Consider the following 57,671-nt stretch of genomic DNA (forward strand, 5'->3'; position numbering starts at 1 on the left):
ACTTATTGCTTGGTCACTCTTCAAGACTTGATATTTTTTCGAACCCGAAGGTTCTGGATATCGTCTTGTGGAGTGCCCACACAGATTGTCTGATAAATTGTTAAAGAGCAGTGAGTTAGCCGCCGTAGCTTGCTATCTCGAGGTGGCGTATATTACGCTTTTCACCTGAAGAGTCAAGCGTTTATTTCGCTTTTCTCTTCCTGACCCGGCGACTTGGTTCTCGTTAGAGGAGTCGTTGTTCCCGGTCAGTGGAGGCGCATTATAGGGAGTTCTCAGAAGGCCGCAACCCCTAAATGCAAAAAACTTTTCAAGCGCGGATTTTTTCGGCAAAGCGCTGCACAAGTCAGCGTTTTCGTCACTTTTTCCGGTAAACAGCCACAAAAACTGGCGATCCGTAGCGTAAAATAAGAGTAACAATGTCAGTAAGGACTCGCAGCCATGCAATTTAATGCTCAACAACAGGCCGCCCAACGCAATCTTTCTTATCTACTTGCAGAAAAACTCGGCCAACAAATTCTGGCAGGCGATTATCAGGCCGGCAGTATCCTGCCCGGAGAGATGGAACTGGGGGAACAATTCGGCGTTAGCCGCACGGCAGTACGCGAAGCGGTGAAGATGCTGGCGGCCAAAGGCATGTTATTGCCCCGGCCGCGCATCGGGACCCGTGTCATGCCGCAAAGCCAGTGGAACTTTCTCGATCAGGATTTACTGACCTGGTGGATGACCAAAGAAAACTTCGATCAGGTCATGCAGCACTTCCTTATCTTACGTACCTCTCTGGAACCTCAGGCCTGCTCACTGGCCGCAGCCAATGCCAACACACAGCAAACTACACGGCTGGCTGAACTGATGGCGGAAATGCGCGCCCTGCATATCCAGTTTGACCGGGAACACTGGATCCAGGTGGATACCCAGTTCCACCAGCTCATCTATGAAGCCAGCGGCAATCCCTTTCTGACCTCATTCGCCAATCTGTTCAGTTCGGTGTATCAAAGTTACTTCCGCGCCATCACCGGTAACGAGGTGATTAAGCTCCAGCACCATCAGGCCATCGTCGATGCGATACTTGCCGGCGACAGCGCAGAGGCATTAGCCGCCTGCCAGGTTTTACTTAGAGAGAAAGACTAACGTATCCCTGCTTATATATAGAAAAAAGATGAAAGGGACGAAGACGACAGTTAACCGGGACTCACAATGACTAAATCCGCGCGCAGTATGGCAGGGCTACCCTGGATCGCCGCCATGGCGTTCTTTATGCAGGCACTGGACGCCACCATCCTCAACACGGCTTTGCCGGCGATAGCCCAAAGTCTTGAGCGGTCACCGTTGGCGATGCAGTCAGCGGTTATCAGCTATACCCTGACGGTAGCGATGCTGATCCCGGTCAGCGGTTGGCTGGCAGATCGCTTCGGTACCCGCCGGGTGTTTATCGTGGCGGTTTCGCTGTTTACTCTCGGTTCGCTGCTGTGTGCGCTTTCCCCGACGTTAAGCCTGCTGGTAACTTCACGCGTTATTCAGGGAGTCGGCGGAGCGATGATGATGCCGGTAGCGCGATTGGCGCTGCTGCGTGCTTATCCGCGCAGCGAACTGTTGCCGGTGCTGAATTTCGTGACCATGCCGGGGTTGGTTGGGCCGATCATGGGGCCGATGCTGGGCGGCTGGCTGGTGACCTACGCCACCTGGCACTGGATTTTCCTTATCAATATCCCGATTGGCCTGCTCGGCATCTTCTATGCACGTAAATATATGCCGGACTTCACCACCCCCAAGCGCCGCTTCGACTTTATTGGCTTTATGCTGTTTGGCCTGAGCCTGGTGTTGGTTTCTACCGGGCTTGAGCTGTTTGGTGAGCAGGTGCTGGCCAGCTATATCTCACTGGGCATTCTGCTCAGTGGCGTGGTGATGCTGTTCGGCTATATCGTCCATGCCCGCAGGCACCCTCAACCCCTGATTGGTCTGGATCTGTTCCAGACCCGAACCTTCTCGGTGGGTATTGCCGGCAACGTCGCTTCACGGCTGGGCACCGGCTGTGTGCCGTTCCTGATGCCACTGATGCTGCAGGTGGGTTTCGGTTACTCGGCAATTATTGCCGGCTGTATGATGGCGCCGACCGCCGTCGGTTCATTAATGGCGAAATCCACCGTCACTCAGGTGCTACGTTGGTTCGGCTATCGTAAAACTCTGGTGGGTATCACCGTCATTATTGGCGTGCTGATTGCTCAGTTCGCGCTGCAAAGCCCGGGAATGCCGCTGTGGTTGATGATCCTGCCGTTGTTCGTACTGGGGATGGCGATGTCGACGCAATTCACCGCCATGAATACCATCAGCCTGGCAGATTTGAACGACGCCAATGCCAGCTCCGGCAACAGCGTGCTGGCCGTGACTCAACAGCTTTCTATTAGCTTCGGGGTGGCGATCAGCGCGGCAGTGTTGCGTTTCTATCAAACCATGTCGCTGGGGACCATGGTCGATCACTTCCACTACACCTTTATCACCATGGGGATTGTCACTGTGGCGTCGGCATTTGTGTTTATGCTGCTGAAAAGAAAGGACGGGCGTAACCTGATCAGCGGTCGGGAACCAAAAAAACCGGCTAAAACCGCAGGCTAACGATAACCGACCGAGGCGCGTTCCACCAGCTCAGGGGTCAACACCAGGATCTGGGCTTCGCGTTCCGGGTTCTGCAGGCGATGAATCAGCGTATCGATCGCCAGTTCCCCCAGTGAATCTTTCGGTTGGTGAATGGTACTTAAGGGTGGCGCCAGATATTTGGCCAGTTCGATATCATCGTAGCCCATCACTGCCATGTCCTGCGGCACCGATAGCCCAGCCTGATACAGCGCCTGATAAGCGCCAACGGCAACTGCATCGTTACCGGCAAACACGGCATGTGGCGGCTCGGCCAGTGCCAGCAGTTGCTTCATGGCATCCACACCGCCTTCAAATTCAAAATCGCAGTGCACTTCGTATCCCGGCAAGATGGTCAACCCGGCGCGTTGCATGGCGCGACGGTAGCCTTCCAGCCGATGGCGTGCGGTAGTTTTATCCTGCGGACCGGCGATACAGGCAATCTTGCGATACCCACGGGCGATCAGGTGATCGGTCGCCATCTCACCGCCCAGCAGCGAGTTATCCTGGATGATATCGTTGGCCCCTTCGAACGGCGCCCAATCCATCATGACTATCGGTAACGAAGGATAGCGGCTCAGCGCGTCCTGCGATGGCCGATGATTTTCGGTACACATCAACAACAAGCCATCGACGCGCTTTTGCAGCAGCGTCTCCATGTTGCGATTCATGCGCGCGGCATCTTCTTCGGTATTGCACAGGATCAGGCTGTAACCACGCTCATAGCAACTGCGCTCAACGCCACGCACGACTTCGGCATAAAACGGGTTATTGCTGGAAGTCACCAGCATGCCGATGGTGCGCGTCTGGTTCAGTTTGAGGCTGCGCGCCAGGGCAGAAGGCGCATAGTTCAGCTGTTCAACGGCCGCCATGACTTTGGCTCGCACGCTGTCGCTGACAAAGCGATTGTCATTAATGACGTGCGAGACCGTCGAAGTTGAAACGCCCGCCAGACGGGCGACGTCTTTCATGGTGGCCAAAGGGATTACTCCTGCTGCTGCAAGAAGGTGTCGATCTCTTCGCGCCAGGGCACAGAAGGCTGGGCTCCGGGACGAGTCACCGCTATGGCCGCCGCCGCATGGGCAAAGCGCACGGCATCTGCCATCACCTTCCCTTCCAGCAGTGCCGTGACCAGCGCCCCGTTGAAGGTATCGCCGGCAGCAATGGTATCTACCGCTTTAACCTTGAAGCCAGGCACCAGCTTACCCTTACCGTTCTCACTCAGCCAAACGCCACGGCTGCCGAGGGTGATGATCACCGTGGCAATGCCTTTATCATGCAAAGCCTGTGCGGCACGCGCGGCATCATCATCATTATTGACCGCAATACCGGTCAGGCGCTGGGCTTCGGTTTCGTTTGGCGTAATCATATCGATCATGGCCAATAATTCGTCCGGCAGTTCACGTGCCGGCGCAGGATTGAGGATCACCTGCGTTTGATGCTGTTTCGCCAGGCTGGCGGCAGCGATAACCGTCTCCAGCGGCGACTCGAGCTGCATCAGCAGTGCGTCGGCGTCGATCACCTTTTGCTGATAGCGAGCCAGATAGTCAGGAGTCACTGCGGCATTGGCACCGGCATCAATCCCGATCACATTCTCGCCTTCGGCATTAACAAAAATCAGCGCGACGCCGGTGGTACTGTCGGCTATCGCCTCTATCGGTTGGGTATCAATGCGATCGGTCGCCAACTGCTGACGGACACGTTCTCCGATGTCATCAGCGCCCACGCAGGCGATAAAAGCGATATCCGCGCCGCTGCGGCCTGCCGCCACCGCCTGGTTGGCGCCTTTACCGCCAAACGCCACTTTATACTGCTTCCCGATCACCGTTTCACCCGGTTGGGGAAACTGCTCAATATTAAGGATATGGTCGGCATTGATACTGCCCAGAACCACCAGCTTACCTGTTGCCATCGCATTGATTCCTGAATTGCGCGCCATCATAAACGCCCCGTTTTGATGGCGCTGGTGCTACAGAGTGTTATTTAGTGACCAGCTTCAGATCAACCGGGATAGTGGCCGGCACTTTTTCGCCTTTCAACACTTTATCCGCCGTTTCCACACCAATCACGCCGATCTGATCCGGACGCTGCGCCACGGTCGCTGCCAGTTTGCCGCCTTCAACCGCCTTCACGCCGTCAGCGGTGCCGTCGAAGCCTACCACGACCACGTCGGTTTTACCGGCGGTTTGCAGCGCACGCAGTGCACCCAGCGCCATTTCATCGTTCTGGGCAAACACCGCCTGCACGTCCGGATGAGCGGTCAGCAGGTTCTGCATCACGTTCAGGCCTTTGGTACGGTCGAAGTCTGCCGGCTGGCTGGCCAGCAGTTTGAATTTGTTCTGATCCAGTGACTGTTTAAAGCCTTCGCCACGTTCACGAGCGGCGGAGGTACCGGCGATCCCTTCCAGCTGGATCACTTTAGCGTCTGCGCCCACTTTCTTGGCAATAAAGTCACCGGCCATTTTACCGCCGACGCGGTTATCCGAAGCGATGTGGCTGACTACTTCACCTTTGCTTGCCACACGGTCCAGGGTGATAACCGGGATCTTGGCCTGATTGGCCATCTTGATAGCGTTGCCAACCGCATCGGAGTCAGTTGGGTTAATCAGCAGTAACTTAGGTGCCTGCACCATCAGATCCTGCACGTTCGCCAGCTCTTTCGCCGGGTTGTTTTGTGAGTCCAGCACCACCAGGTTGTAACCCAGCTTATTGGCTTCCTGCTGTGCGCCCTCTTTCATTGAGACAAAGAACGGGTTGTTCAGGGTAGAAACCACCAGCGCGATGGTGTCTTTAGCCAACGCGTTAGCACTCAGGGTGGCGCTCAGCGCGAAGGCTGAAGCCAGAATTGCCAGTTTTTTCATTTTCATCATCGTGATTCCTGTAGGGGGAGGTTATTTGTTGCTTTTGTTCTCTACCAGAACCGCCAGCAGTATCACCACTGCCTTCACGATCATTTGGTAGTAGGAAGAAACACCCAGTAAATTCAGGCCGTTGTTCAGGAAGCCAAGGATCAGCGCCCCGATCAACGTACCGACAATGCGGCCCTTGCCACCGGCCAGGCTGGTACCACCCAGCACTACCGCAGCAATGGCATCCAACTCATAGCCGGTCCCGGCGGTCGGTTGCGCGGAGGACAGGCGCGCCACTTCGATCACCCCCGCCAGCGCCGCCAACAGTCCACAAAGCGAATAAACGATAATCTTCACTTTATCGACGCTGATGCCGGACAGTCGGGTCGCCGCTTCGTTACCGCCCAGGGCATAAATATAGCGACCCAGACGGGTATGGTGCAGCATGTACCAGGCGGCGATAAACACGACCGCCATGATCCAGATCGGGGTAGGTACCCCCAGCGGGCGGCCAATACCGAACCAGCCGAAGGTATCGGCCACGTCGGTAAAGCCGGTGTTCACCGGGCTGCCGTTGGTGTACACCATGGTGACACCGCGCAACAGCAGCATCATCACCAAAGTAGCGATAAACGCCTGTACCTTGCCTTTGGCCACGATCACCCCGGTACAGGCGCCAACGGCCGCCCCCAATGCCAGAGCCGCCGCCACCGCCACCACCGCGTTAATTTCGAAACCGACGATCGACGCCGCCACCGCGCCGGTCAGCGCCAACAGCGATCCCACCGACAAATCGATGCCGGAGGTCAGGATCACCAGCGTCATCCCCACCGCCATAATGGCGTTCACTGAGGTTTGCTGCAGAATATTGAACAGGTTGTTTACGGTGAAGAAATTCGGGCTCATGGAAGAGACCACGGCGATCAGCACCAGCAGAGCAATCAGTGATTTCTGCTCTAACAGCCACTCTTTACTGAACCAGCGCTTTGCCACACTCTGGGAACTCATATCTGATTACTCCTGCTTTACGCCGTATTGCTTGCCAACGGCCGCAGCCATCAACGCTTCCTGGGTGGCCTGTTCAATCGGGAATTCACCGCTGAGGTGTCCTTCGTGCATCACCAGGATGCGGTCGCTCATGCCCAGCACCTCCGGCATTTCCGAAGACACCAGAATGATGCTCAGCCCTTCCTGCTTGAACTGGTTGATTAACTGGTAGATTTCTTTTTTAGCGCCCACATCGACGCCACGCGTCGGTTCATCGAGGATCAACACCTTTGGCCGTGTCATCAGGCCACGGGCGATCGCCACTTTCTGCTGGTTACCGCCGGAGAGCAGACCAATCGGCTGCTCCATTGACGGCGTCTTGATATTGAACAGGCGGATGAAATCGCCCACGGCCTGCTGTTCTTCTGCCTGTTTCAGGCTGCCACCGGCCCGGCTGAAATAACGCAGTGCCGTCAGCGACATGTTTTCCTTTACCGACATCCCCAGCACCAGGCCATCGCGCTTGCGGTCTTCGGAGATATACACGATGCCGTTCGCCAGACCGTCCTGCGGCGAATGGGTAACCACCGAGCGGCCGTCGAGGCTGACGGTACCGGCTTTACGCGGCGCGGCACCGTAGAGGATTTTCATCAGTTCGGTACGCCCGGCGCCCATCAGGCCGGCCACGCCAAGAATTTCGCCCCGGTACAGGGTAAAACTGACGTCATCCACACCCGGACCGGAAACCTGGCTGACTTCCAGCCGTTTTTCGCCCCGTGGCTGATTCAGACGCGGGTACTGTTCTTCCAGCTTGCGGCCGACCATCATTTCTATCAGCGAATCTTCCTGAAGCTCACTGACCGGTCGCTCGGCGATAAACTGCCCGTCACGAAACACCGTGACGTCATCGCAAATTTCAAAGATCTCTTTCAGCCGGTGCGAAATATAAACAATGCCGCGCCCTTCGGCTTTGAGTTCGTTGATCACTTTAAATAAAGAAGCGGTTTCCGTGTCAGTCAGCGCATCCGTCGGTTCATCCATAATGATGACTTTGGATTCGAAGCTCAGCACCTTGGCGATTTCCACCATTTGCTGATCGCCAATCGACAACTCACCCACCAGCCGGTGGCTGCTGTAACTCAGGTTCAACCGCGCCAACAGTTTGTCCGCTTCGGCATACATGCGCTTCCAGTCGATGCGGCCGATGCGGTTAACAAACTCACGCCCGAGGAAGATGTTTTCCGCGATCGTCAACTGCGGGATCAGGTTTAGTTCCTGATGGATAATGCCAATGCCCGCTTCCTGTGAATCTTTTGGCCCGTTGAATGCCACCTCTTTACCGAGAAAATACTGACTGCCGGCGTCCTTGTTATAAATGCCGGTCAGGACTTTCATCATGGTGGATTTCCCGGCGCCGTTTTCCCCCACCAGCGCCATCACCTTACCGGGATAAACGCTGAGCGCGGCGCCGGAAAGCGCCTTCACGCCGGGAAAGGCTTTATCTATCCCTTTCAGTTGCAGTAAAGGTTGCATAAATGCCTCAGAAAGTTACGCCGGCACAGAGGATCACATTCGCGTACGGCGAGCATTCCCCGCTGCGGATCACTGCCCGACTGTGTTCAGTTTGCGCTTTAAACGCACTGTGGCTGATATAACTCACGCTGATGGTATTTCCCTGGTGTTGGCCAAGTTCAGTCAGTTGAGCCAACAACGCGTGGTGGAGCTGCGGATTATGTTTAACTATCTCTTCCGCCAGGATGGCGCTCTCTACCTGCATTTCCTGTGTTACTACCCCGACCACTTGCAAAAATGTCGGTACGCCCTGGGTCAACGCCAGATCGATACGCTGCGTGGCCGCCGGAATGGGCAGCCCCGCATCACAGATGGCGATCTGGTCGGTATGGCCGAGACGGGAAACCACGGCAGAAACATCAGCATTCAGCAGCACGCCTTTTTTCATCTTCTTCTTCTCACTCCACCAGCGAAACGTTTCGCTTATGTCTGGAGTTTAAAAAAACGCCAACAGAAGGCAACCGGGACAGTGCAGAAGTGTGATCGTCATCGAAACGTTTCGCTCGTGTTACCGAGAACATAAACAGAAAGGGCCCAGCTATTGCTGAGCCCTTGAGGGGAATTAAATCTCGACCTGGGTGCCCAGTTCGATTACCCGATTGGGGGGTATCTCAAACTGGTCCGGCGCACGTAGCGCGTTGCGGCTCAGTGCAATAAACAGTTTGCCGCGCAGGAACAGGTACCACGGCCGCTTGGTCAGGATCAACGACTCATGCGACATAAAGAACGAGGTTTCCGTCATCCGACAGGGCAGCCCTTCCAGGCCGCAGCGGTGGAACACTTCCTCAACGTTCGGCGTTTCACGCCAACCGTAACTGGCCACTACCCGCCAGAAGGTCGGCGAAAGCTGTTCGATGGTCACCCGCCGTACGTTATGGACATAAGGGGCATCCTCGGTACGCAGCGTCAACAGCACCACCCGCTCATGCAGTACTTTGTTGTGCTTCAGGTTATGCAACAGCGCAAAAGGGATCACGTTGATGGCGCGAGACATAAAGACCGCGGTGCCAGGCACCCGCACCGGCGGCGATTTCTCCAGCGAGGCGATCATCGCTTCAAGGGAATTGCCGTGTTCGTGCATGCGGCGCAGCAGGCGGAAACGTTCGCTCTTCCAGGTGGTCATGATGATGAACATCACCAGCGCTAACAGCAATGGCAACCAACCGCCAGAGAACAGCTTCAGGGCGTTGGCCGCGAACATCGGCACATCGATAATCAGCAGGATAACCAGAATGCCGACGGCGAAGAAACGGTTCCAGTGCCAGTTTTTGATCGCCACCGAAGTCACCAGAATACTGGTCAGCACCATGGTACCGGTCACGGCGATACCGTAGGCCGCCGCCAGGTTGCTGGAGTGTTCGAAACCGATAATCACCAGCACTACCGCGATATACAGCGTCCAGTTAATCACCGGGATATAGATTTGACCGGATTCCATCTCCGAAGTATGGATGATACGCATCGGTGACAGGTAACCCAGACGCACCGCCTGGCGAGTCAGTGAGAATACGCCGGAGATCACCGCCTGCGAGGCGATGACCGTAGCCAGCGTCGCCAGAATCAATAGCGGGATCAACGCCCAATCCGGCGCCAGCAGGAAGAACGGGTTCTTGATGGCCTCCGGATTTTTCAGCAGCAAGGCGCCCTGGCCAAAGTAGTTCAGCACCAGCGATGGTAGCACCACGGTGAACCAGGCCAGGCGGATAGGGAATTTACCAAAGTGCCCCATGTCGGCGTACAACGCCTCAACGCCGGTGATCGACAGCACTACCGCACCCAGCGCAAAGAACGACACCTTCTTATATTCAATAAAGAAGTTCAGCGCCCATTTCGGGTTTAACGCCTGCAAGACTTCTGGATTCGCCATGATGCTGCGTGCGCCCAGCACCGCCAGAACGATAAACCACAGCAGCATCACCGGTGCGAACAACTTACCCACGCTGCCGGTACCGTGTTTCTGAATGGCAAACAGCACCGTCAGCACCAGGATGGAAAGGGGAACAATATAGCCATCAAGCGACGGCGCTGCGATTTCCAACCCTTCTATCGCCGACATCACCGATATCGCCGGAGTGATCACCACCTCGCCATAGAAAAAGCTGCCGCCAATCAAGCCCAATATCACCAACACGGCGGTGGTACGCGCCGAAGTATGACGCCCTGCCAGCGACATCAGCGTCAGGATGCCCCCTTCACCGGCGTTGTCCGCCCGCATGACGTAGGTAAGGTACTTAAGGGAAACAATGATGATTAACATCCAGAAGATCAGCGACAGAAAGCCGAAAACCACATCTGGACGAACATCGAAGCCGTAATGGCCGGAGAAACACTCTCGAAGAGTATAGAGAGGGCTGGTGCCGATATCACCGTAAACCACCCCAATTGCCGCCAGGGTTACCGCCGATAAGGACTGTTTATGCTCTGCGCTCATAATTCGTTTCTTTATTAGAACATCCGTTAGCGATGCATCCGCATCAGCCAGAGATACGGGCTCTAAGATCCGTTACGCCCACTAAAAGGCGCACAGTATGCACGATTTATACTGCTTGCCTATCCTTATATCAGACCCTAAAAATAAACAAAATGTGAACCAGGCGCTCTTTTGATAATAGAAAGATTTTACTAATCAACAAGCTATACCATTAAAAATAATGGTGGTTTATCATCGGATTATCCACCAAGATTGGCTAACACTCGGACAACACGACAATAATATGGCGCCATCATCTCTTCTGGCAGAACGGATTTCCCGCCTCAGCAGCGCGCTGGAGAGCGGTCTTTATGAACGACAGGATGCCATTCGCCTGTGTTTGCTGGCGGCGCTCAGCGGTGAAAGCGTGTTTCTGCTTGGCCCACCGGGCATCGCCAAAAGCCTGATTGCGCGCCGGTTAAAATTCGCCTTTCGCAGCGCGCGTTCATTTGAATATCTGATGACGCGTTTCTCAACCCCGGAAGAAGTCTTCGGCCCCTTGTCGATCCAGGCGTTAAAAGACGAAGGCCGCTATCAACGCCTGACCGCCGGCTATCTGCCGGAAGCGGAAATCGTGTTTCTGGATGAGATCTGGAAGGCCGGCCCGGCGATCCTCAATACCCTGCTGACGGCGATCAATGAGCGTCGTTTCCGCAACGGTAACACCGAAGAACCGATCCCGCTACGGCTGCTGGTCACCGCCTCCAACGAACTGCCGGAGGCCGACAGCAGTCTGGAAGCCCTGTACGATCGCATGCTGATACGCCTGTGGTTAGACAAAGTGCAGGACAAACAGAATTTCCGCTCACTGTTGGTCAGTCGCCAGAACGAGAATGAAAATCCGGTGCCTGAAGCATTGAGCGTCAGTGATGAGGAGTATCACCAGTGGCAACCGCAGATCGACAAAATCAAACTGCCCGAGACTTGCTTTGAGCTGATATTCCAGCTGCGCCAGCGGCTGGATGCATTGGATAATGCCCCTTACGTCTCCGATCGTCGCTGGAAAAAAGCGTTGCGACTGTTACAGGCCTGCGCCTTCTTCAGTGGTCGCGATGCCGTGGCCCCGATCGATCTGCTGCTGCTGAAAGATTGCCTGTGGCACGACCTCACCTCGCTGAAATTATTGCAACAGCAAGTAGAGCAATTGCTGAACGAATCGGCTTATCAACAGCAATCGCTGCTGATCCAACTGCAACAGATCCATACCCGTTGGCTACAGCATCAACAGCAGCAGAGCGACAGTCAGGCGATCGCCCTGGTGAAAAAGGGCGGCATGTTCAGCAGAAAGCCTCAGTTTGCTCTGGCAACGCCGCTCGGCAGCGGTACCCTGACCCTGTTACTGCAAAAACCGCTGCAACTGCATGATATTCAGGTCAACCACCTGAGTATTGAAAACAGCGCGCTGGAAAACTGGCTGCAAAAAGGCGGCGACGTGCGTGCCAAGCTGAACGGCATTGGCTTTGCTCAGCAGATTGATTTGGAAGTAGACGATCAACTGCATCTGACAGTGCTGGACGTCAGCCGTCAACCTGCGCTGCTGGCCCTGCCTGGCAAACAGACCGGCGGCACGCCACAGGCGATGTTGGATGAAATGGAGCAGTTGGCGCAGCGCCTGGCGGAACAGCGCCGGTTGTTCAGTCAGCACCAACCCTGCCTGTTTACCCCCGCCGCCAGGCTGGCAAAAATTGAGGCCAGCCTGTTGCAGGTGGCGGAACAAATCAAACAGCAGCACCAGCAAATGCGCGGCCAGTAAGCATGCTCAGCCTGGAAACGCTCGATCTACTGCTGGCGATCACCGAAGGTGAGCTGATCGAGGAGATGATCATCGGCATGCTGGCGGCACCGCAGCTGTCGATTTTCTTCAAAAAGTTTCCGGCGATCCGCCGGGCGCTGGATCGCGACCTGCCGCGCTGGAAGTTGCAACTGAAAGAACGTCTCCACGAAGCCATGGTGCCGCCGGCGCTGGCGCAGGAGTTTTATCGCTATCAACAGTGCCAACTGGAGAACAACACCCAGTTCTTCCATAACCTTAACGATACCCTGGATCTGCTGCGCCAACTGGCCTCCCCCTTTTATGAACAGGCCCGCTCGCTGGTGGACGCCGCCGATCTGCCCAACCATCCGCTGGATGACAGCTTCCAAACCCTGTTCCTGCAGCGCTGGCGTATCAGCCTGACGCTGCAGGCCACCATGATGCATCACCAGCTGTTGGAACAGGAACGCGAACAGCTATTGGCGGAGCTGCAGGAACGTCTCGCGCTGAGTGGTGCGCTGGAGCCGCTGCTGTCGGAAAACGACACCGCCGCCGGACGATTGTGGGATATGAGTAAAGGCCACTTGCAACGGGGTGACTATCAACGGCTGGTGGAATACGGCAACTTCTTGCAGCAGCAGCCGGAACTGAAAAAACTGGCGCAGCAGCTTGGGCGTAGCTATGAGGCCAAGGCGGTGCAACAGCAGGATGCATTGCCCGAGCCGTACCGCGTGATGGTGCAGGTACCGGCCACGCTGCCGGAAGAGGTCAGCGGCATTCACCAGAGCGACGATATTCTGCGCCTGCTGCCGCCCGAGTTGGTCACGCTGGGCATTGAAGAGTTGGAGTTTGAGTTTTATCGCCGGCTGCTGGAAAAACAGCTGTTGAGTTATCGCCTGCAGGGCGATGTCTGGCAGGAACAGGTTCTGATCCGCCAGGTCACCCACCAGCAGCAAGATCAACAACCGCGCGGACCGTTTATCGTCTGTGTGGATACTTCAGGTTCGATGGGCGGTTTCAACGAACAGTGCGCCAAAGCCTTCTGTCTGGCACTGTTGCGCATTGCGCTGGCGGATAACCGCCGTTGCTACATCATGCTGTTCGCCAACCAGATCGTGCATTACGAACTCACTGCCGCCAGTGGTATTGAGCAGGCGGTGCGTTTTCTCGGCCAGCACTTCCGTGGCGGTACCGATCTGGCAGCCTGTCTGAATGCCACCGTTAGCAAAATGACGGAAAGCGGCTGGTTCGACGCCGACGCGGTGATCATTTCTGACTTTATTGCCCAGCGATTACCGGAAGAGATAATAAAGAAGGTCAAACAGCAGCAGCAAAACCACCAGCAACGTTTTCACGCGGTGGCGATGTCCAACTACGGCAAGCCCGGCATCATGCGCATCTTCGATCATATCTGGCGCTTTGATACCGGGTTAAAAAGCCGTTTAATGCGCCGCTGGCGGCGCTGAGTATTACAGCAGCCCTTCTACCGCCTCACGCACCTGAGGTGACCACACGCCACACTGTACCTGCCCAATGTGCGACAGTTGCAGCAACAGCATCACCAGACGCGACTGACCGATACCGCCACCGATGGTTTGTGGCATATCGCCGCGCAGCAGAGACTGATGCCATTCCAGCGCCAAACGAGCTTCATCCCCGGTTTGCGCCAACTGGCGTTTCAGTGCGCTGGCGTCAACGCGGATCCCCATAGAAGAAAGTTCGAAGGCATCCTGCAGCACCGGGTTCCATACCAGGATATCGCCGTTCAAACCGGCCAGCCCTGCTGCTGCTGGGGTGGTCCAGTCATCATAATCCGGTGCACGTACGTCATGTGATTTGCCGTGCGACAGCTTGCCACCAATCCCCATCAGGAATACCGCACCCAGCTCTTTGGTAATTGCCCGCTCACGGCCTTTGGCATCCAGCTCTGGGTAGCGTTGCAGCAGGGCTTCACTGTGAACAAAATGGATTTGTTCCGGCAGGAACGGCGTTAAGCCGTATTCGCGGCTCACTTCACCTTCGGTTGCCTTAATCGCCGCATAAATGCTGCGCACGGTGCTTTCCAGGTAATCCTGGCTGCGTTCGCCATCGCCCATCACCCGTTCCCAGTCCCATTGATCAACGTAGACCGAATGGATCGCGCTCAGACGATCTTCGTCCGGGCGCAGTGCTTTCATATGGGTATACAGGCCTTCACCGGCACCGAAGTCATAGCTGCCCAATGTTTTGCGTTTCCATTTAGCCAGCGAGTGCACCACTTCAAAGGTGGCGTCCGGCAGGGTTTTCACCTTGACCTGTACCGCTTTCTCACTGCCAGACAGGTTGTCCTGGGTACCGTCACCCAGACGACTGAGGATCGGCGCCTGCACTTCGATCAGGCCAAGCTGTTGTTCCAACTGGCGGGAGAAGAAGGATTTAACCAGGCTGATTTGTTGTTGTTTTTGAATAAACTGTTTTTTCATTGCCGTATCTCTTATAAACCTGTCTCTGTTAACAACGATTAAGCAACAGAACGGCACTACAATTCAATATCCGCTAATCAATATTGCCTTTTCACTTTTAATCGTTCATTTTGATGCGGTAATAATTCAACAATCAGCAATTAGTGGGGAATTAAATGGCTGAAAATTATCAGATCGATAATCTCGATCGCGGCATCCTTAACGCCTTGATGGAGAATGCACGTACGCCGTATGCCGAACTGGCAAAAAACTTTGGCGTCAGTCCCGGCACCATTCATGTGCGGGTAGAGAAGATGAAGCAGGCCGGTATCATCACCGGTGCGCGGGTCGACGTGAATCCCAAACGCCTGGGTTACGACGTCTGCTGTTTTATCGGCATTATATTAAAGAGTGCTAAAGACTATCCTTCCGCGCTGAAAAAGCTCGAAAGTCTGGAAGAAGTGGTCGAGGCCTATTACACCACCGGCCACTACAGCGTGTTCATCAAGGTGATGTGCCGCTCGATAGATGCGTTGCAACAAGTACTTATCAACAAGATCCAGACGATTGACGAGATCCAGTCTACTGAAACCCTGATCTCGCTGCAGAACCCCATCATGCGTACCATCACTCCCTAGCCAACTAATTACTATACCCATATTATCCACAGGTAGATCCCAGCCGATTCACAGCGTACAATGCTGCCACTTTGAGAAGGCTGGGATCATTCATTTCATGGCAGACATTACTCTGATCAGTGGCAGTACGCTTGGCAGTGCCGAGTACGTAGCCGAGCACCTGGCTGAAAAGCTGGAAGCGGCAGGCTTTACGACCGAGACTCTGCACGGCCCTGAATTGGATGAATTGACCCTGTCCGGACGCTGGCTGGTGGTGTCTTCTACCCACGGTGCCGGCGATTTACCGGATAACCTGCAACCGCTGCTGGAACAAATAGAAGAACAGCTTCCTGATTTATCTCAGGTGCAGTTTGGTGCAGTCGGTTTAGGCAGCTCTGAATACGATACTTTCTGTGGTGCGATCCAACGGATCGACGATCTTCTGACTGCTCGTGGAGCGAAAAGGATCGGCGATCGGCTCGAGATCGACGTGACTGAACACGAAATTCCTGAGGATCCAGCAGAGGAATGGGTGAAAAATTGGATTAATTTACTCTAATTTGTTCAAAGATCACCCGAACGATTGTGGATAACTATGCTTAAAAGCAGGGTAAAAGCAGTAGTTATCCCAATAACAACCTTAGGTCGCTTTTTGTCCTGTGCATAACATGCCATTTAGATCCCAGCTTATAAGCCATAGGATCACCGATCATTCACAGCTAACGATCCTCCTTAATTAGCTGATCTCAATCGCGAATAATCACTTATCCACAGAAGATCGCGATCCTAATAAGAGATCTAATAAAGAGATCTTTAAATAAAAAGATCTTCTTTTAATTACTCAAGGATCCTGACCACTTGGTCGATCGACTAAACTTGAGTAGAATCCTCCACCCCAGGGCAATACAACGATCGTTCGCAATACGACGAGGTGCAGTTCCATGTTTTATCCAGAGCAATTTGACGTCATCATCATCGGTGGTGGCCATGCCGGTACCGAAGCCGCTATGGCTGCGGCACGTATGGGACGTCAGACTTTATTACTGACTCACAATATCGATACGCTGGGGCAAATGTCTTGCAACCCGGCGATTGGCGGTATTGGTAAAGGGCATCTGGTTAAGGAAATTGATGCACTTGGCGGGCTGATGGCCACGGCGATCGATCATGCCGGCATCCAGTTTAGGATACTAAACGCCAGCAAAGGCCCTGCGGTACGAGCCACCCGAGCTCAGGCTGACCGAGTGCTGTATCGCCAAGCGGTACGTACTGCCCTGGAGAACCAGCCAAACCTGATGATCTTCCAGCAGCCCGTCGAAGATCTGATTGTGGAAAACGATCGCGTTGTCGGCGCTGTTACCCAAATGGGGCTGAAATTCTGCGCCAAGGCGGTCGTGCTGACCGTAGGCACCTTCCTGGACGGCAAGATCCATATCGGCCTGGAAAATTACAGCGGTGGCCGTGCCGGGGATCCTCCGTCGATCTCGCTTTCACAGCGACTGCGTGAATTGCCTTTGCGGGTTAACCGCCTGAAAACCGGTACGCCACCGCGTATCGATGCACGCACCATTGATTTCAGCGTACTGGCACCGCAACACGGTGACACACCGATCCCGGTATTTTCGTTCATGGGCAACGCCGCACAACACCCGGAACAAATGGCGTGCTACATCACCTACACCAACGAAAAAACCCATGACGTGATCCGTAATAACCTCGATCGCAGCCCGATGTACGCCGGGATCATCGAAGGGATCGGACCACGCTACTGCCCGTCGATCGAAGACAAGGTGATGCGCTTTGCCGATCGTAACGCACACCAGATCTTCCTCGAACCGGAAGGCCTGACCAGCAATGAAATTTATCCAAACGGCATCTCCACCAGCCTGCCGTTTGACGTACAGATGCAGATCGTTCGTTCGATGGAAGGGATGCAGAATGCCCGGATCATTCGACCTGGCTATGCCATCGAATACGATTTCTTCGATCCCCGTGATTTGAAACCGACGCTGGAAAGCAAATTTATCCAGGGCCTGTTCTTCGCCGGCCAGATCAACGGCACCACCGGTTACGAAGAGGCGGCTGCACAAGGCCTGTTGGCCGGTCTGAATGCCGGACGTTACGCCAACGAAGACGAAGGCTGGTCGCCACGTCGCGATCAGGCTTATCTGGGTGTGCTGGTGGACGACCTCAGCACCCTGGGCACCAAAGAGCCGTACCGCATGTTCACTTCACGCGCCGAATACCGCCTGATGCTGCGTGAAGACAATGCCGATCTGCGCCTGACGGAAAAAGGCCGCGAACTGGGCCTGGTTGACGATGCCCGCTGGGCACGCTTTAGCGAAAAGCTGGAGCGCATCGAACTGGAACGCCAGCGCCTGCGTGATATCTGGATGCACCCGCACGCCGAGAACGTCGAGCAGGTAAACGCGCTGCTGAAAGCACCGCTGTCGCGTGAGGCCAACGGTGAAGAACTGCTGCGCCGTCCGGAAGTGGATTACACCCAATTGACCTCCGTTGCGGCATTTGCTCCACCGCTGACCGATACCCAGGCCGCCGAGCAGGTTGAGATCCAGGTGAAATACGAAGGCTACATTGTTCGTCAGCAGGAAGAGATCGAAAAACAGCAGCGCAATGAGAACACCGTGCTGCCGCTGGATCTCGATTACCAGCAGGTTTCTGGTCTGTCGAATGAAGTGATCGCCAAGCTCAATGACCACAAACCGAACTCTATCGGCCAGGCTTCACGCATCTCCGGCATCACACCGGCAGCGATCTCCATTTTGCTGATTTGGCTGAAAAAACAGGGACTGCTGCGCCGCAGCGCATAAATCCCGTTTTTGGGTGGCCGTTTGTTGATTTGATGAGCAAACGGCCGCTGACATCGTTTCGGACCTGAATTATCATGGCCACCTCCTTGGCCAGCCCTACCTGGCTTGCCGTTTCGCGCCAGTCTGAGGACCCGTTGTGCAGAAAAAATTAGATTCGTTGCTCAAAGCGGCAGGTATTGCGCTTCCCAATCGGCAAAAACAACAGCTGCTGGGCTATGTCGGCATGCTGGATAAGTGGAACAAGGCGTATAACCTCACTTCGGTGCGTGATCCACAACAAATGCTGGTGCGCCATATTCTCGACAGCATCGTGGTCAACCCACATCTGCAGGGCAGCCGTTTTATCGATGTTGGCACCGGCCCTGGCTTGCCAGGCATTCCGCTGGCGATTGTTCGCCCTGATTCCCATTTCACCTTGCTTGACAGCCTGGGCAAGCGCGTGCGCTTCCTGCGTCAGGTACAGCATGAACTGGGCCTGACTAACGTTGAGCCGGTACAGAGCCGTGTTGAGGCTTTCCCCGCTGAACCGCCGTTTGACGGCGTCATCAGCCGTGCCTTTGCTTCGCTGCAGGATATGCTTACCTGGTGTCACCATTTGCCGGCGAAAGGGCAGGGGCGTTTCTACGCGCTGAAAGGGGTACGTCCGGATGAAGAGCTGGCACAGTTGCCTGAAGGCATCGAACTGGAGTCGGTAGTTCGTCTGCAGGTACCGGAACTCGAAGGTGAACGTCACCTGGTGGTACTTAAGGCAAACTGAGTTTGTTTTTGATCAAGTAAGCGCGAATTAAAATACAGTGGCCATGGTTAAAGTAAGCAGGCTAATCAATGGGCGGTTTTTTTAGTTAATTTACTTTTTATTAACACAAAAATAGCCGCTAATTGGCGACAATGAGGTAATTGCAGATCGTAATAGTTACGTTAGCAACGATAAGTGAAGGTTCCTGCTTTGCTGCTAATGTTAATTAACTGTTGGAGTATTATCCCCGAAGCTGTCAATAAAAGGTTTTTAGTGGGTATACGGATTGTTTTTGAACAGTTAACTTGTAATATTCTGATTTATAATATCTTTTTGATCGCCCGATTTGCTAAAGACGCTTTAACCGACCCTGGGCTATAAATCAGAAATAGGTATTATTGTGAGCAACTACACGTTTCTTACTGTAACACTGGAATAATCAGACAATTAAATGAGCCCTATTATTCCGACCGTTTTCTTGTGAAAATAGCCTGAAATGGGAGAATTTAAATAATTGTTCACCTTTTCGCTACTTATCGATTGAATTCGTTGGTATGCCCCGTATAATTTGCTCGTTTTTTGCTGCTTGACTCAGAGCAGTAAAGAAAGTTTTATACGTCACTCAGCATACCCCCTCAGGGGTACGGAGAGAACAAACGTCATGTCTGTGTCCCTTTACAGCGGAAAAGTTGCTCGCAAATTGCTGTTTCTGCAGTTAATGACTTTTGTTCTGATCAGCGCTGCTTTCGGTCTGAAAAGCCTCGAATGGAGCGGTTCGGCACTGGCAGGTGGTCTCGCCGCCTGGTTGCCGAGTACCATGTTTATGCTGTTTGCCTTGCGCCATCAGGCGCAGACGCCGGCACCCGGTCGGGTTGCCTGGTCGTTCGCCATCGGCGAGGGCTTAAAGGTCTTGATCACCATAGTTTTGTTGATCGTGGCGCTTGGGGTGTTCAAAGCGGCGTTTTTACCGCTTGGCCTGACCTATTTGGCGGTGTTAGTGGTGCAGATTGTGGCACCCGCCGTGATTAACAGTTACCGAAATTAACTAAATAAGGGTAGAGGCATCATGTCTGCAGAGGGATACAACAGTCCACAGGAGTATATCGGTCACCACCTGACGCAACTTCAGGTCGGGACTGGTTTTTGGTCGATTAACCTCGACTCGATGTTTTTCTCCGTTGTCCTCGGGGTTCTGTTCCTGGTGGTGTTCCGTCGGGTGGCCAAAAACGCCACCAGTGGCGTGCCGGGTAAACTGCAAACCGCAGTGGAACTGGTCGTTGGATTTGTCGACAGCAGCGTGCGCGATATGTACCACGGCAAGAGCAAGGTTATTGCTCCGCTGGCGCTGACGGTGTTCGTCTGGGTGTTCCTGATGAACATGATGGACCTGATCCCGGTAGACTTCCTGCCGACCATCGGGACCTGGCTCGGCCTGCCGGCACTGCGTGTGGTGCCAACGGCTGACGTGAACGTCACCCTGTCGATGGCGTTGGGCGTATTTATCCTGATTCTGTTCTACAGCATTAAAATGAAAGGCGTTGGTGGGTTCGTTAAAGAGTTAACCATGCAGCCGTTCAACCACCCAGTATTCATTCCTATCAACCTGATTCTTGAAGGTGTCAGCCTGCTGTCCAAGCCTGTTTCACTCGGCCTGCGACTGTTCGGCAACATGTATGCGGGTGAGTTGATCTTCATCCTGATTGCTGGTCTGTTGCCGTGGTGGTCACAGTGGATCCTGAGCTTGCCTTGGGCTATTTTCCACATCCTGATCATTACGCTTCAAGCCTTTATTTTCATGGTTCTGACGATTGTCTATCTGTCGATGGCATCTGAAGAGCACTGATTTTCTTAAAACACTTACACTTTTAAACTGAAACAAACTGGAGACTGTCATGGAAAACCTGAGTATGGATCTGCTGTACATGGCTGCCGCTGTGATGATGGGTTTAGCGGCAATCGGTGCTGCGATCGGTATCGGCATCCTGGGTGGTAAATTCTTGGAAGGCGCTGCACGTCAGCCTGACCTGATTCCTTTGCTGCGTACACAGTTCTTTATCGTTATGGGTCTGGTTGACGCCATCCCGATGATCGCTGTTGGTCTGGGTCTGTACGTGATGTTTGCTGTCGCGTAAGTAGAGAATTTCTCTACACTGAAACCACACTATTAACTTTTAAAGAGGCATTGTGCTGTGAATCTTAACGCAACAATCCTCGGCCAGGCCATCGCGTTCGTTCTGTTTGTCTGGTTCTGCATGAAGTACGTATGGCCGCCGATCATGGCAGCCATCGAGAAGCGTCAGGGAGAAATTGCTGACGGTCTCGCTTCTGCAGAACGTGCCAAAAAAGATTTGGACTTAGCGCAAGCCAATGCGACCGACCAGCTGAAAACTGCTAAAGCAGAAGCTCAGGTGATCATCGAGCAAGCAAACAAACGCAAAGCTCAGATCATGGATGAAGCGAAAGCGGAAGCCGAGCAGGAACGTAACAAAATCGTGGCGCAGGCTCAGGCTGAGATCGAAGCCGAACGTAAGCGCGCTCGTGAAGAGTTGCGTAAGCAAGTCGCGATGCTGGCAATTGCCGGCGCCGAGAAGATCATCGAACGTTCCGTGGATGAAGCTGCTAACAGCGACATCGTAGATAAACTGGTCGCTGAACTGTAAGGAGGGAGGGGCTGATGTCTGAATTTGTAACTGTAGCTCGCCCCTACGCCAAAGCAGCTTTTGACTTTGCCGTTGAGCATCAAAGCTTGGATCGCTGGCAGGATATGCTGGCGTTTGCTGCTGATGTCACTCGCAATGAACAGATTTCTGAACTGCTGGCTGGCGCTGTCGCGCCGGAGACGCTGTCCAGAACGTTCATCGCGGTATGTGGCGAACAACTCGACGAACATGGCCAGAACTTTATCCGTGTAATGGCCGAAAATGGACGTTTACTGGTTCTTCCTGCGGTGCTGCAGCAGTTCATCGAACTGCGCGCTTTGCTGGAATCCACCGTCGAAGTCGACGTGCTCTCTTCGAGCGCACTGAGCGACAAACAGCAGGCTAATATTGTCGCTGCGATGGAAAAACGTCTGTCACGCAAAGTTAAGCTGAATTGCAAAATTGACAAGTCTGTACTGGCCGGCGTAATTATCCGTGCTGGCGATATGGTGATTGATGGCAGCGTTCGCGGTCGTCTAGAACGCCTGGCAGACGTCTTGCAGTCTTAAGGGGACTGGAGCATGCAACTGAATTCCACCGAAATCAGCGAACTGATCAAGCAGCGCATTGCTCAGTTCAATGTGGTGAGCGAAGCTCACAATGAAGGTACTATTGTTTCCGTCAGTGACGGGATCATCCGCGTACACGGTCTGGCCGAAGTTATGCAGGGCGAAATGATCGCACTGCCAGGCAACCGTTACGCAATCGCATTGAACCTGGAGCGCGACTCCGTAGGTGCCGTGGTTATGGGTCCGTACGCGGATCTGGCCGAAGGCATGAAGGTAAAATGTACTGGCCGTATTCTGGAAGTTCCGGTTGGCCGTGGCCTGCTGGGCCGTGTAGTTAACACCCTGGGCGCACCTATTGACGGTAAAGGCCCGGTTGATAACGACGGTTTCTCCCCGGTTGAAGCTATTGCCCCTGGTGTTATCGAGCGTCAGTCCGTAGATCAGCCGGTTCAAACTGGCTACAAATCTGTTGACGCCATGATCCCAATCGGCCGTGGCCAGCGTGAGCTGGTGATCGGTGACCGTCAGACAGGTAAAACTGCACTGGCGATCGATGCGATCATCAACCAACGCGATTCCGGCATCAAATGTGTTTACGTGGCTATCGGCCAGAAAGCGTCCACCATCGCTAACGTGGTGCGCAAGCTGGAAGAGCACGGCGCACTGGCAAACACCATCGTTGTGGTTGCTACCGCGTCCGAGTCCGCTGCACTGCAATACCTGGCGCCATATGCCGGTTGTGCGATGGGTGAATACTTCCGTGACCGCGGTGAAGATGCGCTGATTGTTTATGATGACCTGTCCAAACAGGCCGTTGCATACCGTCAGATCTCCCTGCTGCTTCGTCGTCCACCAGGTCGTGAAGCTTACCCAGGCGACGTATTCTACCTCCACTCCCGTTTGCTGGAGCGTGCTGCGCGTGTTAACGCCGACTACGTTGAAGCCTTCACCAAAGGTGAAGTCAAAGGCCAAACCGGTTCACTGACGGCTCTGCCGATCATTGAAACCCAGGCAGGTGACGTTTCCGCGTTCGTTCCGACCAACGTAATCTCGATTACCGATGGTCAGATCTTCCTGGAATCCAACCTGTTTAACTCCGGTATTCGTCCGGCAGTTAACCCGGGTATCTCCGTATCCCGTGTGGGCGGTGCAGCGCAAACCAAGATCATGAAAAAACTGTCCGGTGGTATTCGTACCGCGCTGGCACAGTACCGTGAACTGGCTGCGTTCTCTCAGTTCGCTTCCGATCTGGATGATGCGACCCGCAAACAGCTGAGCCACGGTCAGAAAGTGACCGAGCTGCTGAAACAGAAACAGTATGCGCCGATGTCCGTCGCACAACAGTCTCTGGTGCTGTTTGCCGCAGAACGTGGCTTCCTGAACGACGTTGAAGTCGCGAAAGTCGTGAGCTTCGAAGCCGCGCTGGTTGCTTACGCAGACCGCGAGCATGCCGAGTTGCTGAACCACATCAACCAAACTGGCAATTTCAACGATGAGATCGAGGGCAAGCTGAAAGGCATCCTCGAGACCTTCAAGAAAACCCAGTCCTGGTAACGCTCAGCGGCCTGCAGTTGTAAGACAGCAGGCCGTCTGGCAATGAGGAGAAGCAGACATGGCCGGCGCAAAAGAGATACGTAGTAAGATCGCGAGCGTGCAAAACACGCAAAAGATCACTAAAGCGATGGAAATGGTCGCCGCATCCAAAATGCGTAAATCGCAGGAACGCATGGCGGCCAGCCGTCCTTATGCAGAGACCATGCGCAAAGTGATTGGTCACCTTGCGTTAGGTAATCTGGAATATAAGCACCCGTACCTGGATGAGCGTGATGTTAAGCGCGTCGGGTATCTGGTGGTGTCTACTGACCGTGGTCTCTGTGGTGGCTTGAACATTAACCTGTTCAAGCGGCTGTTGTCAGAGATGAAAGGCTGGTCCGAAAAAGGTGTCGAAACTGATTTGGCACTGATTGGCTCTAAAGCGGCTTCTTTCTTTGGTTCCGTGGGCGGCAACGTGGTTGCCCAGGTTACCGGCATGGGGGATAACCCTTCCCTGTCGGAGCTGATCGGCCCGGTGAAAGTGATGCTGCAAGCCTACGACGAAGGTCGTTTGGACAAGCTGTACATTGTCAGTAACAAATTTATCAATACGATGTCCCAAGAACCACAGATCGTTCAGCTGCTGCCGTTGCCGCCTGCCGATGACGGTGAGCTGAAGAAAAAATCTTGGGATTACCTGTATGAACCCGATCCAAAAGTGCTGCTTGATACCTTGCTGCGCCGCTATGTGGAATCTCAGGTTTATCAGGGCGTCGTGGAAAACCTGGCCAGCGAGCAGGCCGCACGAATGGTAGCGATGAAAGCCGCAACCGATAACGGCGGTAGCCTGATCAAAGAGCTGCAGTTGGTATACAACAAGGCTCGTCAGGCCAGCATCACTCAGGAACTCACCGAGATCGTTTCGGGAGCCTCCGCGGTTTAAGCTAGGTTTACGAATTACGTAGAGGATTCAAGATGGCTACTGGAAAGATTATCCAGGTAATCGGCGCCGTAGTGGACGTCGAGTTCCCTCAGGATGCCGTACCAAAAGTGTACAACGCTCTTGAGGTAGAAAACGGTACCAATAAGCTGGTGCTGGAAGTTCAGCAACAGTTGGGCGGTGGCGTGGTTCGCTGTATCGCAATGGGGACCTCTGATGGTCTGCGTCGCGGTCTGAAAGTGACTGACCTGGACCACCCGATTGAAGTACCGGTAGGTAAAGCTACCCTGGGCCGTATCATGAACGTATTGGGTGAACCAATCGACATGAAAGGCGATATCGGCGAAGAAGAACGTTGGGCAATTCACCGTCCAGCGCCAAGCTACGAAGATTTGGCCAACTCCCAGGATCTGCTGGAAACCGGTATCAAGGTTATGGACCTGATCTGCCCGTTCGCCAAGGGTGGTAAAGTCGGTCTGTTCGGTGGTGCGGGCGTAGGCAAAACTGTAAACATGATGGAGCTGATCCGTAACATCGCGATCGAGCACTCCGGTTATTCCGTGTTTGCAGGCGTGGGTGAGCGTACTCGTGAGGGTAACGACTTCTACCACGAGATGAACGACTCCAACGTACTGGATAAAGTATCCCTGGTTTACGGCCAGATGAACGAGCCACCGGGTAACCGTCTGCGCGTTGCTCTGACCGGTCTGACCATGGCGGAGAAATTCCGTGACGAAGGCCGTGACGTTCTGCTGTTCGTTGATAACATCTACCGTTATACCCTGGCCGGTACCGAAGTGTCCGCACTTCTGGGCCGTATGCCATCGGCGGTAGGTTATCAGCCAACGCTGGCGGAAGAGATGGGCGTTCTGCAAGAACGTATCACCTCTACCAAGACCGGTTCTATCACTTCCGTACAGGCCGTTTACGTCCCTGCGGATGACTTGACTGACCCGTCACCAGCCACCACCTTTGCTCACTTGGATGCAACTGTGGTACTGAGCCGTAATATCGCTTCTCTGGGTATCTACCCGGCCGTTGACCCGCTGGATTCCACCAGCCGTCAGCTGGATCCGCTGGTAGTTGGCCAGGAGCACTACGATGTAGCGCGTGGCGTGCAGTCCATTCTGCAACGCTATCAGGAACTGAAAGATATTATCGCAATCCTGGGTATGGACGAGCTGTCTGAAGAAGACAAACTGGTCGTATCCCGTGCGCGTAAAATCCAACGCTTCCTGTCTCAGCCGTTCTTCGTGGCAGAAGTCTTCACCGGTTCTCCGGGCAAGTTCGTATCGCTGAAAGACACCATTCGTGGTTTCAAAGGCATTATGGACGGCGACTATGACCACCTGCCTGAACAAGCGTTCTACATGGTTGGCACCATTGAAGAAGCAGTGGAAAAAGCCAAGAAACTGTAACGTCTTGAGAGGAGGGTGATATGGCTATGACTTACCATCTGGATGTAGTCAGCGCGGAAAAGCACATGTTTTCCGGCCTGGTGCAAAAGATCCAGGTGACAGGTAGCGAAGGCGAACTGGGGATTTTCCCTGGCCATGCGCCGCTGCTGACTGCCATCAAGCCTGGCATGGTGCGTATTGTTAAACAACACGGTGAAGAAGAGTTCATCTACCTGTCCGGCGGTATCCTTGAGGTACAACCGAGCGTGGTCACCGTGCTGGCTGACACTGCTATCCGTGGAACGGACCTCGACGAAGCGAGAGCGCTGGAAGCTAAGCGTAAAGCTGAAGAGCATATCAGCGGCTCTCATGGCGATGTCGACTATGCTCAGGCATCTGCAGAACTGGCGAAAGCGATCGCAAAACTGCGCGTTATCGAGCTCACCAGAAGATCGATGTAATATTTTGGCGCGTGCATAACGCAACCAAAATTAAGAAAGCGGCCTATTGGGTCGCTTTTTTTTTGCTTTAAAATAAGCCTTTCAGCCCGGCGGGCATTGTGATGTATAACCTTCAATTGGGGCTGGAAACGTCTCCGATCGCCGACAGTTCTGCCCACCTTCGGGTTGCATGAGAGCAAGCTGCTGCGTGCCTAGTGCCCCAAGGCCTGCGTCGGGTTCGTGAAGAGAAATATGTAGTAATATCGTCACTAAAGGGTTCTACTTTCGTCTATCAAAATGGAGTTATCAGGTTGCTTATGTCGAACAGCGCAATGAGTGTGGTGATCCTCGCCGCGGGCAAGGGAACACGCATGTATTCCGATCTTCCCAAGGTATTACATCCGTTGGCCGGCAAGCCAATGGTGCAGCACGTCATTGATGCCGCGATGAAACTGGGCGCGAAAAACGTCCATCTGGTGTATGGCCATGGCGGCGATCTGCTGAAAAATACCCTGACCGACGACGCGCTGAACTGGGTGCTGCAAGCCGAGCAATTGGGTACCGGTCACGCCATGCAGCAGGCGGCACCGCATTTTGCCGATGATGAAGACGTGCTGATGCTGTACGGCGACGTCCCGCTGATTTCTGTCGATACTTTGCAGCGTCTGATGGCCGCGAAGCCACAGGGCGGCATTGGCCTGCTGACGGTGAAGCTGGCTGACCCGAGTGGTTACGGTCGTATCGTGCGTGAGAACGACCAAGTGGTGGGGATTGTTGAGCACAAAGATGCCAGCGAAGCCCAGCGCCAGATTAATGAAATCAACACCGGTATCCTGGTGGCCAATGGGCGCGATCTGAAGCGCTGGTTGGGAATGCTGAATAACGACAATGCGCAGGGTGAGTTTTACATCACCGATATCATTGCGTTGGCCCACGCCGACGGCAAGAAAATTGAAGCTGTGCACCCGTCACGCTTGAGCGAAGTAGAAGGCGTGAATAACCGCCTGCAACTGTCGCGGCTTGAGCGCATCTATCAGGCAGAACAGTCTGAAAAATTGCTGTTAGCCGGCGTAATGCTGCTGGATCCGGCGCGTTTTGACCTGCGCGGGGAACTTGTCCACGGTCGTGACATCTCTATTGATGCCAACGTGATTATTGAAGGCACGGTCAAGCTGGGGGACCGAGTGAAAATCGGTGCCGGCTGCGTGCTGAAAAACTGTGTGATCGGTGATGACTGCGAAATCAGTCCGTACAGCGTGCTGGAAGATGCCGTGCTGGCAGCGGAATGCACCGTGGGTCCTTTTGCCCGCTTGCGTCCAGGGGCTGAACTGGCAGTGGGTGCCCATGTGGGCAACTTCGTCGAAATGAAAAAGGCGCGTTTGGGCAAAGGGTCCAAAGCGGGTCATCTAAGCTACCTGGGCGATGCCGAGATTGGCGACGATGTGAATATCGGTGCCGGTACCATCACCTGTAATTATGATGGCGCCAACAAGCATAAAACCATTATCGGCGATGGCGTGTTTGTCGGTTCCGACACTCAGCTGGTGGCCCCAGTGTCCGTCGGCAAAGGCTCCACCATCGCCGCCGGTACTACGGTGACCCGTGATATCGGTGAAGACGAACTGGTGCTGAGCCGCGTCAAGCAGGTGCATATTCAGGGCTGGCAGCGTCCGGTCAAGAAAAAGTAACTAGTGTGTTTTGCGTTGGGCTCTGCTTACGAGCCCAATACAAAACATAATAATCCCCATTCTCTACAGGCTCGGGGACGCACGGTAAAAACCGGCAAAATCAGGTCAAGACATCGAAAGCGCCCCGAAAGGCGTTTAATTAGGAATACAACTGATGTGTGGAATTGTAGGCGCAGTAGCGCAACGTGATATTGCAGAGATTCTGTTGGAAGGGCTACGCCGCCTTGAATACCGTGGCTACGACTCAGCCGGTTTGGCGGTGGTGGATGCCGAAGGTAACGTCAGCCGTTTACGCCGCGTGGGCAAAGTTAACAAACTGGCCGAAGCCGCTGAACAACATGAATTGCATGGGGGTACCGGCATTGCGCACACCCGCTGGGCAACGCACGGTGAACCTACCGAAGCTAACGCGCACCCGCATGTTTCTGATTACATTACGGTGGTGCATAACGGCATCATCGAAAACCACGAACCACTGCGTGAACTGCTGATCGAGCGCGGTTATCACTTCAGCTCTGAAACCGACACCGAGGTGATTGCTCACCTGGTGCATTGGGAACAGCGCCAGGGCGGTACCTTGCTGGAGGTGGTTCAACGTGTGATCCCTCAGTTGCGTGGCGCATACGGCACCGTGGTGATGGACAGCCGTGATCCCAGCGTGCTGGTGGCTGCGCGCTCCGGCAGCCCGCTGGTTATCGGCCGTGGCGTGGGTGAAAACTTTCTGGCTTCCGATCAACTGGCGCTGTTGCCGGTAACCCGTCGCTTTATCTTCCTGGAAGAAGGTGACGTGGTGGAGATGACTCGCCGCACCGTCAACATTTTCGATAAGCAGGGCAACGCCGTTGAGCGTCCTGAAATTGAATCCCAGGTGCAGTACGACGCCGGAGACAAAGGTGCCTACCGCCACTACATGCAAAAAGAGATCTACGAACAGCCGCTGGCGCTGAAGAACACCCTGGAAGGGCGTTTCAGCCAGGGAAAAATCAACCTGAGCGAGCTGGGCCCGCGTGCCGACGAACTGTTGGCGAAGGTGCAGCACGTGCAAATCATTGCCTGTGGGACCTCTTACCACTCCGGCATGGTTGCCCGCTATTGGTTCGAATCGCTGGCCGGCGTGCCTTGCGACGTAGAGATCGCGTCAGAATTCCGCTATCGCAAATCTGCCGTACGTCCGGGCAGCCTGATCATTACCTTGTCGCAATCCGGTGAAACCGCCGATACCCTGGCGGCACTGCGTCTGTCCAAGGAGCTGGGTTATCTCGGTTCGTTGGCGGTGTGTAACGTGGCCGGTTCTTCACTGGTGCGTGAGTCCGATCTGGCGCTGATGACCAAGGCCGGCACCGAAATCGGTGTGGCTTCCACCAAAGCTTTTACCACCCAGCTTGCGGTGCTGTTGATGCTGGTGGCGCGTTTGGGTCGTCTGAAAGGTATGGCGGAAAGCGTTGAGCATGAAATCGTGCACGGCCTGCAGGCGTTGCCGGCGCGTATCGAACAGATGCTGTCGCTGGACAAAAGCATTGAAGCGCTGGCGGAAGGCTTCTCCGACAAGCATCACGCACTGTTCCTCGGCCGTGGCGATCAGTACCCGATCGCGATGGAAGGGGCGCTGAAGCTGAAAGAGATTTCCTATATTCATGCCGAGGCCTATGCGGCCGGTGAGTTAAAGCACGGCCCGCTGGCGTTGATCGATGCCGATATGCCGGTGATCGTGGTGGCGCCTAACAACGAGCTGTTGGAAAAGCTGAAGTCCAACATTGAAGAAGTGCGCGCACGCGGTGGCCAGCTGTACGTGTTCGCCGATCAGGATGCCGGTTTTGTCAGCAGCGAAGGCATGACCATCATCCCGTTGCCGCACGTTGAAGAAATCGTGGCACCGATCTTCTACACCGTGCCGTTGCAGCTGTTGTCTTACCACGTGGCGCTGATCAAAGGCACCGACGTTGACCAGCCGCGCAACCTGGCGAAGTCTGTCACGGTAGAGTAACTCGCTGCGTTTTTGACTGATTAATCCGGCGTGCTGTGTAAGCAGCGCGCCGGATTTTTTTATCCGCTAACCTTTCACCTTACTGTTCAGTTCCTGCAGCGAACGTTTTAGTTCGTCGATCTGACGATCCTTATTCCTGTTTTCTTCTTGCAGCTGTTTTAGCTCCCTTTCATGATCTCGCAACTTATCTCTAAAGTTATCCAAATCATTCAGTGTATAGCGGGAGGTTCTGTAGTTATTATTATCGCCCAGAAATAGAATTTTCTCGAAAAGCGTGGCTTCGGGTCTGTTGCTATCGCGCACGAGTCCTTGCGCCGCCATCACGTTGCTAGATGCCAGCAGAGACAGGCTAACCGCTGACAAGATAAGTGTTTTTTTCATAGAAGTTCCTTTTGCGTGAGCAAGATATTATTGAATGTTTCAGATGAAATAATAGCCTAATCAAGATGTTAATTGCACCATTGGCGCACTGTAATATAACTGTCATATTTCGTACATTTTACTGTCACCAAACTGTCCTATTTTCCCTCCTGCAGCAATACTTACTCTGATGAAAACGACTTGAAGTCGATTTTTGAATATCCCATTAGGAGGGATTATGAAACTGATGCGTACCACCGTCGCCAGTATTGTGGCAGCGACTTTCTCCCTGACCGCCGTGTCCGCGTTCGCTGCTGCTAGCCTGACCGGTGCAGGTGCGACATTCCCCGCTCCGGTTTATGCCAAGTGGGCAGATTCTTATCAGAAAGAAACCGGCAACAAAGTTAACTATCAGGGCATCGGCTCTTCGGGTGGCGTGAAGCAAATCATCGCCAACACCGTTGACTTTGGGGCTTCTGATGCTCCTTTGACTGACGAAAAACTGGCTGCTGATGGCCTGTTCCAGTTCCCTACCGTGATCGGTGGTGTGGTACTGGCAGTTAACATCCCGGGCATCAAATCCGGCGAACTGACCTTGGACGGCAAAACCCTGGGCGACATCTACCTGGGTAACGTGAAGAAATGGAACGACCCGGCGATCACCAAGCTGAACCCAGGCGTTAAATTGCCGGATCAGAACATTGCCGTTGTGCGTCGTGCTGACGGTTCAGGCACCTCGTTCGTGTTCACCAGCTACCTGTCTAAAGCCAACGCACAGTGGAAAGAGAAAATCGGTGCGGGCTCTACCGTTAACTGGCCAACCGGTCTGGGCGGCAAGGGTAACGACGGCATCGCGGCCTTCGTACAGCGTCTGCCAGGTTCTATCGGCTACGTTGAATACGCTTACGCCAAGCAGAACAACCTGGCTTACACCAAGCTGATTTCTGCCGATGGCAAAGCGGTTAGCCCAACCGAAGAGAGCTTCAGCGCAGCGGCTAAAGGCGTGGACTGGAGCAAAACCTTCGCACAGGATCTGACTGACCAGAAAGGCGACAACGCCTGGCCAATCACCTCCACCACCTTCATCCTGGTGCACAAAGAGCAGAAAAACCCGGCTCAGGGCACCGAAGTGCTGAAGTTCTTTGACTGGGCGTATAAAACGGGAGCCAAGCAGGCTAATGACCTGGATTACGCCACTCTGCCGAACGAAGTGATCGAGCAGGTGCGTGCAGCATGGAAAACCAACGTAAAAGACAGTTCCGGTAAAGCGCTGTACTAACAACGCAGGGGCGCGTGATCCAACGCGCCCCACTCAGTTTTTCAGGGTCTGACCTATGTTGGGCCTGCCAGGGTTAAAACAGAGAGTGATCTATGGCTGAGTACAAGCCGACCATTAAAGCACCGAGTAAAAATGGTGACGTCATCTTCAGCGCGCTGGTTAAACTGGCAGCGCTGATTACCCTATTGTTGCTGGGCGGCATTATTGTTTCACTGATCTTTGCCTCCTGGCCGAGCATCCAGAAATTCGGTTTCTCCTTCCTGTGGACCAAAGAGTGGGACGCGCCTGCCGAACAGTTCGGTGCGCTGGTGCCCATCTACGGCACCGTGGTCACCTCGCTGATTGCACTGATTATTGCCGTCCCCGTCAGCTTTGGTATTGCGCTGTTCCTGACCGAGCTGGCGCCAAACTGGCTGCGACGTCCGCTGGGCATCGCCATTGAGCTGCTGGCGGCGATCCCGAGTATCGTTTACGGCATGTGGGGTCTGTTCGTGTTCGCCCCGCTGTTTGCCAAATATTTCCAGACTCCGGTTGGCGACGTGCTGTCCGGCATTCCGATTGTCGGTGAGCTGTTCTCTGGCCCGGCGTTCGGTATTGGTATTCTGGCTGCCGGGGTGATCCTGGCGATTATGATTATTCCTTACATCGCTGCCGTAATGCGTGATGTGTTCGAACAGACCCCGGTGATGATGAAAGAGTCGGCCTATGGCATCGGCTGCACCACCTGGGAAGTGATCTGGCGTATCGTGCTGCCGTTTACCAAGAATGGCGTGATCGGCGGTGTGATGCTGGGGCTGGGCCGTGCGCTGGGGGAAACCATGGCGGTGACCTTCATCATCGGTAACACCTACCAGCTCGACAGCGCCTCACTGTATATGCCGGGCAACAGTATCACCTCTGCGCTGGCCAACGAATTCGCCGAAGCGGAATCTGGGGTGCACACCGCAGCGTTGATGGAGCTGGGTCTGATTCTGTTTGTTATCACCTTTATCGTCCTGGCGCTGTCGAAGTTGATGGTCATGCGTCTGGCCAAGAAGGAGGGACGCTAACGTGGCCACTATGGAAATGCAAAACAACCTGGCGCTGTTGGAAAGCCGTCGCAAAATGCAGGCCTGGCGCCGTCAGAAAAACCGACTGGCGCTGTTCATGTCGATGGCCACCATGGTGTTTGGCTTGTTCTGGCTGGTGTGGATCCTGTTCTCCACGGTGACCAAAGGCATCGACGGCATGTCGCTGGCGTTGTTCACCGAAATGACCCCGCCACCGAACACTGCTGGCGGCGGCCTGGCTAACGCCATCGCCGGTAGCGGGTTATTGATCATGTGGGCGACGATATTCGGCACGCCGCTGGGCATCATGGCCGGCATTTACCTGGCGGAATACGGTCGTAAATCCTGGCTGGCGGAAATCATCCGTTTTATTAACGACATTCTGTTATCAGCACCGTCGATCGTCGTGGGCCTGTTCGTGTACACCATCGTGGTGGCGAAGATGCAGCACTTCTCCGGCTGGGCTGGGATCATTGCACTGGCGCTGTTGCAGGTGCCGATCGTGATCCGTACCACCGAAAACATGCTGAAACTGGTGCCGGATACGCTGCGTGAGGCGGCTTACGCGCTGGGTACGCCGAAATGGCGCATGATTTCCGCCATCACGTTGAAAGCCTCGGTTTCCGGCATTATCACCGGCGTGTTGCTGGCGATTGCACGTATCGCCGGGGAAACCGCACCGCTGCTGTTTACCTCGCTTTCGAATCAGTTCTGGAGCACCGATCTGATGCAGCCGATCGCCAACCTGCCGGTGACCATTTTCAAATTCGCCATGAGCCCGTTCGCCGAATGGCAAGAACTGGCCTGGGCAGGGGTGTTGTTGATTACCCTGTGCGTATTGATACTGAATATCTTGGCGCGTGTGGTTTTCGCCAAGCAAAAGCATTCATAAAATTTTGAGCGCGGCCCTGGCGGCGCTGATGAAAAGAGAGAAGTCTTGATGAGTATGGTTACTGACGCTTCCAGCAGCAAAATTCAGGTACGCGATCTGAACTTCTACTATGGCAAATTCCATGCGCTGAAAAACATCACGCTGGATATCGCCAAGAACAAGGTCACCGCGTTTATCGGTCCATCCGGCTGCGGCAAATCAACCCTGCTGCGCACCTTCAACAAGATGTATCAGCTATACCCCGAGCAGCGTGCCGAAGGTGGCATCCTGCTGGATGGGCAGAACATTCTGACCGACAACTCGGATATCGCCCTGCTGCGTGCCAAGGTTGGCATGGTGTTCCAGAAGCCGACGCCGTTCCCGATGTCGATTTACGACAATATCGCCTTCGGTGTGCGTCTGTTTGAAAAGCTGTCGCGTGCCGACATGGATGAGCGCGTGCAGTGGGCTCTGACCAAGGCAGCACTGTGGAACGAAACCAAGGACAAGCTGCATCAGAGTGGTTACAGCCTGTCCGGCGGCCAACAGCAGCGTCTGTGTATCGCCCGCGGCATCGCCATTCGTCCGGACGTATTATTGCTGGATGAACCCTGCTCGGCGTTGGATCCGATTTCTACCGGTAAAATTGAAGAGCTGATCAGCGAGCTGAAGTCTGACTACACCGTGGTGATCGTAACCCACAACATGCAGCAGGCGGCGCGTTGCTCGGACTCCACGGCATTTATGTATCTGGGCGAACTGATCGAGTTCAGTGATACTGATACCCTGTTCACCGCGCCACAGAAAAAACAGACCGAAGACTACATCACCGGCCGTTATGGTTGATAGGATGCATCATGGATAACCTGAATTTAAATAAACACATTTCCGGCCAGTTCAACGCAGAACTTGAGCACATCCGCACCCAGGTGTTGACCATGGGCGGGCTGGTGGAACAGCAACTGACTGATGCCATTACCGCGATGCACAACCAGGACGGTGAATTGGCCAAGCGGGTGATCGAGGGCGATGCCAAGGTCAACATGATGGAAGTGGCGATCGACGAAGCCTGCGTGCGGATCATTGCCAAACGTCAGCCGACCGCCAGCGACCTGCGCCTGGTGATGGCGATCATCAAAACCATCTCTGAACTGGAACGTATCGGTGATGTGGCAGACAAAATTTGTCGCACCGCGCTGGAGAAGTTCTCGCATCAGCACCAGCCACTGTTGGTGAGCCTGGAATCGCTGGGGCGTCATACCGTGCAGATGCTGCATGACGTGCTGGACGCTTTCGCGCGTATGGATTTGGATGAAGCGATTCGAATTTACCGCGAAGACAGAAAGGTCGACCAGGAATATGAAGGCATCGTACGTCAGTTGATGACCTACATGATGGAAGACACGCGCACTATTCCCAGCGTGCTGACCGCATTGTTCTGCGCCCGTTCGATCGAGCGTATCGGTGACCGTTGCCAGAACATTTGCGAATTTATCTTCTACTTCGTCAAAGGTCAGGACTTCCGTCATATTGGCGGCGATGCGCTGGAAAAGCTGCTGTCGTCCGACGGTAAAGACGAGAAAAAAGAGTAATTCTCCCCACGAGTTACCCTCCAAAGGCGCAGAAAACTGCGCCTTTATGCTGTTTAAAACCCCTAAAGATAAAAAGGTTATAAATATAGCTTTTAATATTATTTCCTGACCTAAGCGGGTCTTGCTAGCGTAGCAGCCAGCAGGACATCAACCCCTTAGGAGCAACTCATGAAACATCGCGTTTTGGCCTTAACTTTGTTAGCCAGCCTGACCAGCCTCGCCACCGGTGCCGCGCATGCGGACAAACTCGACGACATCAAGAAAGCCGGCGTAGTGCGTATCGCGGTGTTCGACAGCAATCCTCCGTTCGGTTATATCGATCCGCAAAGCAAAAAGCTGGTGGGCTATGACGTTGATGTGGCCGATGCGATCGGCAAAGCGCTGGGGGTGAAGGTGGAGCTGCGAGCCACCAATCCTGCCAACCGTATTCCTTTGCTGGTATCGAAAAAGGTCGATTTGATCGCTGCCAACTTTACCATTACCGACGAGCGCGCCAAGGAAGTTAACTTCAGCGTGCCGTACTTCGCCACCGGTCAGAAATTTATCGCCCATAAAGGCGTATTGAAAACCCCGGAAGATATCAAAAAACTGCGCATCGGCGCGGACAAGGGCACAGTGCAGGAAATTACCCTGCGTGAACATTACCCGACGGCCAAAGTGATCTCCTACGACGACACTCCGCTGGCGTTCGTGGCGCTGCGTAACGGCAACGTTCAGGCGATCACCCAGGATGATGCCAAACTGGTAGGCCTGCTGGGCAACCTGCCGGCGGCGCAGAAGGCTGATTTCGAGATCTCGCCGTTCAGCATTACCAAAGAGTACCAGGGAGTCGGTATTCCCAAAGGCGAAGATCGCCTGACCGCCAGCGTGAACGACACGCTGATCAAACTGGAAAAAGACGGCGAAGCGGTGAAGATCTACGATCGCTGGTTTGGCCCGGAAACCAAAACCGCTCAGCCACGCGGCAATTTTACCATCGCACCCCTGGATCAACAGCCGAAAGCCTGATCCGCGGGGCTGTGAGGTGTGAACGGAGGGGCGCAGCTTGCTGCGCCCCTGGCGCATTCTGCAAGACAAGGATTTAGCATGCATCTGCAACAACTCTCAGACTGGCTGCTGGCGCCGCAGTATCTGAGCTGGCTATGGCAGGGTTTCCTGCTGACGCTGTGGCTTTCCGGCTGTGCGAGTCTGGCCGCCACGCTGTTGGGGTTTTTATTGACTGCAATGCGTGACAGTCGCCTGTGGGGGCTGCGCTGGCTGGCGGTGGGTTACAGTTCGTTGTTTCGCAATACGCCGTTGCTGGTGCAGCTGTTCTTCTGGTATTTCGCCGCCGGGCAGATCCTGCCTTCTGCCGCCATGCAGTGGCTGAACACTTCACATCAAATCGGTCCGCTTGAGTGGCCGTCGTTTGAGTTTCTCGCCGGTTTCTTCGGGCTGACGTTGTACTCCAGTGCGTTTATCGCTGAAGAGATCCGCTCAGGCATCCGCGGCGTCGCCGGCGGGCAAAAATATGCGGCCAACGCGCTGGGATTAACCGGCTGGCAGGCCATGCGTTATGTGGTGCTGCCGCAGGCGCTAAAAATCGCCATGCCACCGCTGCTGGGCCAGTATATGAACGTGATAAAAAACTCCTCGCTGACCATGGCGATCGGCGTTGCCGAGTTGTCTTATGCTTCGCGGCAGGTGGAAACCGAGACGCTGCGCACCTTCCAGGCATTTGGTGTGGCGACGGTGCTGTACATTGCCATCATTGCGCTGTTGGAAGGCTGGGGCATGTGGCGACAGCAGCGTAAACCGCTGAGAGGGCATTAAGATGGATTTCAGCGTCATTTACGACAACCTGGGCTATCTGCTGTGGGGCACCTGGCCGGACGGACCGCTGGGGGGCGCAGCGCTGACGTTGGCGATCAGCCTGATGGCCGGTGTGGCTTCGGCCATTCTCGGCACGCTGTTAGGCGTGGCACTGGCGATGTCGCGCGGCGTCGCTGCCGGATTACTGGCCATGCTGCTGGGGTTTTTCCGCGCCATTCCGGTGATCATGCTGATTTTCTGGACCTATTTTCTGCTGCCGATCGTTTTTGGCGTGGATATTCCGGAAATTACTACCGTAGTTTGCGCATTGGCGTTGATCGCCTCGGCCTATCTGGCCCATGCGGTGAAGGCGGGAATTGCCGCCATCGGCCCGGGCCAGTGGCAAGCGGGTTTATCACTGGGGTTAACCCGCTGGCAGACTCTGCGGATGATTGTGCTGCCCCAGGCGCTGCGCATGATGGTGCCTTCGTTTATTAACCAGTGGATTTCGTTGATCAAGGATACTTCGCTGGCCTATATCGTCGGTGTCGGTGAGCTGACCTTTCTGGCAACCCAGGTCAATAACCGCAGCATGGTGTACCCGATGGAGGTGTTCCTGTTTATCGCCCTGGTGTACTTCGTCTTCTGTCTGACGCTGGATCTGCTGGCCAATGCGGTCAATCGCCGCTTTAGCCCGCAGACCCGGGCGTTGAAACGCTCATGGCGCTGGTGGCGTAACAAACCGCCGTTGCCGGCTAGTTAGTCAACTGCCAGCCGCGTTCACGCCACAATGCAGGTAATTGCGCCAGGCTGTCGAATGCGGTGACCAGCGGATGATCGATCGGTTTATTGTGTGGATCGGCACAGAAGTAAAATACCGGGATACCCGCAGCGATCCCGGCCTGCGCCCCGGCGGCGGAGTCGTCCACCAGGATGCAACGCTCCACCGGCACCTGCATTTTTTCGGCGGCGTGAAACACGATCGCCGGGTCCGGTTTCCAGCGCTGGATATCATAGCCGCTGAACAACCGGTCATCAAAATAGTGCAGCATGTCGGTCAGGCCGAGCGAGTGCTGCATTTTGCTGACCGGGCCGTTAGATACGGTACACATAGGGACTGATACTTGCGCCAGCAGCTCACGCGCACCGGCAATCTGCTGCAATTCGCTGTCGAAGAGCCGGGCCACTTCCAGGCGGTATAAAGGCTCCAGTTCTTCCTTCGGCAAGGCGACTCCGTGCTCCGCATTAACCTGTTCGATAATCTCGTACAGCTTCACCCCTTTGTACTTTCTGAACACCTCGTCCAGCGAAAGGTGAATGCCATAGTGGGCAAACATGTGCACGTAGGCTTTGCTGCACAGCACTTCGCTGTCCACCAGCGTGCCGTCGCAATCAAACAAAATACAGTCAATCTGCTTCATCAGGGGCCGTGTCCTTAGGTTATGCGGTGATAATGCCACTTTAACCGCATCAGGCAGGATTGCGACCCCTGAATCGCGGATTGCCGATCAATCTCAGTAAATACAATCTGTTGGGGTTTTTAGCCGTAAAGACGGCGAAAAAAAGCTGTGAGCGGCGTCAAAACCCTGACTTTTTGTTATAGGATAGCCAGCGACTCTCCATTCCCTTCTTCGGAATTCTGATAATGAGCAAACAAGTCACTGGCCTTGACGTTGAGCAAGGCTTGCTTGGGCGTGTGTTTAAACTCAAGCAACATGGCACCACGGCGCGTACGGAAACGATTGCCGGTATTACTACCTTTTTGACCATGGTGTATATCGTGTTCGTTAACCCGCAAATTTTGGGCGCGGCGGGCATGGATACGCAGGCGGTGTTTGTCACCACCTGTCTGATTGCCGCTTTTGGCAGTATTTTTATGGGCCTGCTGGCGAACCTGCCGGTGGCACTGGCGCCGGCTATGGGCCTCAATGCGTTCTTCGCCTTTGTGGTGGTGGGCGCGATGGGGATTTCATGGCAGATAGGCATGGGGGCCATCTTCTGGGGCGCGGTCGGTTTATTGCTGTTGACCATTTTCCGTGTCCGTTACTGGATGATTGCCAATATCCCCATGAGTTTACGGGTGGGGATCACCAGCGGTATCGGCCTGTTTATCGGCATGATGGGGCTGAAAAATGCCGGCATTGTGGTGGCTAACCCGGATACGCTGGTGACCATCGGTAGCCTGACCTCGCACAATGTGCTGCTGGGCGCGCTGGGCTTCTTTATTATTGCCGTGCTGTCCTCCCGTAACTTCCATGCTGCGGTGCTGGTTTCTATCGTGGTGACCACCCTGATCGGCTGGGCATTGGGCGATGTGAAATACGGCGGCGTGTTCTCCATGCCACCCAACATTACCTCGGTAGTGGGACAGGTTGATCTGGCGGGGGCGCTGAACATTGGTCTGGCGGGGGTGATTTTCTCCTTTATGCTGGTGAACCTGTTCGACTCCTCCGGCACCCTGATTGGCGTGACCGACAAGGCCGGTCTGACCGATGCAACGGGCAAGTTCCCGCGCATGAAGCAGGCGCTGTACGTGGACAGCATCAGTTCGGTGGCCGGCTCCTTTGTCGGTACCTCCTCCGTGACGGCTTACATTGAAAGTTCTGCCGGGGTTTCCGTCGGCGGCCGTACCGGTCTGACCGCGGTGGTGACCGGGATCCTGTTCCTGTTGGTGATTTTCCTGTCGCCGCTGGCGGGCATGGTGCCGGCTTACGCCGCTGCCGGTGCGTTGATCTACGTGGGCGTGCTGATGACATCCAGCCTGGCGCGGGTGAAGTGGGATGACCTGACCGAAGCGGTACCGGCGTTTGTGACGGCGGTGATGATGCCGTTCAGCTTCTCGATTACCGAAGGTATCGCACTCGGCTTTATTTCTTACTGCGTCATGAAGTTGGGTACCGGCCGCTGGCGTGAAATCAGCCCATGCGTGGTGGTTGTCGCACTGCTGTTTGTGCTGAAGATTGTCTTTGTAGACGGTCATTAATGCGAACAGGGCCGACAAACGTCGGCCCTGGGTTTGCTTTTAGCCTTAGATACTCGGGCCTAGCGCACCGAGGGGCGCTCCGGCAGCTGAAGCTGCTACGACCCCTTCGGCACGCTCTCCCTAATAATCAACTTTCTCATAGCCTGCAAGCCAATGCGCATAGTCACATTAGGCTCCCGGTGTTGCGTCGGGCGCCTGATGCAGCATCCACTGCAACGGCCGTTTGAAACGCGCCTGCCAGCCGCCATCGGGGTTCTCACCCTGGGCAAAATGCAAAGCCTCTACCTGATTATTCTCACTGAACAGATTGGCGAAGTGCATTGCCAACGCCTGATCGCTGAAATTTTGCCGATCGTAGTACGCCACCACCAGCCGCTTATGGGTTGCCAGCGACTGCTGTGCCTGTTTGATCTCGCCATTGGGGGCGATCAGCATTGCACCGGCATAAAGTTGCGGGTACTTGGCCAGCAGATTGGCAGCATGCAGTGCTCCCTGCCCGCGAGCGGTAAGGTAGACCTGTTGAGGATTGAGCTTTAATTCTGTGGTTAACGGCTGCAAAGCCCGCTGAATCGCGCTCTGAGTGCTTTCATCACTGTAATTTGACCAACGGAAACAGTTTTCCGACAGCATCTGGGTGCCGTTGATCTCAACATAGGCGACGCCGATCTCACTGAAAAACAGACGCTCTTCGGGCGTGATACCGGCGCTTTTACCATAGGTGTGCAGATACACCACCGTTGGCCAGCCTCCGGGTGGGGGTGTGCCGTCCGGTATGGCGTAGCTGGCTTTGCCTTCGAACCAATGCGCATGTTGCAGATAGCGCGCTTTGGTGATCGCCAGAATCGACTGATAGGTACTGCTGTGTTGGATGTTGTTGAAGGCGTCGTCCTCCAACAGATTGTAGTAATACCACAACCCGCGATCGGCGCTCAGCTGCAGATAACGCTCTGCCAACTCGGTCTGGCCCTTTTCTGCTGAGGAGGCCGCCAACTGGTAAGGTGCCCATACGTTACGGCCATCTTCACGCATCAGCGTCAGATACAACGACATGGCGGCGATCTTTTTATCTTCCTGGCTCTGCGCGGTGCGGGGTAACTGGGTGCTAAGCGGGCTATGTACCGGCAGCTCGATCGGCTCTTCTCCGGCGGGATAACGCATTTCTGTGGCTAATAGTGGTCTGGTGATGAAAGCCAGTAATATGGCTAAAATAAAAAAATACATAATTTAATAACTTTATTTTTAATGGGTTAGCGGTTTTTTTCTCATGATAATGACGCCATCAGCCAATTCCTGCCGAAGGCGTCAAAAAAGACATTTATTTCAGACGGCGGATATAATCGCTGAAAGCGGACAGCTGGCCAGTCAGGAAGTCCAGCGTACCCTGGTCATTCAATTCTTCCGTCTGCGCGTCCACTTTGTTCTGGATCACGCCGCCCATAAATTCCGGTTTGTTCATCACCATTGCGTCGAGGAACACCAGGATCTGGCGCAGATGATACTGGCAGCGCGCGCCACCAATTGGCCCCATTGAGCTGGTCTGAATAGCCACGGGCTTACCGGCCAAGGGCTGATTCGGCAGACGGGAAAGCCAGTCAATGGCGTTCTTCAATCCGCCCGGCACCGAATAGTTATATTCCGGGGTTACGATGATCACGCCGTCAGCCTGGCGGATTTGTTCGGCAATGGCTTCTACCGTGGCGGGGAAACCTTCTCCTTGCTGCATATCGGCATCGTACAGCGGGATATCACGGATAGAGGGGAGTGCTTCGATGGTGACGCCTTGTGGGGCAAGGCCGGGTAAGGCACGGGCTACCATCGCGTTGTAAGAGCCTTTACGCAAACTGCCGAGCAGGGTGACGATTTTTAATGCTTGGTCTGACATGGTGATTCTCCCTTTCGAATGAACAGATTCAGCTTAGAACACCCAAAGATAGTAGGGCAAGAAGGGCAGTGAGAATAGATGATTGCTGAATATTTAGCTGACTTTGCAGTTTTATGCAGAAATTTATCCGTTAAAGAAAGTTTTATCTTACGGACTCGTCATTAATCGTCGATGTCAGCGGTGGAGTGCCAGACTGGTCAATTTCACAAAGCGGGTGGAGATGGCCGGGATCCGCGGGGAGATTTCGCCGTGCTTCTGCAGGCCTTTATCCGCTTCGTATTGCCAACAGATTAAGCGCTCAAGGCTGGGTTCACGCGCGCAAGCCCAACTCAGGTATTCATCGGCATCGCTCATCACATGGACCTGGGGAGTGATACTGGAGCGCAGATGGCCGGAAAAAGGGTGCAGTAGCAGCGTCGATTGTCCGCTGTTACCCAGGCCGGAAAGTTTCAGCACGCTCTGGCGGATACTCCACAGCTGGGTTTCTGCCTCCAGTCGATCGTATTGCGCACTGATCCAGGCGCTTTCGGCCGGCGTTTGGTATTGGTGCTGCCGCTCTTTATGTTGCCCGCCGCGGGCGCGCATGACTTCAATATCCAGCCCTACCTTGCCTTCCTGGCTGAGCAAAACCCCCACCGTATCGCTGGCATAGGCCAGGCTGAAATCGGGCAGGTGATTGTCAACGAAACAGGGGCGGCCGGTGGGGGTGGTGGCGATAGAGGGCAATATCGGCAGCCCATAAAGATAAAACATCATCTCAGCGAGCAGGATGCGCCCCTGCAGGAAGCGCTGGCGACGTTTAACGGAAAAAGCAGCGGTCGCAGCAATCACGTCTGCGGAGAGTCTCCGGGTATCCAGTGCGGTGGATGTGGGGATCCATCGGGCAAAATGACACGCCATTATTCACTCCATCACAGAGGGGTCGCTGAAAACTCAGGGGGATTAGATTAAGCATAAGTCGTGGATTTATCATTAAAAAACAGTATGCGTTTTATCCTATTTATTACTTTTAGCAATGATTTTGCCGGTGAGGTCGCAGGGAGTGAGGGATAGCAGGGGGCGGAAACAGGTGGCCGATGACAGATACCGGGAGTGGCGGTGCTTGACCGATCACCAAAGAGAATCTCTCGCTCCAGTACTGCCAATGGGGCTTTAGCCCAGCACAAAAGTTTGTCCGGTTGCCGGCGCTACCCCCTCAGGTAACCACAACTGACCCCATGCACCGGTACAATGGCATCCCATGATTTTGTCTGGCTTTTGCTGATTCAGAAAATGCCGGACCTGCCATATCAGGCGTGGTGACGCGCAGCGCAGGTGGAAACCGCCGATCAATGCATGGATCTTATTGACCCCGGTGATCTTTTGGCAGTGGCGCACGATATTAATGATCCCACGATGCCCACAGCCGGTAATAATCACCAGCCCGCGATCGGACTTATAAATCAGCACGCCCTCGTCGATAACGTAATCCACCGCCTCAGTTTTGCCACCGATCACGCCATAGGCTTTCGGCTCGGCAACGGCGATTTCCCCGGACCACATAAAGCGTTCGCTGATATGCAGTGGCTCATGGCTGTATTCCATGCAATGACGTGAGTAATCGATATCCAGCGATAGTTTTTTGATTTTCCGGGCTTTACCCAGCAGTTTCACTGCCGAATAGCGTTCGTTGGCAATTTGCGGATGGCAGATGATACGGCTGTTGTCGGGTAACCAGGGGACGCCACCGCAGTGGTCATAATGGCCATGCGACAGCACCGTCGCGGTTAACCCGGACAGATCGACGCCCATCAGCTCTGCGTTATGCAGAAAACTGTCATCAGGGCCGGTATCGAACAAAACCGAGTCCGTTTCATCCTGTATCAACAGGCTTAGTCCGGCTTTCACCCGCAGCGATGGGTCCACGCCAGCAGCGAGTCGATTTTCCAGTAACACCCTGAGGGTTAATGCCATGCTTGCTCTTTCCTGAGAGGGGATCCCTTGTCGCTCAGTATATCGCGTTGGCCCTGAAGGATGCTGTGACCGGCCGCTCAGGCATCAATTACCGAGAGCAGGTAAAAAATTTACCCGCTCTGGCGGAGAAAACCGGCTATCGGCGGTATTTGATGGGCTTACTTGCCAATGCAGAAGCTGGAGAAGATGCGCCCCAGCAGGTCATCGGAGGTGAATTCTCCGGTGATTTCACTCAGTGCTTGCTGCGCCAGACGTAATTCCTCGGCTAACAGCTCCCCCGCGTAAGCGCTCACTAACTGTTCTTTACCCTCGACCAGATGCTGGGCCGCTTGTTCCAGCGCCTGCAGGTGGCGACGGCGGGCCAGGAAGCCGCCCTCCATATTACTGGTGAAGCCCATGCTCTGCTTCAGGTGGTCGCGCAGCAGATCAATACCTTCGCCGGTACGCGCCGACAGGCGAATAAGTGAGTGGCCATTTACTTCGGTCATACCCAGCGTTTCACCAGTGATGTCGGCTTTATTACGTACCACGGTGATCGGCAGGCGGTGCGGCAGACGAGCCATAAATTCTGGCCAAATCTCCGCCGGCTCGGTGGCCGCGGTGGTGGTGCCATCGACCATAAACAGCACGCGGTCGGCTTGTTCGATCTCGTTCCACGCACGTTCGATGCCGATGCGCTCCACTTCGTCGATAGCTTCACGCAGGCCGGCGGTGTCGATGATGTGCAACGGCATGCCGTCGATGTGAATATGTTCGCGCAGAACGTCACGGGTGGTACCGGCAATATCGGTAACAATCGCGGCCTCACGGCCGGCTAATGCGTTCAGCAGGCTGGATTTACCGGCGTTTGGCCGCCCGGCGATCACCACCTTCATTCCTTCACGCAGCAGGCTGCCCTGGCGCGCTTCGGCGCGTACGTTGTCCAGATCGGCCATAACGCCGTTGAGCTGTGCTTCGATTTTACCGTCAGACAGGAAGTCGATTTCTTCGTCTGGGAAGTCGATGGCCGCTTCCACGTAGATCCGCAGGTGAGTAAGTGCTTCCACAAGTTGGTGGATGCGGGTGGAAAATGCCCCCTGCAGCGAGTTCATGGCTGAGCGGGCTGCCTGCTCGGAACTGGCGTCGATCAGGTCGGCAATCGCCTCGGCCTGTGCCAGATCCAGCTTGTCATTGAGGAATGCACGTTCGGAAAACTCGCCGGGCCGCGCGATACGCATGCCGGGAAGCGCCAGTACGCGTTTGAGCAGCAGATCCAGGATCACCGGGCCGCCGTGGCCTTGCAGTTCCAGCACGTCTTCGCCGGTAAACGAATTGGGCCCCGGGAACCACAGCGCAATGCCCTGATCGAGGGTCGCACCCTCGGCATCGCGGAATGGCAGATAATCGGCGTAACGCGGCTTCGGTAGCTTACCGAGCAGGGCCTGGGCCACGTCTTTGGCGCCACGGCCGGAAATACGCAGAATGCCGACGCCGCCGCGTCCCGGCGGAGTGGCTTGGGCTACGATGGTATCGGTGGTGCTCATAGTGACTCTCTCTGACAATTCAATATGCAAAAAGGCGGTCTTAATGACCGCCTCTTATCTATCGCTGCAAGGGTTCAGCGCGCCGAACCCCTACAATACGCTTAGGTCTTTTTCTTGTCGCGGCTGTGTAAGCCACGTTTTTCCAGGCCGCGATAAATCAACTGCTGCTGGATGATGGTCACCAGGTTACTGACGATGTAGTACAGCACCAGACCGGACGGGAACCACAGGAAGAACACTGTGAAGATCACCGGCATGAAGGTCATGATTTTCTGCTGCATCGGGTCAGTCACGGTGGTTGGCGACATCTTCTGGATGAAGAACATCGTCACGCCCATCAGGATTGGCAAGATGTAGTACGGGTCTTGCGCCGACAGGTCATGGATCCACAGGGCGAACGGCGCATGGCGCAGCTCAACCGAGCCCATCAACATGTAGTACAGCGCCAGGAAGATTGGCATCTGGATAACCAGCGGCAGACAACCCCCCAACGGATTCACTTTCTCAGACTTGTACAGCGCCATCATTTCTTGGCTCATGCGCTGTTTGTCATCACCGATACGTTCACGCATCGCCTGCAGTTTTGGCTGCAGCATGCGCATTTTCGCCATCGAGGTGTACTGCGCTTTGGTCAGCGGGTACATGATGCCGCGCACGATGAAGGTGATGATGATAATTGAGAAGCCCCAGTTACCGATAAAGCCGTGGATGAACTTCAGCAGTTTGAACAGCGGCTGGGAGATGAACCACAACCAACCGTAATCCACGGTCAGGTCCAGATGCGGCGCCAGTTGGGCCATCTGATCCTGTAGCTCCGGGCCAACCCACAGGGTCGCGTTCAGTTGCTGCTGCGCACCAGGCTGCACCACTACCGGAGTAGATTTGAAGCCGATGGTGGACAGGTTGTCGCCAGGCTTGGCGGTATAGAAGGTATTGCTACCCTGAGTTGCCGGTACCCATGCGGTGGCGAAGTATTGTTGCAGCATCGCAACCCAACCGCCCTGCGTGGTCACACTCAGGTTCTCGTCCTTATCGAACGCATACTTCTGATATTTGTCATCGCTGGAAGAGTACGCCGCGCCACGGAAGGTGTGCAGGGCGAAGTTGTTGCTGCCGGTGTCACGGTGCTTAGGCAGCTCGGTGGTCTGCTTCAGTTGGCCGAACAGGGTCAGTTCCAGCGGAGTGGTGCTTTTGTTGTCGACGTTGTAATCAACGCCAACCGCGTAATGGTTACGCTTGAGCACGAAAGTCTTGGTGTAGATGGCACCGTCTTTACCGGTAAAGGTCAGCGGAATGCGCAGCTCTTCCTGGCCTTCCGGCAGGGTGTAGCTGTCCTGCGCCGCCTGGAACAGAGGACGTTCGCCGTTTGCCGGGTTATCCGGACCGTTTCTGCCGGTCAGGCCGCTTTGCGCCTGATAAACAAATGACGGTGTGGTTTCCAGCAATTGGAATGGCGTCGATGAACCCAGAGTGTCCGGGTAGGCCAACAGTTTAGCCTGCTCGATATCACCACCACGGGTGTTGATGGTCAGCGACAGCACGTCAGTGTTAACGGTAATCAGTTTACCCTGGCCACTGGCTGGAACTGCTGAGCTTGCGGCATCACCGGTAGCAGTGTTCGAAGTCTGTTGCGTGGTCTGCGCGACTGGTTGCGGAGCATTGTCCGTTTGCCAGGCTTGCCAGATCATGAAAGACACGAACAGCAGAGCGATGAGGAGAAGATTGCGTTGCGAATCCATCGTTAGTGTTCTCTGTTATCGTCGGGTTTCGGCGGCACGGGATCATCGCCACCTGGGTTCAAGGGGTGGCATTTTAATACGCGTTTCAATGCTAACCAACTGCCTTTTATCATGCCAAACCTGCTTAATGCCTCAATTGCGTAATGAGAGCATGTCGGCTGGAAGCGACAACGAGGCCCAAGCAGCGGACTGATGACGAGCTGGTAAGCCCGCACCAGCCCGATCAGGATGCGGGAGCCTGGCGACAGTGGCGACGCCATAATTTTTCCAAAGCTTCCGTCAGTGCACGGTTATCCAAATCCGCTATCCCTTTTTTGGCTACCACGACAAAATCCATCGCCGGTAACTCGTGCTGAAGTAAACGGAAGCTTTCGCGGGTTAGGCGTTTGATCCGGTTGCGTTCATGCGCGCGTTTGACGTGTTTTTTGGCGACGGTAAGACCGATGCGGGGATGCCCCAGCTGGTTCAGGCGGCCGAGGATGGTGATTTGCGGCGTGCCAGCCCGTTGTGGCTGCTGGAAGACGAAAGTGAAGTGAGTGGGAGTTAACAAACGTAACTCCCTGGGAAAAGCGAGCTTAACCACTCAGCGGGTTAGCTTTTATTACTTAGAAACAGTCAGACGAGAACGGCCTTTCGCACGACGGCGGGCCAGAACTTGACGACCATTCTTGGTTGCCATACGAGCACGGAAACCGTGGCTACGGTTACGCTTCAATACGGACGGTTGGAAAGTGCGTTTCATGGCGATTTCTACCTAAACTTAAAATAATTACTGATCAGTAAACGCGTTTGGCTATTCGGCGTGAAGACGACCGACGCCTCAATCGCAATATATAAAGAGGCGGGATTGTAATAATTGTACAGTCCTGAGTCAATTCACATTGCGCTAGCCTACCTGGTTGTCTGCCAATTCGGAGTAAAATCCGGTATTGGCCCGTGGTCACCGCAGAATCCTGTCTGGTTAATGACACACCATTTAGGAACCAGGTACACACGTAGGGCGAAGATTATACGGACTCGGAGGTAAATCGCAAGGATCCCGATGCGATCCTTAGGGGGAAAAGCAAGGATCTTGCGTGGATAACAGGGTATAACCGGTTGACAATGTAAAAAATCCCTTTCCTCACGCGGGATTTTGCCTGCAATTTAACGAGACTGGCGAAAAGATCGCCGCAGGCCGGGGCCTGTGGATAAAATGGATCTAATCTGTGATGAAGGGGAGGATCTCTTGCGCGGATTGCGCTATGATCCGTCATTCCGATCGCGATCTCTCAAGCGGGGATCGTGAGGGACATAAACCGTGAAAGGCGGTTCGCATCCCCCACAGGCAAACAGCCGATGCCGGGTATGTGTCAAAAATCATGAGTTATAAAAAATTAGCCTGATTCTTTTCTTTTATTGATCTTGTTCGAGTGGAGTCCGCCGTGTCACTTTCGCTTTGGCAGCAGTGTCTTGCCCGATTGCAGGATGAGTTACCTGCCACAGAATTTAGTATGTGGATACGCCCATTGCAGGCGGAACTGAGTGACAATACCCTGGCGCTTTATGCGCCCAATCGTTTTGTGCTGGATTGGGTTCGCGATAAATACTTAAACAATATCAATGGCCTGTTGAATGATTTCTGCGGTACGGATGCCCCATTACTGCGTTTTGAAGTGGGTAGCAAACCGCTCTCCCAAATCATCAGCCAGACCGTTACTGCCAGCGTTAGCGCACCCAGCGCGCCAATAGTACGCGTCGCGGCACCTTCGCGCCCAAGCTGGGACAACGCGGCACCGCAGCCTGAACTTTCTTACCGCTCCAACGTTAACCCAAAGCATACCTTTGATAACTTTGTAGAGGGTAAATCCAACCAATTGGCGCGCGCGGCGGCCCGCCAGGTGGCGGATAACCCGGGCGGAGCCTATAACCCGTTGTTCCTTTATGGCGGCACCGGTTTGGGTAAAACTCACCTGTTACACGCGGTGGGCAACGGCATCATGGCACGCAAGGCCAACGCCAAAGTGGTCTATATGCACTCGGAACGCTTTGTGCAGGACATGGTCAAAGCCTTGCAGAACAATGCCATTGAAGAATTTAAGCGTTACTACCGTTCGGTCGATGCGCTGCTGATCGATGACATACAATTTTTTGCCAATAAAGAGCGTTCGCAGGAAGAGTTCTTCCATACCTTTAACGCCCTGTTGGAAGGCAATCAGCAGATTATTCTGACCTCCGACCGTTATCCCAAAGAAATAAACGGGGTGGAAGATCGCCTGAAATCCCGCTTCGGTTGGGGGCTGACGGTAGCGATCGAACCGCCGGAGCTGGAAACGCGCGTAGCGATCCTGATGAAAAAGGCCGACGAGAACAATATCCGTCTGCCGGGCGAAGTGGCGTTCTTTATCGCCAAGCGCCTGCGTTCCAACGTGCGTGAGCTCGAAGGGGCGCTGAACCGCGTGATCGCCAACGCAAACTTTACCGGCCGTGCCATTACCATTGATTTCGTGCGTGAAGCGCTGCGCGATCTGCTGGCGCTGCAGGAAAAGCTGGTCACCATCGATAATATTCAAAAGACGGTGGCGGAATACTATAAAATTAAAATCGCTGATTTGTTGTCCAAGCGGCGTTCGCGTTCCGTTGCTCGTCCGCGCCAAATGGCGATGGCGCTGGCAAAAGAACTCACCAACCACAGCCTGCCTGAAATCGGCGATGCGTTTGGTGGCCGCGACCATACCACGGTGTTGCACGCCTGCCGGAAGATCGAGCAGTTACGTGAAGAAAGTCACGACATCAAAGAAGATTTCTCCAATTTAATCAGAACATTATCTTCCTAGCGCTATGAAATTTATCGTTGAACGTGAGCATCTGCTAAAACCGCTGCAACAGGTGAGCAGCCCGCTGGGCGGCCGCCCAACACTGCCAATTCTGGGTAACCTGCTGCTGCAGGTGACGGAAGGCTCCCTGCTGTTGACCGGTACCGATCTGGAGATGGAGATGGTGGCGCGCGTTGCCCTGTCCCAACCCCATGAAGCGGGCGCGACTACCGTCCCCGCGCGTAAACTCTTTGATATCTGCCGTGGCTTGCCTGAAGGGGCCGAGATCACTGTAACGTTGGAAGGCGAGCGTATGCTGGTGCGTTCCGGCCGCAGTCGCTTCTCTCTCTCTACGTTGCCGGCGGTAGATTTCCCGAACCTGGACGACTGGCAGAGTGAAGTTGAATTTTCTTTGCCGCAGGCGACGTTGAAGCGCCTGATCGAAGCCACGCAGTTCTCGATGGCTCATCAGGATGTGCGTTACTACTTAAACGGCATGCTGTTTGAAACCGAAGGTGAAGAGCTGCGTACCGTGGCGACCGATGGTCACCGTCTGGCGGTATGTTCGATGCCGATCGGTCAGCAATTGCCGTCACATTCGGTGATCGTGCCGCGTAAAGGGGTAATGGAACTGGTGCGTCTGCTGGACGGCGGCGATACGCTGCTGCAACTGCAGATCGGCAGTAACAACATCCGCGCCCACGTCGGTGACTTTATCTTCACCTCCAAGCTGGTTGACGGTCGTTTCCCTGATTATCGTCGCGTATTGCCGAAGAACCCGGACAAAACGCTGGAAGCCGGCTGCGATCTGCTCAAGCAGGCGTTTGCTCGTGCGGCCATTTTGTCGAACGAAAAGTTCCGTGGCGTGCGGCTGTATGTCAGCCAAAACCAGCTCAAGATCACCGCCAACAACCCTGAACAGGAAGAAGCGGAAGAGATCCTCGATGTCAGCTACGACGGCACCGAGATGGAGATTGGTTTTAACGTCAGTTACGTGCTGGATGTATTGAATGCGCTCAAGTGTGAAGATGTGCGCCTGCTGCTGACCGACTCGGTTTCCAGCGTGCAGATCGAAGACGGTGCCAGCCAGGCGGCGGCTTATGTCGTCATGCCAATGCGGTTGTAGTCTCATTACCTTGAATTACAGCACCGTCATCGGTAAAGAGATTGCATGGCTCTGACGCGTTTACTGATTAAAGACTTCCGCAATATAGAAGATGCAGATTTGGCGTTGGCGCCGGGATTCAACTTCCTGGTGGGGCCCAATGGCAGCGGAAAAACCAGCGTGCTTGAGGCGGTTTACACCCTCGGGCACGGGCGGGCTTTTCGCAGCCTGCAGGCCGGCCGGGTGATCCGCCACGACCAGCCGGAGTTTATTTTGCACGGCCGTATTGACGGTGCAGAACGTGAAATATCCGTAGGATTAAGCAAGAGCCGTCAGGGGGACAGCAAGGTACGCATCGATGGCAGCGACGGCCACAAAGTGGCTGAACTGGCGCAGCTATTGCCGATGCAACTGATTACCCCCGAAGGTTTTACCCTGCTAAACGGTGGGCCGAAATTCCGGCGCGCCTTCCTGGACTGGGGCTGTTTTCATAACGAACCCGGTTTTTTCACCGCCTGGAGCAACCTGAAACGGTTACTGAAGCAGCGCAATGCCGCGCTGCGCCAGGTCAGTCGCTATGCGCAGATCCGCGCCTGGGATCAGGAACTAATCCCTTTGGCCGAGCGTATCAGCGAGTGGCGGGCAGCTTACAGCGACGCGATTGCCGCGGATATTACCGCGACATGCGCGCAGTTTTTGCCCGAATTTGCCCTGAGTTTCTCTTTCCAGCGTGGCTGGGACAAAGAGAGCGACTACGGAGAGCTGCTGGAGCGCCAGTTTGAGCGTGACAGAGCGTTAACCTATACCGCGGTGGGGCCGCATAAGGCGGACTTTCGCATCCGTGCCGACGGCACGCCGGTAGAGGATTTGTTATCGCGCGGTCAGCTTAAACTGCTGATGTGCGCGTTGCGCTTAGCGCAGGGTGAGTTTCTCACCCGGCAGAGCGGGCGGCGTTGCCTGTATCTGATTGATGATTTTGCCTCCGAGCTGGACACCGGCCGTCGCCGGTTACTGGCCGATCGCCTGAAAGCCACCCAGGCCCAGGTCTTTGTCAGTGCCGTGAGCGCTGAACAAGTGACCGATATGGCCGGTGAAAAGGGCAAGATGTTCCGCGTGGAACAAGGTAAAATAGAGGTTCAACCACAGGACTAAAATGAGCGAGAAACGTTGATGTCGAATTCTTATGACTCCTCAAGTATCAAGGTATTAAAAGGGCTGGACGCGGTGCGTAAGCGCCCGGGCATGTATATCGGCGACACCGATGATGGCACCGGTCTGCACCACATGGTATTCGAGGTTGTGGACAACGCTATCGACGAAGCACTCGCTGGCCACTGTAGTGACATCCAGGTGACCATCCATGCCGATAACTCCGTTTCGGTACAGGATGACGGCCGTGGTATCCCGACCGGTATTCACGAAGAGGAAGGGGTTTCTGCGGCACAGGTGATCATGACCGTGCTGCATGCCGGCGGCAAATTTGATGACAACTCCTACAAGGTTTCTGGCGGTCTGCACGGCGTGGGCGTATCCGTTGTAAACGCCCTGTCTGAGAAGCTGGAACTGGTGATCCGTCGCGAAGGCAAGGTGCACGAGCAAACCTACGCCATGGGCGAGCCACAGGCGCCGCTGAAAGTGGTCGGTGAAACCGATCAGACCGGCACCACGGTGCGTTTCTGGCCGAGCTATGAAACCTTCACCAATAATGTCGAATTTGAGTACGATATTCTGGCCAAGCGCCTGCGCGAACTCTCATTCCTGAACTCTGGCGTGTCTATCCGCCTGAAAGACAAACGCACGGACAAAGAAGACCACTTCCACTATGAAGGCGGTATCAAGGCGTTTGTTGAGTACCTGAACAAAAACAAAACCCCGATCCATCCAAACGTGTTCTATTTCTCGACCATGAAAGACGACATCGGTGTGGAAGTGGCACTGCAGTGGAACGACGGTTTCCAGGAAAATATCTACTGTTTCACCAACAACATCCCACAGCGTGATGGGGGTACCCACCTGGTCGGTTTCCGTACCGCGATGACCCGTACCCTGAACAGCTACATGGATAAAGAAGGCTACAGCAAAAAAGCCAAAATCAGCGCCACCGGTGACGATGCGCGTGAAGGCCTGATTGCCGTGGTTTCGGTGAAAGTGCCGGATCCGAAGTTCTCTTCTCAGACCAAAGACAAGCTGGTTTCTTCTGAGGTAAAAACCGCGGTTGAAACGCTGATGAACGAGAAGCTGGTCGATTATCTGATGGAAAACCCGAGCGATGCGAAAATCGTCGTCGGCAAAATCATCGATGCGGCGCGTGCTCGTGAAGCGGCGCGTAAAGCGCGTGAAATGACCCGTCGTAAAGGCGCATTGGATTTGGCCGGCCTGCCGGGCAAACTGGCGGATTGCCAGGAACGTGACCCGGCTCTGTCTGAACTGTATCTGGTGGAAGGGGACTCAGCGGGCGGCTCTGCCAAGCAGGGGCGTAACCGTAAGAACCAGGCGATCCTGCCGTTGAAAGGTAAAATCCTCAACGTTGAGAAGGCGCGCTTCGACAAGATGCTGTCTTCACAGGAAGTCGCGACGCTGATCACCGCGCTGGGTTGCGGCATTGGCCGCGATGAGTACAACCCGGACAAGCTGCGTTATCACAGCATCATTATCATGACCGATGCCGACGTCGATGGCTCGCACATCCGTACGCTGTTGTTGACCTTCTTCTACCGTCAGATGCCGGAAATTATTGAGCGCGGCCACGTGTTCATTGCCCAGCCGCCGCTGTACAAGGTGAAAAAAGGCAAGCAGGAACAGTACATCAAAGATGACGAGGCGATGGATCAGTACCAAATCGCCATCGCGATGGACGGCGCGACCCTGCACACCAACGCCAGCGCCCCAGCGCTTGCCGGTGAGCAATTGGAAAAACTGGTTGCCGAGCACTACAGCGTGCAGAAGCTGATTGGTCGCATGGAGCGCCGCTACCCGCGTGCACTGCTGAACAACCTGATCTATCAGCCGACTTTGTTGGAAGGCGATTTGAGCGATCAGGCCAAGGTTAAGACCTGGATTGATTCGCTGGTGAAATTGCTGAACGATAAAGAACAGCACGGCAGCAGCTATGACTCGGTGATCTTTGAGAACCGTGAACGCCAGATGTTTGAGCCGATCCTGCGCATTCGTACCCACGGTGTGGATACCGACTACGCGCTGGACTTCGAATTCATCCACGGTGGCGAATACCGCAAAATCTGTGTGCTGGGTGAGAAACTGCGCGGCCTGATCGAAGAAGATGCCTTCATCGAACGTGGTGAGCGTCGTCAGCCGATTGAAAGCTTCGAGCAGGCGTTGGAGTGGCTGGTGAAAGAGTCACGCCGTGGTCTGGCAGTACAGCGTTATAAAGGTCTGGGTGAAATGAACCCAGAGCAGCTGTGGGAGACCACCATGGATCCGGAAAGCCGCCGCATGCTGCGCGTGACCGTGAAGGACGCCATTGCTGCTGACCAACTGTTCACCACCCTGATGGGTGATGCGGTTGAACCTCGTCGTGCCTTTATCGAAGAAAATGCCCTGAAAGCGGCAAACATCGATATCTAACGCATTGATGGCTGTGAAAATCCGCGCCGGGAAACTTGCGCGGATTTTTTTACGCCTTTTTTTGACGCTGACATGACAGGCTGAAACGCGTTAGCATGGGAAAAACCACTGGGAGAGGCTCGAATGGCTATTGAACTGATTGCGATTGATATGGACGGCACGCTGCTCAACCCGCAGCACCAGATTACGCCGGCGGTAAAGCAGGCGATCACCGAGGCACGCCGCAAAGGGGTACATGTGGTGCTGGCCACCGGGCGGCCTTACGTCGGCGTGCAGGATTATCTGCATCAGTTGGATATTCAGGGCCCCGGTGATTTCTGTATTACCTATAACGGCGCACTGGTTTTACAGGCGGCAGACGGGGCCTGCATCCTGCAGGAAACCCTGGGTTTTGAGGATTACCTGCATTTCGAGAAGATGGCACGCGAGTTTGGCGTCCATTTCCAGGCGTTTGATTTCGATACCCTGTATACCCCGAACAAGGATATCGGCAAATACACCGTACATGAGTCTGAGATGACCGGTATTCCGCTGAAATACCGCAGTGTGGAAGAGATGGACCCTTCGATTCGTTTCCCGAAAGTGATGATGATCGACGAACCGGAGCTGTTGGATCGCGCTATCGCTCGTATCCCGGCAGAAACGCGGGAACGTTACACCATCCTGAAAAGTGCGCCTTATTACCTGGAAATTTTGCACCAGAAAGTGGATAAGGGGGCTGGGGTGAAAATGCTGGCCGATCATCTTGGTATTGCGCGGGAAAACGTGATGACGCTGGGCGATCAGGCTAATGACACCGCGATGATCGAGTACGCCGGGTTGGGCGTGGCAATGGGCAATGCTATCCCGGAGCTGAAAGCGGTAGCACAGTACGTTACCACTACCAACACTGAAGACGGTGTAGCACGCGCCATCGAGAAATTTGTGCTGAATGCCTGATAGTATTTTGCCTCCAAGGGGCGCAGCCGCGCCCCTTTAAGCCGCTTATAACCGCGCTAAAATGCCCTTCACAATCTGTACGTCCTGAATCGCCAGCCCGGTCAGATCGGCCAGGGTGATTTGCTGAGGGTCGTTGCGCACTTTTATCCCCTGAGCCAATGCGGTACCCAGTTCGACGATCGGCGTCGATTTAAGCAAACCCTGGCGGTAAGCAGTAGCGATCTCACCATAATCTGCGCACTGCGTTAAAGCATCTACCAGCAGCACATCCGCTTTGGCCACCAGATCGACCGCCAACTCCTGTTTGCCATGGCTGTCAGCGCCGACTGCTGTTATATGGGTGCCGGGCTGAATATCCGCCGCGTGCAGAATGGGTTCGCGACTGGGGGTGGTAGTGATAATCAAGCGGCAGTGTGCTGCCAGTTCCGCCGCATCCTGGGTGATCTGTACCCGGATGCCTTCGGCTTCGGCATCGCGCCGGTAGGCTTGCAAAGCGACTTCGTTGCGACCCCATACCCAAACCTCGCGGCAGGCGGTCTGGGGTTTTAACTGTTGCAACTGCAACCGGGCCTGCATGCCGCAGCCGACGATGCCAATCGCCGGGATCTCCGCCGGGGCGCAGAGTTCGGCGGCAATTCGCCCGGCCAGCGCGGTGCGTAACGCAGTTAGCCAACCTTCGTCCAGCAACAGCGTCTGCGGTTCACCGGTTAGCGCCGAGAAGGCCATCATCAGCCCCTGATTACTGGCCAACCCTTGCGCCGGATTACGGTAAAAGCCGGAAGAGATCTTGACGACAAATTGCTCGTCGCCTTCCAGCCAGGCCGATTTAATGCAGCAGTCGCCAGCCGCCTGTTCAAACAGGAAATGCTGCACCGGTGGCTGTTGTACCTTTTGCTGTGAATAGGCAATAAAACCCTGTTTGAGCAATAAGGTGACGGCATCTGCATCGAAAGCGTCAAGGATCTGCCGTTTGTTAATGATTTTCATCGGCGATGGCCTTGAGGTATTTCTCCAGCACGATGTTTTTCCCGCACAGCACCACCGCCACTTTTTTTCCCTGGAATTCCGCTGCCAGTTTGATGGCGGCGGCCAAGGCCACTCCAGCGGCACCTTCGATGATCCAGCGATCGCTGGCGGCTATCTGACGCATGGCCTGTTTGATTTCCGCTTCACTGACCAATACTTTGCGATCGATAACTTGCTGACACAGCGGGAAGGTGATGGCGCCCGGTTCGACACCACCCGCAGTGCCATCGGACAGTGTGTCCTGCTCTTCAACCGGGTAAATATGACCGGCCAGCAGTGCGCTATACATGCTGGTGGCATTTTCCGGCCAGCAGGCAATAAGCTGGGTTTTTGGCGACAATTGCTGCAAAACGGTGCCAATTCCTGAGATATAACCCCCGCCGCCCACGGCGACGAATACCGCATCCAAATCCGCTTGTTGCTCCACCAACTCCATGCCGCAGGTGCCCTGGCCGGCAATCACCTGTGGGTCGTTATAGGGGGAAATATAGACCTTGCCCTGTTCAGCGGCGGCTTTTTCTCCCGCCTGTTCGGCATTCAGCGCGTCGCCTGGTACCAGCTCGACCTTGCCACCCAGCGCACGGATGGTTTCGAGTTTGATCGCGGCCGCTGTCTCCGGGGCATACACCGTCACGCTGACACCCATCAATTTGCCTGCCAGCGCGACGGCCTGGCCGTGGTTGCCAGTAGAGGCGGCGATCACTCCGTGGCTGCGCTGTGACTCACTCAGTAGCCGCAGTTTGTTGCTGGCGCCGCGAAACTTGAAAGAGCCGGTATGTTGCAGATGGTCGCATTTCAAGTACAGCTCGCAGCCCAACTGCTGTGACAGCAGCACGCTGCGTTCCAGCGGGGTCACGCGAACCTGCGGGCGCAATTGCTGATGGGCGGAAACAATCGCGTCAAATAGCTGACTCATACAGACTCCTTTATATTTTTCAGATAGTTGTAGACGGTAGCGCGGCCGATGCCGAGGATTTTGGCGACGTAGCCGGCGGCATTTTTTCCTTTAAAGGCCCCCTGGTGATACAGCGCTTCCACCATGGCCCGCCGGCCCGCGCCGTTAAGCGAACTGAGCGTCTGCTGGCGCTGTTGCAACCATTGGTGAATAAAGGTGTTGATGCGTTC

55 protein-coding genes (1 of these 55 running past the window's edge) are annotated in these 57,671 nt (G+C 54.7%); 33 read left to right on the forward strand and 22 right to left on the reverse strand.

Annotated elements, in window-relative coordinates:
• The first annotated feature begins 438 nt into the window (after window positions 1–438).
• Together OC597_RS22085 and mdtD are read left to right on the forward strand one after the other, a co-directional pair.
• Window positions 439–1,128: a FadR/GntR family transcriptional regulator gene (locus OC597_RS22085; protein ID WP_085120100.1), complete on the forward strand. Its 690-nt coding sequence runs from the start codon at window positions 439–441 to the stop codon at window positions 1,126–1,128.
• Window positions 1,129–1,194: 66 nt separating this feature from the next.
• Window positions 1,195–2,610, forward strand: a complete 1,416-nt coding sequence (mdtD, locus tag OC597_RS22090) for a multidrug transporter subunit MdtD (protein WP_129937729.1) — start codon at window positions 1,195–1,197, stop codon at window positions 2,608–2,610.
• Here mdtD and rbsR read toward each other — a convergent pair.
• The 7 genes from rbsR to kup form a co-directional block, all read right to left on the reverse strand.
• Window positions 2,607–3,608 (reverse strand): ribose operon transcriptional repressor RbsR, encoded by a 1,002-nt coding sequence (gene rbsR, locus OC597_RS22095; protein WP_262210496.1) that lies wholly within the window; start codon window positions 3,606–3,608, stop codon window positions 2,607–2,609. The genes mdtD and rbsR overlap by 4 nt on opposite strands.
• Window positions 3,609–3,613: 5 nt before the next feature.
• Window positions 3,614–4,540 carry a ribokinase gene (rbsK, locus tag OC597_RS22100; RefSeq protein WP_261285657.1) on the reverse strand — a complete coding sequence of 309 codons (927 nt, stop codon included), beginning with the start codon at window positions 4,538–4,540 and terminating at the stop codon, window positions 3,614–3,616.
• 67 nt (window positions 4,541–4,607) lie between these two features.
• Window positions 4,608–5,495, reverse strand: coding sequence for a ribose ABC transporter substrate-binding protein RbsB (gene rbsB / locus OC597_RS22105; protein WP_085120130.1), 888 nt, complete (start codon window positions 5,493–5,495; stop codon window positions 4,608–4,610).
• A gap of 24 nt (window positions 5,496–5,519) precedes the next feature.
• A complete protein-coding gene (rbsC, locus tag OC597_RS22110; RefSeq protein ID WP_261285658.1) occupies window positions 5,520–6,485 on the reverse strand; it encodes a ribose ABC transporter permease in 966 nt (321 codons plus the stop codon).
• A 6-nt stretch (window positions 6,486–6,491) separates the two neighbouring features.
• Window positions 6,492–7,997 carry a ribose ABC transporter ATP-binding protein RbsA gene (gene rbsA / locus OC597_RS22115; protein ID WP_261285659.1) on the reverse strand — a complete coding sequence of 502 codons (1,506 nt, stop codon included), beginning with the start codon at window positions 7,995–7,997 and terminating at the stop codon, window positions 6,492–6,494.
• Between the two features lie 7 nt (window positions 7,998–8,004).
• Window positions 8,005–8,424 (reverse strand): D-ribose pyranase, encoded by a 420-nt coding sequence (gene rbsD, locus OC597_RS22120; protein WP_099065709.1) that lies wholly within the window; start codon window positions 8,422–8,424, stop codon window positions 8,005–8,007.
• Between the two features lie 174 nt (window positions 8,425–8,598).
• Window positions 8,599–10,467 (reverse strand): low affinity potassium transporter Kup, encoded by a 1,869-nt coding sequence (gene kup / locus OC597_RS22125; RefSeq protein ID WP_099064408.1) that lies wholly within the window; start codon window positions 10,465–10,467, stop codon window positions 8,599–8,601.
• 283 nt (window positions 10,468–10,750) lie between these two features.
• Between kup and ravA the strand changes: the two genes are divergently transcribed.
• Together ravA and viaA are read left to right on the forward strand one after the other, a co-directional pair.
• A complete protein-coding gene (ravA, locus tag OC597_RS22130) occupies window positions 10,751–12,259 on the forward strand; it encodes an ATPase RavA (protein WP_262210501.1) in 1,509 nt (502 codons plus the stop codon).
• Between the two features lie 2 nt (window positions 12,260–12,261).
• The gene (viaA, locus tag OC597_RS22135) at window positions 12,262–13,725 is read left to right on the forward strand and encodes an ATPase RavA stimulator ViaA (RefSeq protein ID WP_261255816.1); all 1,464 of its coding nucleotides are present in this window, start codon (window positions 12,262–12,264) and stop codon (window positions 13,723–13,725) included.
• A 3-nt stretch (window positions 13,726–13,728) separates the two neighbouring features.
• Here viaA and asnA read toward each other — a convergent pair whose 3' ends face one another.
• On the reverse strand, window positions 13,729–14,721 hold the full coding sequence (asnA, locus tag OC597_RS22140) for an aspartate--ammonia ligase (RefSeq protein WP_262210503.1): 993 nt from the start codon (window positions 14,719–14,721) through the stop codon (window positions 13,729–13,731).
• Between the two features lie 155 nt (window positions 14,722–14,876).
• Between asnA and asnC the strand changes: the two genes are divergently transcribed.
• The 15 genes from asnC (at window position 14,877) to glmS (ending at window position 30,074) form a co-directional block, all read left to right on the forward strand.
• Complete coding sequence (gene asnC, locus OC597_RS22145) at window positions 14,877–15,338, forward strand: transcriptional regulator AsnC (protein ID WP_262210505.1); 462 nt, start codon at window positions 14,877–14,879, stop codon at window positions 15,336–15,338.
• Between the two features lie 97 nt (window positions 15,339–15,435).
• Entirely contained in the window at window positions 15,436–15,876 is a 441-nt protein-coding gene (gene mioC / locus OC597_RS22150; RefSeq protein WP_262210506.1) for an FMN-binding protein MioC, read from the forward strand.
• 382 nt (window positions 15,877–16,258) lie between these two features.
• Complete coding sequence (gene mnmG / locus OC597_RS22155; protein ID WP_262210507.1) at window positions 16,259–18,148, forward strand: tRNA uridine-5-carboxymethylaminomethyl(34) synthesis enzyme MnmG; 1,890 nt, start codon at window positions 16,259–16,261, stop codon at window positions 18,146–18,148.
• A gap of 136 nt (window positions 18,149–18,284) precedes the next feature.
• Complete coding sequence (gene rsmG, locus OC597_RS22160; protein WP_262210509.1) at window positions 18,285–18,905, forward strand: 16S rRNA (guanine(527)-N(7))-methyltransferase RsmG; 621 nt, start codon at window positions 18,285–18,287, stop codon at window positions 18,903–18,905.
• 640 nt (window positions 18,906–19,545) lie between these two features.
• Entirely contained in the window at window positions 19,546–19,929 is a 384-nt protein-coding gene (atpI, locus tag OC597_RS22165; RefSeq protein ID WP_261260053.1) for a F0F1 ATP synthase subunit I, read from the forward strand.
• Between the two features lie 21 nt (window positions 19,930–19,950).
• Window positions 19,951–20,727, forward strand: a complete 777-nt coding sequence (gene atpB / locus OC597_RS22170) for a F0F1 ATP synthase subunit A (protein ID WP_261260052.1) — start codon at window positions 19,951–19,953, stop codon at window positions 20,725–20,727.
• Between the two features lie 49 nt (window positions 20,728–20,776).
• Entirely contained in the window at window positions 20,777–21,016 is a 240-nt protein-coding gene (gene atpE, locus OC597_RS22175) for a F0F1 ATP synthase subunit C (protein ID WP_004093904.1), read from the forward strand.
• 57 nt (window positions 21,017–21,073) lie between these two features.
• Window positions 21,074–21,544, forward strand: coding sequence for a F0F1 ATP synthase subunit B (atpF, locus tag OC597_RS22180; RefSeq protein ID WP_004950476.1), 471 nt, complete (start codon window positions 21,074–21,076; stop codon window positions 21,542–21,544).
• A gap of 14 nt (window positions 21,545–21,558) precedes the next feature.
• The gene (atpH, locus tag OC597_RS22185; RefSeq protein ID WP_085120114.1) at window positions 21,559–22,092 is read left to right on the forward strand and encodes a F0F1 ATP synthase subunit delta; all 534 of its coding nucleotides are present in this window, start codon (window positions 21,559–21,561) and stop codon (window positions 22,090–22,092) included.
• Between the two features lie 12 nt (window positions 22,093–22,104).
• A complete protein-coding gene (gene atpA / locus OC597_RS22190; RefSeq protein WP_085120115.1) occupies window positions 22,105–23,646 on the forward strand; it encodes a F0F1 ATP synthase subunit alpha in 1,542 nt (513 codons plus the stop codon).
• Between the two features lie 58 nt (window positions 23,647–23,704).
• Window positions 23,705–24,568, forward strand: coding sequence for a F0F1 ATP synthase subunit gamma (gene atpG, locus OC597_RS22195; protein ID WP_085120116.1), 864 nt, complete (start codon window positions 23,705–23,707; stop codon window positions 24,566–24,568).
• Window positions 24,569–24,600: 32 nt separating this feature from the next.
• Window positions 24,601–25,983 carry a F0F1 ATP synthase subunit beta gene (gene atpD, locus OC597_RS22200; RefSeq protein ID WP_085120117.1) on the forward strand — a complete coding sequence of 461 codons (1,383 nt, stop codon included), beginning with the start codon at window positions 24,601–24,603 and terminating at the stop codon, window positions 25,981–25,983.
• A 20-nt stretch (window positions 25,984–26,003) separates the two neighbouring features.
• Window positions 26,004–26,423 (forward strand): F0F1 ATP synthase subunit epsilon, encoded by a 420-nt coding sequence (locus OC597_RS22205; RefSeq protein ID WP_261260048.1) that lies wholly within the window; start codon window positions 26,004–26,006, stop codon window positions 26,421–26,423.
• A 296-nt stretch (window positions 26,424–26,719) separates the two neighbouring features.
• Window positions 26,720–28,090: a bifunctional UDP-N-acetylglucosamine diphosphorylase/glucosamine-1-phosphate N-acetyltransferase GlmU gene (gene glmU, locus OC597_RS22210; RefSeq protein ID WP_262210512.1), complete on the forward strand. Its 1,371-nt coding sequence runs from the start codon at window positions 26,720–26,722 to the stop codon at window positions 28,088–28,090.
• A 154-nt stretch (window positions 28,091–28,244) separates the two neighbouring features.
• A complete protein-coding gene (gene glmS, locus OC597_RS22215; RefSeq protein ID WP_112349478.1) occupies window positions 28,245–30,074 on the forward strand; it encodes a glutamine--fructose-6-phosphate transaminase (isomerizing) in 1,830 nt (609 codons plus the stop codon).
• A gap of 66 nt (window positions 30,075–30,140) precedes the next feature.
• Here glmS and OC597_RS22220 read toward each other — a convergent pair whose 3' ends face one another.
• Complete coding sequence (locus OC597_RS22220; protein ID WP_262210513.1) at window positions 30,141–30,455, reverse strand: hypothetical protein; 315 nt, start codon at window positions 30,453–30,455, stop codon at window positions 30,141–30,143.
• 217 nt (window positions 30,456–30,672) lie between these two features.
• Here OC597_RS22220 and pstS point away from each other — a divergent pair, with 217 nt between their 5' ends.
• The 8 genes from pstS to OC597_RS22260 all read left to right on the forward strand — a co-directional run bounded on the left by pstS (window position 30,673) and on the right by OC597_RS22260 (window position 37,779).
• Window positions 30,673–31,713, forward strand: a complete 1,041-nt coding sequence (gene pstS, locus OC597_RS22225; RefSeq protein ID WP_153858585.1) for a phosphate ABC transporter substrate-binding protein PstS — start codon at window positions 30,673–30,675, stop codon at window positions 31,711–31,713.
• A gap of 92 nt (window positions 31,714–31,805) precedes the next feature.
• Window positions 31,806–32,762 carry a phosphate ABC transporter permease PstC gene (gene pstC / locus OC597_RS22230; RefSeq protein ID WP_261260039.1) on the forward strand — a complete coding sequence of 319 codons (957 nt, stop codon included), beginning with the start codon at window positions 31,806–31,808 and terminating at the stop codon, window positions 32,760–32,762.
• Between the two features lies 1 nt (window position 32,763).
• A complete protein-coding gene (gene pstA / locus OC597_RS22235; protein WP_261260037.1) occupies window positions 32,764–33,654 on the forward strand; it encodes a phosphate ABC transporter permease PstA in 891 nt (296 codons plus the stop codon).
• Window positions 33,655–33,708: 54 nt separating this feature from the next.
• Window positions 33,709–34,479 carry a phosphate ABC transporter ATP-binding protein PstB gene (pstB, locus tag OC597_RS22240; protein WP_369804765.1) on the forward strand — a complete coding sequence of 257 codons (771 nt, stop codon included), beginning with the start codon at window positions 33,709–33,711 and terminating at the stop codon, window positions 34,477–34,479.
• Between the two features lie 11 nt (window positions 34,480–34,490).
• Window positions 34,491–35,225 (forward strand): phosphate signaling complex protein PhoU, encoded by a 735-nt coding sequence (gene phoU, locus OC597_RS22245; RefSeq protein WP_085120124.1) that lies wholly within the window; start codon window positions 34,491–34,493, stop codon window positions 35,223–35,225.
• Window positions 35,226–35,393: 168 nt separating this feature from the next.
• A complete protein-coding gene (locus OC597_RS22250; protein WP_099064419.1) occupies window positions 35,394–36,233 on the forward strand; it encodes an ABC transporter substrate-binding protein in 840 nt (279 codons plus the stop codon).
• A 78-nt stretch (window positions 36,234–36,311) separates the two neighbouring features.
• The gene (locus OC597_RS22255; protein WP_261260033.1) at window positions 36,312–37,037 is read left to right on the forward strand and encodes an amino acid ABC transporter permease; all 726 of its coding nucleotides are present in this window, start codon (window positions 36,312–36,314) and stop codon (window positions 37,035–37,037) included.
• 1 nt (window position 37,038) lies between these two features.
• Window positions 37,039–37,779 carry an amino acid ABC transporter permease gene (locus tag OC597_RS22260; RefSeq protein ID WP_261260031.1) on the forward strand — a complete coding sequence of 247 codons (741 nt, stop codon included), beginning with the start codon at window positions 37,039–37,041 and terminating at the stop codon, window positions 37,777–37,779.
• Here the strand turns inward: OC597_RS22260 and yieH are convergent.
• Window positions 37,772–38,437 (reverse strand): 6-phosphogluconate phosphatase, encoded by a 666-nt coding sequence (gene yieH, locus OC597_RS22265; protein ID WP_261260030.1) that lies wholly within the window; start codon window positions 38,435–38,437, stop codon window positions 37,772–37,774. The genes OC597_RS22260 and yieH overlap by 8 nt on opposite strands.
• 224 nt (window positions 38,438–38,661) lie before the next feature.
• Between yieH and OC597_RS22270 the strand changes: the two genes are divergently transcribed.
• Window positions 38,662–39,999, forward strand: a complete 1,338-nt coding sequence (locus tag OC597_RS22270; protein ID WP_085120129.1) for an NCS2 family permease — start codon at window positions 38,662–38,664, stop codon at window positions 39,997–39,999.
• Window positions 40,000–40,167: 168 nt separating this feature from the next.
• Here the strand turns inward: OC597_RS22270 and OC597_RS22275 are convergent, their stop codons facing one another.
• The 9 genes from OC597_RS22275 to rpmH all read right to left on the reverse strand — a co-directional run bounded on the left by OC597_RS22275 (window position 40,168) and on the right by rpmH (window position 47,838).
• Window positions 40,168–41,220, reverse strand: a complete 1,053-nt coding sequence (locus OC597_RS22275) for an alpha/beta hydrolase (protein ID WP_262210518.1) — start codon at window positions 41,218–41,220, stop codon at window positions 40,168–40,170.
• Between the two features lie 94 nt (window positions 41,221–41,314).
• Window positions 41,315–41,881, reverse strand: coding sequence for an NADPH-dependent FMN reductase (locus OC597_RS22280; protein WP_261260027.1), 567 nt, complete (start codon window positions 41,879–41,881; stop codon window positions 41,315–41,317).
• 174 nt (window positions 41,882–42,055) lie between these two features.
• Window positions 42,056–42,781 carry a 4'-phosphopantetheinyl transferase family protein gene (locus OC597_RS22285; protein WP_261260025.1) on the reverse strand — a complete coding sequence of 242 codons (726 nt, stop codon included), beginning with the start codon at window positions 42,779–42,781 and terminating at the stop codon, window positions 42,056–42,058.
• A 252-nt stretch (window positions 42,782–43,033) separates the two neighbouring features.
• Window positions 43,034–43,834: an MBL fold metallo-hydrolase gene (locus OC597_RS22290; RefSeq protein ID WP_261260024.1), complete on the reverse strand. Its 801-nt coding sequence runs from the start codon at window positions 43,832–43,834 to the stop codon at window positions 43,034–43,036.
• Between the two features lie 158 nt (window positions 43,835–43,992).
• Window positions 43,993–45,357, reverse strand: a complete 1,365-nt coding sequence (gene mnmE / locus OC597_RS22295; RefSeq protein WP_219015039.1) for a tRNA uridine-5-carboxymethylaminomethyl(34) synthesis GTPase MnmE — start codon at window positions 45,355–45,357, stop codon at window positions 43,993–43,995.
• A gap of 101 nt (window positions 45,358–45,458) precedes the next feature.
• Window positions 45,459–47,096, reverse strand: coding sequence for a membrane protein insertase YidC (gene yidC / locus OC597_RS22300; protein ID WP_085120151.1), 1,638 nt, complete (start codon window positions 47,094–47,096; stop codon window positions 45,459–45,461).
• A 2-nt stretch (window positions 47,097–47,098) separates the two neighbouring features.
• Window positions 47,099–47,356 (reverse strand): membrane protein insertion efficiency factor YidD, encoded by a 258-nt coding sequence (gene yidD, locus OC597_RS22305; RefSeq protein WP_012004505.1) that lies wholly within the window; start codon window positions 47,354–47,356, stop codon window positions 47,099–47,101.
• Window positions 47,320–47,679, reverse strand: coding sequence for a ribonuclease P protein component (gene rnpA / locus OC597_RS22310; protein ID WP_025123954.1), 360 nt, complete (start codon window positions 47,677–47,679; stop codon window positions 47,320–47,322). The genes yidD and rnpA overlap by 37 nt, the downstream gene beginning before the upstream one ends.
• Window positions 47,680–47,697: 18 nt before the next feature.
• Complete coding sequence (gene rpmH, locus OC597_RS22315) at window positions 47,698–47,838, reverse strand: 50S ribosomal protein L34 (RefSeq protein WP_003849659.1); 141 nt, start codon at window positions 47,836–47,838, stop codon at window positions 47,698–47,700.
• A 682-nt stretch (window positions 47,839–48,520) separates the two neighbouring features.
• On the opposite strand from rpmH, the gene dnaA reads away from it, so the two are divergent.
• From dnaA to yidA, 5 genes are all read left to right on the forward strand, one after another.
• Entirely contained in the window at window positions 48,521–49,912 is a 1,392-nt protein-coding gene (gene dnaA, locus OC597_RS22320; protein ID WP_012004506.1) for a chromosomal replication initiator protein DnaA, read from the forward strand.
• A gap of 4 nt (window positions 49,913–49,916) precedes the next feature.
• On the forward strand, window positions 49,917–51,017 hold the full coding sequence (gene dnaN / locus OC597_RS22325; RefSeq protein ID WP_099064430.1) for a DNA polymerase III subunit beta: 1,101 nt from the start codon (window positions 49,917–49,919) through the stop codon (window positions 51,015–51,017).
• Window positions 51,018–51,062: 45 nt separating this feature from the next.
• Window positions 51,063–52,148, forward strand: coding sequence for a DNA replication/repair protein RecF (recF, locus tag OC597_RS22330; RefSeq protein ID WP_099064431.1), 1,086 nt, complete (start codon window positions 51,063–51,065; stop codon window positions 52,146–52,148).
• 18 nt (window positions 52,149–52,166) lie between these two features.
• Entirely contained in the window at window positions 52,167–54,581 is a 2,415-nt protein-coding gene (gene gyrB / locus OC597_RS22335) for a DNA topoisomerase (ATP-hydrolyzing) subunit B (RefSeq protein WP_261260018.1), read from the forward strand.
• 123 nt (window positions 54,582–54,704) lie between these two features.
• Window positions 54,705–55,520, forward strand: coding sequence for a sugar-phosphatase (yidA, locus tag OC597_RS22340; protein ID WP_262210521.1), 816 nt, complete (start codon window positions 54,705–54,707; stop codon window positions 55,518–55,520).
• Window positions 55,521–55,565: 45 nt separating this feature from the next.
• Here the strand turns inward: yidA and OC597_RS22345 are convergent, their stop codons facing one another.
• The 3 genes in view from OC597_RS22345 to OC597_RS22355 are tightly spaced (each overlapping or abutting the next) and all read right to left on the reverse strand, a layout consistent with a single transcriptional unit that may run on beyond the window.
• Complete coding sequence (locus OC597_RS22345; protein WP_262210523.1) at window positions 55,566–56,507, reverse strand: ornithine cyclodeaminase family protein; 942 nt, start codon at window positions 56,505–56,507, stop codon at window positions 55,566–55,568.
• A complete protein-coding gene (locus OC597_RS22350; protein WP_262210524.1) occupies window positions 56,494–57,462 on the reverse strand; it encodes a threonine/serine dehydratase in 969 nt (322 codons plus the stop codon). The genes OC597_RS22345 and OC597_RS22350 overlap by 14 nt, the downstream gene beginning before the upstream one ends.
• Window positions 57,459–57,671, reverse strand: the final stretch of a protein-coding gene (locus tag OC597_RS22355; RefSeq protein ID WP_261425694.1) for a helix-turn-helix transcriptional regulator. It continues 393 nt past the right edge of the window; only the last 213 of its 606 coding nucleotides appear in the window; its start codon lies beyond the right edge, outside the window; its stop codon occupies window positions 57,459–57,461. Before OC597_RS22355 ends, OC597_RS22350 begins: the two co-directional genes overlap by 4 nt.

It is taken from the genome of Serratia proteamaculans (assembly GCF_946227095.1).
In the GTDB taxonomy this organism is placed as follows: Bacteria; Pseudomonadota; Gammaproteobacteria; order Enterobacterales; family Enterobacteriaceae; genus Serratia; species Serratia proteamaculans_E.

Coding starts and splice junctions, on each gene's coding strand:
- OC597_RS22085 (WP_085120100.1), top strand. CDS start 439: ATGCAATTTAATGCTCAACAACAGGCCGCCCAACGCAATCTTTCTTAT.
- mdtD (WP_129937729.1), top strand. CDS start 1,195: ATGACTAAATCCGCGCGCAGTATGGCAGGGCTACCCTGGATCGCCGCC.
- rbsK (WP_261285657.1), bottom strand. CDS start 4,540: ATGGCAACAGGTAAGCTGGTGGTTCTGGGCAGTATCAATGCCGACCAT.
- rbsB (WP_085120130.1), bottom strand. CDS start 5,495: ATGAAAATGAAAAAACTGGCAATTCTGGCTTCAGCCTTCGCGCTGAGC.
- rbsC (WP_261285658.1), bottom strand. CDS start 6,485: ATGAGTTCCCAGAGTGTGGCAAAGCGCTGGTTCAGTAAAGAGTGGCTG.
- rbsA (WP_261285659.1), bottom strand. CDS start 7,997: ATGCAACCTTTACTGCAACTGAAAGGGATAGATAAAGCCTTTCCCGGC.
- rbsD (WP_099065709.1), bottom strand. CDS start 8,424: ATGAAAAAAGGCGTGCTGCTGAATGCTGATGTTTCTGCCGTGGTTTCC.
- kup (WP_099064408.1), bottom strand. CDS start 10,467: ATGAGCGCAGAGCATAAACAGTCCTTATCGGCGGTAACCCTGGCGGCA.
- ravA (WP_262210501.1), top strand. CDS start 10,751: ATGGCGCCATCATCTCTTCTGGCAGAACGGATTTCCCGCCTCAGCAGC.
- viaA (WP_261255816.1), top strand. CDS start 12,262: ATGCTCAGCCTGGAAACGCTCGATCTACTGCTGGCGATCACCGAAGGT.
- asnA (WP_262210503.1), bottom strand. CDS start 14,721: ATGAAAAAACAGTTTATTCAAAAACAACAACAAATCAGCCTGGTTAAA.
- asnC (WP_262210505.1), top strand. CDS start 14,877: ATGGCTGAAAATTATCAGATCGATAATCTCGATCGCGGCATCCTTAAC.
- mioC (WP_262210506.1), top strand. CDS start 15,436: ATGGCAGACATTACTCTGATCAGTGGCAGTACGCTTGGCAGTGCCGAG.
- mnmG (WP_262210507.1), top strand. CDS start 16,259: ATGTTTTATCCAGAGCAATTTGACGTCATCATCATCGGTGGTGGCCAT.
- atpI (WP_261260053.1), top strand. CDS start 19,546: ATGTCTGTGTCCCTTTACAGCGGAAAAGTTGCTCGCAAATTGCTGTTT.
- atpB (WP_261260052.1), top strand. CDS start 19,951: ATGTCTGCAGAGGGATACAACAGTCCACAGGAGTATATCGGTCACCAC.
- atpE (WP_004093904.1), top strand. CDS start 20,777: ATGGAAAACCTGAGTATGGATCTGCTGTACATGGCTGCCGCTGTGATG.
- atpH (WP_085120114.1), top strand. CDS start 21,559: ATGTCTGAATTTGTAACTGTAGCTCGCCCCTACGCCAAAGCAGCTTTT.
- atpA (WP_085120115.1), top strand. CDS start 22,105: ATGCAACTGAATTCCACCGAAATCAGCGAACTGATCAAGCAGCGCATT.
- atpG (WP_085120116.1), top strand. CDS start 23,705: ATGGCCGGCGCAAAAGAGATACGTAGTAAGATCGCGAGCGTGCAAAAC.
- atpD (WP_085120117.1), top strand. CDS start 24,601: ATGGCTACTGGAAAGATTATCCAGGTAATCGGCGCCGTAGTGGACGTC.
- OC597_RS22205 (WP_261260048.1), top strand. CDS start 26,004: ATGGCTATGACTTACCATCTGGATGTAGTCAGCGCGGAAAAGCACATG.
- glmU (WP_262210512.1), top strand. CDS start 26,720: ATGTCGAACAGCGCAATGAGTGTGGTGATCCTCGCCGCGGGCAAGGGA.
- glmS (WP_112349478.1), top strand. CDS start 28,245: ATGTGTGGAATTGTAGGCGCAGTAGCGCAACGTGATATTGCAGAGATT.
- OC597_RS22220 (WP_262210513.1), bottom strand. CDS start 30,455: ATGAAAAAAACACTTATCTTGTCAGCGGTTAGCCTGTCTCTGCTGGCA.
- pstS (WP_153858585.1), top strand. CDS start 30,673: ATGAAACTGATGCGTACCACCGTCGCCAGTATTGTGGCAGCGACTTTC.
- pstC (WP_261260039.1), top strand. CDS start 31,806: ATGGCTGAGTACAAGCCGACCATTAAAGCACCGAGTAAAAATGGTGAC.
- pstB (WP_369804765.1), top strand. CDS start 33,709: ATGGTTACTGACGCTTCCAGCAGCAAAATTCAGGTACGCGATCTGAAC.
- phoU (WP_085120124.1), top strand. CDS start 34,491: ATGGATAACCTGAATTTAAATAAACACATTTCCGGCCAGTTCAACGCA.
- OC597_RS22250 (WP_099064419.1), top strand. CDS start 35,394: ATGAAACATCGCGTTTTGGCCTTAACTTTGTTAGCCAGCCTGACCAGC.
- OC597_RS22255 (WP_261260033.1), top strand. CDS start 36,312: ATGCATCTGCAACAACTCTCAGACTGGCTGCTGGCGCCGCAGTATCTG.
- OC597_RS22260 (WP_261260031.1), top strand. CDS start 37,039: ATGGATTTCAGCGTCATTTACGACAACCTGGGCTATCTGCTGTGGGGC.
- yieH (WP_261260030.1), bottom strand. CDS start 38,437: ATGAAGCAGATTGACTGTATTTTGTTTGATTGCGACGGCACGCTGGTG.
- OC597_RS22270 (WP_085120129.1), top strand. CDS start 38,662: ATGAGCAAACAAGTCACTGGCCTTGACGTTGAGCAAGGCTTGCTTGGG.
- OC597_RS22275 (WP_262210518.1), bottom strand. CDS start 41,220: ATGTATTTTTTTATTTTAGCCATATTACTGGCTTTCATCACCAGACCA.
- OC597_RS22280 (WP_261260027.1), bottom strand. CDS start 41,881: ATGTCAGACCAAGCATTAAAAATCGTCACCCTGCTCGGCAGTTTGCGT.
- OC597_RS22285 (WP_261260025.1), bottom strand. CDS start 42,781: ATGGCGTGTCATTTTGCCCGATGGATCCCCACATCCACCGCACTGGAT.
- OC597_RS22290 (WP_261260024.1), bottom strand. CDS start 43,834: ATGGCATTAACCCTCAGGGTGTTACTGGAAAATCGACTCGCTGCTGGC.
- mnmE (WP_219015039.1), bottom strand. CDS start 45,357: ATGAGCACCACCGATACCATCGTAGCCCAAGCCACTCCGCCGGGACGC.
- yidC (WP_085120151.1), bottom strand. CDS start 47,096: ATGGATTCGCAACGCAATCTTCTCCTCATCGCTCTGCTGTTCGTGTCT.
- yidD (WP_012004505.1), bottom strand. CDS start 47,356: ATGGCGTCGCCACTGTCGCCAGGCTCCCGCATCCTGATCGGGCTGGTG.
- rpmH (WP_003849659.1), bottom strand. CDS start 47,838: ATGAAACGCACTTTCCAACCGTCCGTATTGAAGCGTAACCGTAGCCAC.
- dnaN (WP_099064430.1), top strand. CDS start 49,917: ATGAAATTTATCGTTGAACGTGAGCATCTGCTAAAACCGCTGCAACAG.
- recF (WP_099064431.1), top strand. CDS start 51,063: ATGGCTCTGACGCGTTTACTGATTAAAGACTTCCGCAATATAGAAGAT.
- gyrB (WP_261260018.1), top strand. CDS start 52,167: ATGTCGAATTCTTATGACTCCTCAAGTATCAAGGTATTAAAAGGGCTG.
- yidA (WP_262210521.1), top strand. CDS start 54,705: ATGGCTATTGAACTGATTGCGATTGATATGGACGGCACGCTGCTCAAC.
- OC597_RS22345 (WP_262210523.1), bottom strand. CDS start 56,507: ATGAAAATCATTAACAAACGGCAGATCCTTGACGCTTTCGATGCAGAT.
- OC597_RS22350 (WP_262210524.1), bottom strand. CDS start 57,462: ATGAGTCAGCTATTTGACGCGATTGTTTCCGCCCATCAGCAATTGCGC.